The 55914-nt window shown below is 69.7% G+C and carries 52 protein-coding genes (1 of these 52 only partly in view); 23 read left to right on the forward strand and 29 right to left on the reverse strand.

The window, feature by feature from the left end; all coding sequences use genetic code 11:
- Nucleotides 1-138 precede the first annotated feature (138 nt).
- Nucleotides 139-1143 (reverse strand): tripartite tricarboxylate transporter substrate binding protein, encoded by a 1005-nt coding sequence (locus tag AVS7_RS04490; protein ID WP_020227221.1) that lies wholly within the window; start codon nt 1141-1143, stop codon nt 139-141.
- Between the two features lie 130 nt (nt 1144-1273).
- Here AVS7_RS04490 and AVS7_RS04495 point away from each other — a divergent pair, with 130 nt between their 5' ends.
- Nucleotides 1274-2392 (forward strand): sensor domain-containing diguanylate cyclase, encoded by a 1119-nt coding sequence (locus AVS7_RS04495; RefSeq protein WP_020227222.1) that lies wholly within the window; start codon nt 1274-1276, stop codon nt 2390-2392.
- A gap of 10 nt (nt 2393-2402) precedes the next feature.
- Here the strand turns inward: AVS7_RS04495 and AVS7_RS04500 are convergent, their stop codons facing one another.
- Nucleotides 2403-3242 (reverse strand): FadR/GntR family transcriptional regulator, encoded by an 840-nt coding sequence (locus AVS7_RS04500; protein ID WP_020227223.1) that lies wholly within the window; start codon nt 3240-3242, stop codon nt 2403-2405.
- Nucleotides 3243-3478: 236 nt separating this feature from the next.
- Here AVS7_RS04500 and AVS7_RS04505 point away from each other — a divergent pair, with 236 nt between their 5' ends.
- The 10 genes from AVS7_RS04505 to AVS7_RS04550 all read left to right on the forward strand — a co-directional run bounded on the left by AVS7_RS04505 (nt 3479) and on the right by AVS7_RS04550 (nt 14443).
- Nucleotides 3479-4684 carry an ABC transporter substrate-binding protein gene (locus AVS7_RS04505; RefSeq protein ID WP_020227224.1) on the forward strand — a complete coding sequence of 402 codons (1206 nt, stop codon included), beginning with the start codon at nt 3479-3481 and terminating at the stop codon, nt 4682-4684.
- A gap of 83 nt (nt 4685-4767) precedes the next feature.
- On the forward strand, nt 4768-5628 hold the full coding sequence (locus AVS7_RS04510; RefSeq protein WP_020227225.1) for a branched-chain amino acid ABC transporter permease: 861 nt from the start codon (nt 4768-4770) through the stop codon (nt 5626-5628).
- 7 nt (nt 5629-5635) lie between these two features.
- The gene (locus tag AVS7_RS04515) at nt 5636-6628 is read left to right on the forward strand and encodes a branched-chain amino acid ABC transporter permease (protein ID WP_024000949.1); all 993 of its coding nucleotides are present in this window, start codon (nt 5636-5638) and stop codon (nt 6626-6628) included.
- Nucleotides 6625-7404, forward strand: a complete 780-nt coding sequence (locus tag AVS7_RS04520) for an ABC transporter ATP-binding protein (protein ID WP_020227227.1) — start codon at nt 6625-6627, stop codon at nt 7402-7404. Before AVS7_RS04515 ends, AVS7_RS04520 begins: the two co-directional genes overlap by 4 nt.
- Nucleotides 7401-8114: an ABC transporter ATP-binding protein gene (locus AVS7_RS04525; RefSeq protein WP_024000950.1), complete on the forward strand. Its 714-nt coding sequence runs from the start codon at nt 7401-7403 to the stop codon at nt 8112-8114. Before AVS7_RS04520 ends, AVS7_RS04525 begins: the two co-directional genes overlap by 4 nt.
- A gap of 26 nt (nt 8115-8140) precedes the next feature.
- Complete coding sequence (locus tag AVS7_RS04530) at nt 8141-9403, forward strand: Zn-dependent hydrolase (protein WP_020227229.1); 1263 nt, start codon at nt 8141-8143, stop codon at nt 9401-9403.
- The gene (locus AVS7_RS04535; RefSeq protein WP_020227230.1) at nt 9400-10863 is read left to right on the forward strand and encodes a M81 family metallopeptidase; all 1464 of its coding nucleotides are present in this window, start codon (nt 9400-9402) and stop codon (nt 10861-10863) included. Before AVS7_RS04530 ends, AVS7_RS04535 begins: the two co-directional genes overlap by 4 nt.
- Before the next feature lie 159 nt (nt 10864-11022).
- Nucleotides 11023-13332: an NADP-dependent malic enzyme gene (locus AVS7_RS04540; protein WP_020227231.1), complete on the forward strand. Its 2310-nt coding sequence runs from the start codon at nt 11023-11025 to the stop codon at nt 13330-13332.
- Nucleotides 13333-13487: 155 nt separating this feature from the next.
- The gene (locus tag AVS7_RS04545; RefSeq protein ID WP_024000951.1) at nt 13488-13892 is read left to right on the forward strand and encodes a ribonuclease domain-containing protein; all 405 of its coding nucleotides are present in this window, start codon (nt 13488-13490) and stop codon (nt 13890-13892) included.
- 125 nt (nt 13893-14017) lie between these two features.
- Nucleotides 14018-14443, forward strand: coding sequence for a barstar family protein (locus AVS7_RS04550; RefSeq protein ID WP_034689962.1), 426 nt, complete (start codon nt 14018-14020; stop codon nt 14441-14443).
- 245 nt (nt 14444-14688) lie between these two features.
- On the opposite strand, the gene rsmA is transcribed toward AVS7_RS04550, so the two are convergent.
- From rsmA to AVS7_RS04565, 3 genes are all read right to left on the reverse strand, one after another.
- Nucleotides 14689-15453, reverse strand: coding sequence for a 16S rRNA (adenine(1518)-N(6)/adenine(1519)-N(6))-dimethyltransferase RsmA (gene rsmA, locus AVS7_RS04555; protein WP_020227234.1), 765 nt, complete (start codon nt 15451-15453; stop codon nt 14689-14691).
- 159 nt (nt 15454-15612) lie between these two features.
- On the reverse strand, nt 15613-17010 hold the full coding sequence (locus tag AVS7_RS04560; protein ID WP_020227235.1) for a peptidylprolyl isomerase: 1398 nt from the start codon (nt 17008-17010) through the stop codon (nt 15613-15615).
- 5 nt (nt 17011-17015) lie between these two features.
- Complete coding sequence (locus tag AVS7_RS04565) at nt 17016-19430, reverse strand: LPS-assembly protein LptD (protein WP_020227236.1); 2415 nt, start codon at nt 19428-19430, stop codon at nt 17016-17018.
- A gap of 63 nt (nt 19431-19493) precedes the next feature.
- On the opposite strand from AVS7_RS04565, the gene AVS7_RS04570 reads away from it, so the two are divergent.
- The 7 genes from AVS7_RS04570 (at nt 19494) to AVS7_RS04600 (ending at nt 27997) form a co-directional block, all read left to right on the forward strand.
- Nucleotides 19494-20603: an aminoglycoside phosphotransferase family protein gene (locus AVS7_RS04570; protein WP_020227237.1), complete on the forward strand. Its 1110-nt coding sequence runs from the start codon at nt 19494-19496 to the stop codon at nt 20601-20603.
- A 67-nt stretch (nt 20604-20670) separates the two neighbouring features.
- Nucleotides 20671-21381 carry a 16S rRNA (uracil(1498)-N(3))-methyltransferase gene (locus tag AVS7_RS04575; RefSeq protein WP_020227238.1) on the forward strand — a complete coding sequence of 237 codons (711 nt, stop codon included), beginning with the start codon at nt 20671-20673 and terminating at the stop codon, nt 21379-21381.
- 11 nt (nt 21382-21392) lie between these two features.
- On the forward strand, nt 21393-22742 hold the full coding sequence (locus tag AVS7_RS04580; RefSeq protein WP_020227239.1) for a hypothetical protein: 1350 nt from the start codon (nt 21393-21395) through the stop codon (nt 22740-22742).
- Nucleotides 22735-23475 (forward strand): hypothetical protein, encoded by a 741-nt coding sequence (locus AVS7_RS04585; protein WP_020227240.1) that lies wholly within the window; start codon nt 22735-22737, stop codon nt 23473-23475. Before AVS7_RS04580 ends, AVS7_RS04585 begins: the two co-directional genes overlap by 8 nt.
- A complete protein-coding gene (locus tag AVS7_RS04590) occupies nt 23462-23848 on the forward strand; it encodes a MazG nucleotide pyrophosphohydrolase domain-containing protein (protein WP_020227241.1) in 387 nt (128 codons plus the stop codon). The genes AVS7_RS04585 and AVS7_RS04590 overlap by 14 nt, the downstream gene beginning before the upstream one ends.
- A 46-nt stretch (nt 23849-23894) precedes the next feature.
- A complete protein-coding gene (locus AVS7_RS04595) occupies nt 23895-26741 on the forward strand; it encodes an ATP-binding protein (protein WP_020227242.1) in 2847 nt (948 codons plus the stop codon).
- 89 nt (nt 26742-26830) lie between these two features.
- Nucleotides 26831-27997: a sensor domain-containing diguanylate cyclase gene (locus AVS7_RS04600; RefSeq protein WP_020227243.1), complete on the forward strand. Its 1167-nt coding sequence runs from the start codon at nt 26831-26833 to the stop codon at nt 27995-27997.
- A 27-nt stretch (nt 27998-28024) separates the two neighbouring features.
- Here the strand turns inward: AVS7_RS04600 and AVS7_RS04605 are convergent, their stop codons facing one another.
- The 7 genes from AVS7_RS04605 to AVS7_RS04635 form a co-directional block, all read right to left on the reverse strand.
- Nucleotides 28025-28870: an alpha/beta hydrolase gene (locus AVS7_RS04605; protein ID WP_020227244.1), complete on the reverse strand. Its 846-nt coding sequence runs from the start codon at nt 28868-28870 to the stop codon at nt 28025-28027.
- Between the two features lie 14 nt (nt 28871-28884).
- Complete coding sequence (locus AVS7_RS04610; protein ID WP_020227245.1) at nt 28885-30348, reverse strand: M20 family metallopeptidase; 1464 nt, start codon at nt 30346-30348, stop codon at nt 28885-28887.
- Entirely contained in the window at nt 30345-31589 is a 1245-nt protein-coding gene (locus AVS7_RS04615) for a GGDEF domain-containing protein (RefSeq protein ID WP_020227246.1), read from the reverse strand. The genes AVS7_RS04610 and AVS7_RS04615 overlap by 4 nt, the downstream gene beginning before the upstream one ends.
- Nucleotides 31590-31701: 112 nt before the next feature.
- Nucleotides 31702-33723 carry a methyl-accepting chemotaxis protein gene (locus AVS7_RS04620; RefSeq protein ID WP_020227247.1) on the reverse strand — a complete coding sequence of 674 codons (2022 nt, stop codon included), beginning with the start codon at nt 33721-33723 and terminating at the stop codon, nt 31702-31704.
- A 129-nt stretch (nt 33724-33852) separates the two neighbouring features.
- Complete coding sequence (metW, locus tag AVS7_RS04625; RefSeq protein WP_020227248.1) at nt 33853-34437, reverse strand: methionine biosynthesis protein MetW; 585 nt, start codon at nt 34435-34437, stop codon at nt 33853-33855.
- Nucleotides 34434-35561, reverse strand: a complete 1128-nt coding sequence (locus AVS7_RS04630) for a homoserine O-acetyltransferase (protein ID WP_020227249.1) — start codon at nt 35559-35561, stop codon at nt 34434-34436. Before AVS7_RS04630 ends, metW begins: the two co-directional genes overlap by 4 nt.
- A gap of 111 nt (nt 35562-35672) precedes the next feature.
- Nucleotides 35673-36230, reverse strand: coding sequence for a TMEM165/GDT1 family protein (locus AVS7_RS04635; protein ID WP_020227250.1), 558 nt, complete (start codon nt 36228-36230; stop codon nt 35673-35675).
- 431 nt (nt 36231-36661) lie between these two features.
- Here AVS7_RS04635 and AVS7_RS04640 point away from each other — a divergent pair, with 431 nt between their 5' ends.
- Both AVS7_RS04640 and AVS7_RS04645 read left to right on the forward strand, forming a co-directional pair.
- Nucleotides 36662-37006, forward strand: coding sequence for an RNA-binding protein (locus tag AVS7_RS04640; RefSeq protein ID WP_020227251.1), 345 nt, complete (start codon nt 36662-36664; stop codon nt 37004-37006).
- A 233-nt stretch (nt 37007-37239) separates the two neighbouring features.
- Entirely contained in the window at nt 37240-37689 is a 450-nt protein-coding gene (locus AVS7_RS04645; RefSeq protein ID WP_020227252.1) for an RNA-binding protein, read from the forward strand.
- A gap of 59 nt (nt 37690-37748) precedes the next feature.
- Here AVS7_RS04645 and AVS7_RS04650 read toward each other — a convergent pair whose 3' ends face one another.
- Genes AVS7_RS04650 through AVS7_RS04665 form a run of 4 tightly spaced genes read right to left on the reverse strand, consistent with a single transcriptional unit; the run spans nt 37749 to nt 40730 of the window.
- On the reverse strand, nt 37749-38546 hold the full coding sequence (locus tag AVS7_RS04650; protein ID WP_020227253.1) for an SDR family oxidoreductase: 798 nt from the start codon (nt 38544-38546) through the stop codon (nt 37749-37751).
- Nucleotides 38546-39166 (reverse strand): LPS export ABC transporter periplasmic protein LptC, encoded by a 621-nt coding sequence (lptC, locus tag AVS7_RS04655; protein ID WP_020227254.1) that lies wholly within the window; start codon nt 39164-39166, stop codon nt 38546-38548. The genes AVS7_RS04650 and lptC overlap by 1 nt, the downstream gene beginning before the upstream one ends.
- On the reverse strand, nt 39163-39726 hold the full coding sequence (locus AVS7_RS04660) for an HAD family hydrolase (RefSeq protein WP_020227255.1): 564 nt from the start codon (nt 39724-39726) through the stop codon (nt 39163-39165). The genes lptC and AVS7_RS04660 overlap by 4 nt, the downstream gene beginning before the upstream one ends.
- Nucleotides 39726-40730: an SIS domain-containing protein gene (locus tag AVS7_RS04665; protein ID WP_020227256.1), complete on the reverse strand. Its 1005-nt coding sequence runs from the start codon at nt 40728-40730 to the stop codon at nt 39726-39728. Before AVS7_RS04665 ends, AVS7_RS04660 begins: the two co-directional genes overlap by 1 nt.
- Nucleotides 40731-40778: 48 nt before the next feature.
- Between AVS7_RS04665 and AVS7_RS04670 the strand changes: the two genes are divergently transcribed.
- A complete protein-coding gene (locus AVS7_RS04670) occupies nt 40779-42761 on the forward strand; it encodes a monovalent cation:proton antiporter-2 (CPA2) family protein (RefSeq protein WP_020227257.1) in 1983 nt (660 codons plus the stop codon).
- 33 nt (nt 42762-42794) lie between these two features.
- Nucleotides 42795-43349 (forward strand): adenine phosphoribosyltransferase, encoded by a 555-nt coding sequence (locus AVS7_RS04675; RefSeq protein ID WP_020227258.1) that lies wholly within the window; start codon nt 42795-42797, stop codon nt 43347-43349.
- Between the two features lie 32 nt (nt 43350-43381).
- On the opposite strand, the gene AVS7_RS04680 is transcribed toward AVS7_RS04675, so the two are convergent.
- The 13 genes from AVS7_RS04680 to rpmH form a co-directional block, all read right to left on the reverse strand.
- The gene (locus AVS7_RS04680) at nt 43382-44245 is read right to left on the reverse strand and encodes a hypothetical protein (RefSeq protein ID WP_020227259.1); all 864 of its coding nucleotides are present in this window, start codon (nt 44243-44245) and stop codon (nt 43382-43384) included.
- Between the two features lie 135 nt (nt 44246-44380).
- A complete protein-coding gene (locus AVS7_RS04685) occupies nt 44381-44884 on the reverse strand; it encodes a Crp/Fnr family transcriptional regulator (RefSeq protein ID WP_020227260.1) in 504 nt (167 codons plus the stop codon).
- 82 nt (nt 44885-44966) lie between these two features.
- Nucleotides 44967-46349, reverse strand: a complete 1383-nt coding sequence (gene mnmE / locus AVS7_RS04690) for a tRNA uridine-5-carboxymethylaminomethyl(34) synthesis GTPase MnmE (protein WP_020227261.1) — start codon at nt 46347-46349, stop codon at nt 44967-44969.
- Nucleotides 46350-46441: 92 nt separating this feature from the next.
- Nucleotides 46442-46933: a GNAT family N-acetyltransferase gene (locus tag AVS7_RS04695; protein ID WP_020227262.1), complete on the reverse strand. Its 492-nt coding sequence runs from the start codon at nt 46931-46933 to the stop codon at nt 46442-46444.
- Nucleotides 46930-47634 (reverse strand): hemerythrin domain-containing protein, encoded by a 705-nt coding sequence (locus AVS7_RS04700; protein ID WP_024000956.1) that lies wholly within the window; start codon nt 47632-47634, stop codon nt 46930-46932. Before AVS7_RS04700 ends, AVS7_RS04695 begins: the two co-directional genes overlap by 4 nt.
- Entirely contained in the window at nt 47631-48734 is a 1104-nt protein-coding gene (locus AVS7_RS04705) for a Calx-beta domain-containing protein (protein WP_020227264.1), read from the reverse strand. Before AVS7_RS04705 ends, AVS7_RS04700 begins: the two co-directional genes overlap by 4 nt.
- Before the next feature lie 39 nt (nt 48735-48773).
- On the reverse strand, nt 48774-49283 hold the full coding sequence (locus AVS7_RS04710) for an NADH-quinone oxidoreductase subunit B family protein (protein ID WP_020227265.1): 510 nt from the start codon (nt 49281-49283) through the stop codon (nt 48774-48776).
- Between the two features lie 72 nt (nt 49284-49355).
- The gene (locus AVS7_RS04715) at nt 49356-50210 is read right to left on the reverse strand and encodes a helix-turn-helix transcriptional regulator (RefSeq protein ID WP_024000958.1); all 855 of its coding nucleotides are present in this window, start codon (nt 50208-50210) and stop codon (nt 49356-49358) included.
- 130 nt (nt 50211-50340) lie between these two features.
- A complete protein-coding gene (locus AVS7_RS04720; RefSeq protein ID WP_020227267.1) occupies nt 50341-51927 on the reverse strand; it encodes an ABC transporter substrate-binding protein in 1587 nt (528 codons plus the stop codon).
- A 98-nt stretch (nt 51928-52025) separates the two neighbouring features.
- Nucleotides 52026-53726 (reverse strand): membrane protein insertase YidC, encoded by a 1701-nt coding sequence (yidC, locus tag AVS7_RS04725; RefSeq protein ID WP_020227268.1) that lies wholly within the window; start codon nt 53724-53726, stop codon nt 52026-52028.
- Nucleotides 53723-54016: a membrane protein insertion efficiency factor YidD gene (gene yidD, locus AVS7_RS04730; protein WP_034689983.1), complete on the reverse strand. Its 294-nt coding sequence runs from the start codon at nt 54014-54016 to the stop codon at nt 53723-53725. The genes yidC and yidD overlap by 4 nt, the downstream gene beginning before the upstream one ends.
- Nucleotides 54013-54450: a ribonuclease P protein component gene (locus tag AVS7_RS04735; protein ID WP_020227270.1), complete on the reverse strand. Its 438-nt coding sequence runs from the start codon at nt 54448-54450 to the stop codon at nt 54013-54015. Before AVS7_RS04735 ends, yidD begins: the two co-directional genes overlap by 4 nt.
- Nucleotides 54451-54481: 31 nt before the next feature.
- Complete coding sequence (rpmH, locus tag AVS7_RS04740; RefSeq protein ID WP_005798102.1) at nt 54482-54616, reverse strand: 50S ribosomal protein L34; 135 nt, start codon at nt 54614-54616, stop codon at nt 54482-54484.
- A gap of 219 nt (nt 54617-54835) precedes the next feature.
- Between rpmH and dnaA the strand changes: the two genes are divergently transcribed.
- Nucleotides 54836-55914, forward strand: the 5' portion of a protein-coding gene (gene dnaA / locus AVS7_RS04745; RefSeq protein WP_020227271.1) for a chromosomal replication initiator protein DnaA. The gene runs 343 nt beyond the window's last position; only the first 1079 of its 1422 coding nucleotides appear in the window; its start codon is at nt 54836-54838; its stop codon lies off the right edge, out of view.

A 55914-nucleotide genomic window follows, 5' to 3' on the forward strand; every position in this document is an offset into this window, starting at 1 on the left:
TCACCCAGCGCTGGCCGAGCGCGGGCGTGCGCGAGGGGGCCGTGTTCAGCTTCCCCAGCAGCCGCTGAAGCAGCGCCGCACGCACAAAAAAGCCCCTGGGCCTCGCGGCCCAGGGGCTTTGTCTTTGGAACGGCTGCGTCAGTCGAGCGTGATGCCGGCGGTCTTGATCACGCCGCGCCACTTGTCCACCTCGGTGCGCAGGAATTTCGCCGAGGCCTGCGGGTCGAGCCCCGAGGGCAGCACGCCCACGGCGTCGAGCTTGGCCTTCACCTCGGGCGCGGGCAGGGCCTTGGCGATCTCGGCGTACAGGCGGTCCACGATGGGCTGGGGCGTGCCCACGGGCACAGCCGCGAGGAACCAGGCATCGGCCGTGAAGCCCTTGAGGCCGGCCTCCGTCATCGTCGGCACGTTGGGCATGGACGGCAGGCGCTCGGTATGCGCCACGGCCAGCGCGCGCACCTTGCCCGCGTTGAGCTGCGAGGCGATGGTCACGGCGGTGAGGAAGCCGAAGTCCGTCTCGCCCGCCACGAGCGACACCACCGACGGCGCGCTGCCCTTGTAGGGGATGTGGCTGACCTTGACCTTGGCCTGCATGGCGTACAGCTCGGCGCCCAGGTGGTTCGGGCCGCCCGTGCCGGACGAGGGGTAGTTGAGCTTGCCGGGCGCGGCCTGCGCCGCGGCGGTGAGGTCGGCCAGCGAGCGCAGCGGGCTGTTCTCGCCCACGGTGAGCACGAGCGGGCTGCGGCCCACGAGGCTCACGGGCGCGAAGTCGCGCAGCGGGTCGTAGGGCAGCTTGGTGTAGAGGCCCGGCGCCATGGACATGCAGCCCACGTCGCCCAGGATGACCGTGTAGCCGTCCGGCGGCGCCTTGGCCACGAGGTCGCAGCCGATGGTGCCGTTGGCGCCGGGCTTGTTGTCCACCACCACCGTGGCCTGCATGTTCTCGCCCATCTTCTGCGCCAGCAGGCGGCCCAGGATGTCGGTCGAGCCGCCGGGCGCGAACGGGATGACGAGGCGGATGGGCTTGGTGGGATAGGCGCCGGCGTTCTGGGCCTGCGCCAGGGGCGCGGACAGGGCCGCGGCGGCTGCGGCACCGCCGATCAGCGCGCGCCAGAGCGCACGGGACTTTGCAGGAGGGTTCATGGGTTCCTTGGGGATTCGTTGCGGGGGCGGCGCAGCATAGCAAAGGCCGGGCACGGGCAGCCTGCATTGACGCAGGTCCTCGCGCACCTGCCGGAGCACTGCTACAGTTGGTTGCACTACCGGGCCCCGCATGACCGCCGCTCCCTCCACCCACGCCTCGAAGACCCACTGGGCCGTGCGCATGAACTGGCGTAACCGTTCGGTCTTCTTCGCGCTGCTGGGCCTGATCGTGGGCCTCCATCTCCACCAGACCGGCCGCCTTGCGGCGGGGTGGGCGTGGCTGGTGCTGCAGTTCGCGGTCTATCCGCAAGTCATCTACCAGCACGCACGGCGCAGCGCCCACCCGCGCCGCGCCGAGGAGCGCAACATGGCGCTCGACGGCTTCTGCTTCGGCATCTGGATCGTCTGGATGGGCCTGCCCCTGTGGATCAGCTTCATCCTGTTCATCGCGGTGTGCGTGAACCTCGTCGTCTTCAAGGGGCCGACCGGCCTGGCCGAACTGGCCGGGGTCGTGGTGGCAGGCATGCTGCTGGGTGCGGCCATCTTCTGGCCGCCAGTCTGGACACCCGACACCAGCCTGTCCGTGTCGCTGCTGTGCATGGCGGTGCTGACGGCGTTCCTCGTCGTCTTCGCCCGCGATGGCTATCTGCGCGCCAAGGGACTGTACGAAAGCCGCAAACAGGCGCAGCGGCAGCTGGACGAGATCCGCATGCTGCAGGTGCGCCTGCACGACATGGCGCTGCGCGACCCGCTCACCGGGCTGTTCAACCGGCGCTCGCTCGACACCGCGCTGGCCGAAGCGCTCGCCCGCTGCCAGCAGGCCCGCGAGCCGCTGTGCGTGCTGATGATCGACATCGACCACTTCAAGCACATCAACGACACCCACGGCCATCCGGCCGGCGACGCGGTCCTGCAGGCGCTGGCGCACCTGCTGCAGTCGCACGTGCGCGCCAGCGACCTGGCCATACGCATGGGCGGAGAGGAGTTCCTGCTGGCGCTGCCCAACGTCCCGATCACGCAGGCGCAAGAGCGCGCGCAGGCACTGCGCACCGCGTTCGAAGACCTGCAGGTCGCCTATGGCGCGGCGACGCTGCGCGGCACGCTGTCCTGCGGCATCGCATGCTTTCCGGGACACGGCGCCAGCGCCACGAAGCTGGTGCAGGCGGCCGACGCCGCGCTCTACGCGGCCAAGCTGGCCGGCCGCAACCGGGTGGTGGCGCACGCGGCGCAGGAAGCGCCCGTGTCCTGAGTCTTCCGGCTCACTGCGCCCCGTCCGCGAGCTTGCGCGGCCGCTTGGCGGGCGCAGGGGCCGCGCGGGGGCGGCGCAGCGTGTCGGCATCCAGGATCAGGCGGCCCTGGATGCGGCCCTTCATGCGCTTGACGCTGCTGGCCGCGTCCTGCATATGGCGCTCCATGAGCACGCGGACCTTCTCGGCGTCGCGCGCGCGCGCGGCCTGCACGATGTCGCGATGGAACTGCGCATTGGTCTCGCCAAAGCGCCGGTGCTCGGCCTGCGAGGTGCGGTTGCCCAGCACGATGAGCTGGCGGATCATCTCGTTGATCAGCTCGCAGGTGAAGCGCAGGAACGGGTTGGGGTTGGCCGCCGCGAGGATGTCGTGGAAGTTCACGTCCTCGCGCCGCTGGTTCAGCAGGTCGCCCTGGGCCTGCGTGGGGTCGCAGCAGGCGATGCTGTGCTCCAGCGCCTCGAAGTCGGCCTCGTCCAGGTGCGCCACGGCGCCGGCGGCCAGCAGGGGTTCGAGCTGCTGGCGCACGGCGTAGATGTCGTCGATGGTCACTTCCTTGAAGAACAGGTAGTTCTGCATGAACTGCAGCGTGCGGTCCAGCGGCACCTCGACGATGGTGCCGCCGCCCGACGGGCCCGTGGAGATGGTGACGAGGCCCTGCACCTCCAGCGACTTGAGCGCCTCGCGGATGGTGCCCTTGCTGACCTGGAACTGCGCCTGCAGCTCGCTCTCGCGCGGCAGGCGGTCGCCGGGGCTCAGGTTCTTCTCGGTGATCATCCGCTTGATCTCCTGGGCCACGAGATCGGAGCGCTTGAGCTGCTTGATCGCCAGGGGAGCGGACTTCTGTGTTTCCATGGCTTGTTGTCTTTCCTCGGGGTGGTCAGGCGCCGCCGGCACCCCTGCATTCGCTGTCCTGGTGCAGTATGCACCGCCCGGGGGCATGGTGGAAGCTTCTAGGGTTTGTACGCGTCATATTCATTCTATTTGTCACTATAAATATGAGCAAGGAGCGTGAGCGCATGGCCCAGCGGATTGGCATGCAACGTGCTCTGACACAAGCCCCAACCCGTTCCCACACCACGGAGTCCCTCATGCAACGTCGTCACCTCCTGCAACTTTCCGCGCTCGGCGCACTGCCCGCATCCCTCGGCCTGGGCGCCAGCGCCTGGGCCCAGTCCAAGGATGCGATCCAGTTCGGCTGCCCCGTGCCCATGTCGGGCGCGTTCGCGGCCAACGGCAAGTACGCAGACCTGGGGATGAAGCTCGCCATCGAGCAGTACGGCAAGGCCCTGGACCGCCCCCTGGCCTACACGCTGCTCGACACCGAAGGCAAGCCAGCCACCGCCGTGCGCAAGGTGCAGGAGTCGGCCCAGCAAAAGGGCGCGCGCTTCTTCGCGGGCGGCATCCTGTCGTCCGAGGCCCTGGCCATGGGCAAGGAGGCCGAGAAGGCCGGCGGCATCTTCATCACCACGGCAGGCGCCGACGAGCTCACGGGCACGGACTGCAACAGCGCCACGTTCCGCTGGTCGGTGCCCACCTTCGGCGCCATCGAGCAGACGGTGCGCCCGCTGCTCGACGCCCATCCCAAGGCCAAGCGCTGGTACACCATCACGCCGCAGTACGTGTTCGGCGACGGCCTGCTCACCGCCGCCAAGAACATCTTCAAGGAAAAGGGCATCGAGCACGTGGGCAACAGCTACCACTCGCTGACCGAGAAGGAGTTCAGCGGCTACCTCACCAACGCCATGGCCGCCAAGCCCGACGTGCTGCTGCTGCTCAACTTCGGCGCCCAGTCGTCCGACGCGCTGCGCCAGGCGGTGAGCTTCGGCATGCACAAGAACATGACCATCCTGATCGCCTGGGCCTCGGGGCTGGAGCAGTTCGAGTCGCTCGGCGCCGACCTGTGCGACGGCGTGTATTTCGGCGCGCAGTACTGGCACACGGCGGACACGCCGCTGAACCACGACCTGGTCAAGCGCTCGCAAGCCACGTTCAAGTCCAACCCCAACTACAGCCTGGCGGGCTCCTACATCTGCACCAAGCTGCTGATCGACGCCATCATCAAGGCCGGCACCGTGGACCAGAAGGCCGTCGTCGCAGCGCTGGAGGGCATGAAGTACCAGGGCCTGACGGGCGAGGAAGAGGTGCGCAAGGCCGACCACCAGGTGCTCAAGAACTACTACCTGCTCAAGGGCAAGGCCAAGTCCAAGATGGCCAACAAGGACGACTACGTGGATGTGGTGAGCTCCGGCAAGTCCTTCCTGCCCGTGGACAAGACCGGCTGCAAGCTGGCCTGACGGGCCGCCGCCGGTTCTCAAGCAGAAAACGCCTCCAGCGCTTTCATAGCAAGCGCTGGCAGCTATATTTTTGATAGTCCTCCATGAGCATCTACCTGCTACAGACCATCAACGGGATCGGCATCGGCATGCTGTATTTCCTGTTGGCCGTGGGCCTGTCCATCGTGTTCGGCCTGCTGCGCTTCGTGAACTTCGCGCACGGCGCCTTCTACCTGCTGGGCGCGTACTTCTGCTACCAGATGACGCGCTGGGGCCTGAGCTTCTGGCTGGCCCTCGTGGTGGCGCCCCTGGCCGTGGGCGCCATCGGCTGGTTCACCGAGAAGCTCATGCTGCGCCATGTGTACGCCAAGCCGCACGAATTCCACATCATCGTCACCGTGGGCCTCGCGCTGGTGGTGCAGGAGCTGGTGATCCTGCAGTGGGGCCCCTTGGGCGACAGCGTGGCCGTGCCCGAGCTGCTGCAGGGCGTGGTGATGTGGGGCAGCTTCGTCTACCCGAAGTACCGGCTGTTCGTGATCGGCTTCACGGCCGTGCTGGCGGTGCTGCTGTGGTGGGTGCTGGAGGGCACGCGCCTGGGCAGCGCGGTGCGCGCAGGCAGCGAATCGACCGAGATGGTCTCGCTGCTGGGCCTGAACGTGTTGCGCATCTTCAGCCTGGTATTCGCGCTGGGCGCTGCCACGGCGGCGCTGGCGGGCGTGCTGGCCGCGCCCATCCGCGGCGCCGAGCCGTTCATGGGCATCGAGGCGCTGGGCGTGGCCTTCGTGATCGTGGTCGTGGGCGGCCTGGGCAGCTTCGGCGGCGCACTCGTCGGCGGGCTGCTCATCGGCATCGTCCAGAGCGTGATGAGCACGCTGTGGCCCGAGGGCGCACGCCTGATGATCTACGTGGCCATGGCCGCCGTGCTGCTGCTGCGCCCCCATGGCCTGCTGGGCCGCAAAGGATGACCTCACCATGACCAGGCACTTCCATCTTCTTCTCGCGCTGGCCATCGTGGTGGCCATGCCGCTATTCATGCAGTCGGGCTCGCTCGCCAGCGAGGTGCTGATCTTCGGCCTCGCCGCCATGGGCTGCAACCTGCTGCTGGGCTACACCGGCCTGCTCTCGTTCGGCCAGGGCATCTTCTTCGGCCTGGGCAGCTACACCATCGGCCTGCTGCTCACGCGCTGGCCGCTGCCCATGCCGCTGGCCCTCGCGGCCGCCGTCGCCATGGGCGCCGCGGGCGCCGCCATCGTCGGCTGGGTCGCCATCCGCCAGCGCGGCACCTACTTCGTGATGCTCACGCTGGCCTTCGCGCAGATGTTCTACTTCATCGCCTATTCCGCCTCGGGCCTCACGGGCGGCGACAACGGCCTGCTGGACATCCCGCGCCCCTCGCTCGCGGTCGCGGGCCACACGCTGTGGCCGCTGGCCACGCCGTGGCAGTACTACGGCTTCGTGGCCGTGCTGTTCCTCGCCGCCTTCTGGTTCCTGCGCCGCGTGTGCGACTCGGTGTTCGGCCGCACGCTGCTGGCCGTGCGCGACAACGAGGAGCGTGCCGCCGCCGTGGGCTACGACCTGCGCCTGCTGAAGCTGCAGGCCTTCGTGATCTCGGGCGCCGTCACGGGCCTGGCCGGCGCGCTGCACGCGATGATGACCGGCATCGCTCCGCTGTCGAACGCCGAGTACCACACGAGCGAGATGATCCTCGTGATGACCGTCATCGGCGGCACGGGCAACCTGCTGGCCTCGGTGCTGGGCGCGGCGTTCTACGTGCTGCTGGGCGACTGGCTCTCCACGCTGTGGCCGCGCTGGCTGCTGCTGCTGGGCGTGGTGCTGATGGTGGTCAGCCTGGGGCTGCAGCGCGGGCTGTGGGGCCTGGGCGAAAGCCTGTGGGGCCTGGTGCGGCGCAAGGCGCCCAAGGACGCATCGTCCGCCGGCCTGAATGCGACGGGAGACAACGCATGAGCGCCGCCGCCTCCCCCATCCTGCTCGAAGCCCAGGGCGTCGAGAAGCGCTACGACAAGTTCGTCGCCCTGGGCGGCGTAGACCTGAAGGTGCGCGCCAACACCGTGCACTCGGTCATCGGCCCCAACGGCGCGGGCAAGACCACGCTGTTCCACATGCTCACGGGCACCAAGACCGTGAGCGGCGGGCGCATCCTGTTCGACGGCCACGACGTGACGCGCGAGCCCGACCACCGGCGCGTGCGCCGGGGCATGGCGCGCTCGTTCCAGGTGACCAGCCTGTTCCTCACCCTGCCGGTGCGCGAGAACCTGCGCCTGGCCGCGCAGGGCGTGGCGCCCGCCATGGCGCTCAACTGCTGGAGCCCGCCCGTGGGCCGCCGCTCGTGCGCCGACACGGTGGCGAGCGTGCTGGCGCGCCTGGGGCTGGAGCGCCACGCCGACACCCCGGCAGGCAACCTCTCGCACGGCCAGCAGCGGCGCCTGGAGGTGGGCATGGCGCTGGCTGCGCGGCCCAAGGCGATCTTCCTCGACGAGCCTACCTCCGGCATGGGCATCGACGACCTGGACGACATGAAGCGCCTGATCCAGGGCCTCAAGGACGAGCACACCGTGGTGCTCATCGAACACAACATGGGCATCGTCATGGACATCTCCGACACCATCACCGTGATGCAGCAGGGCCGCGTGCTGGCCGAAGGGCTGCCCGACGCGATCCGCGCCGACGACCGCGTGCGCAGCGCCTACCTGGGCAACATGATCACCGGGGGCAAGGCATGAGCAGTGCACCACTTCTCTCGGTGGAGGGCATCCACGCGCACTACGGCAAGAGCCACGTGCTGCAGGGCGTTTCGCTGCACGTCGGCGACGGCGAACTGGTCACGCTGCTGGGCCGCAACGGCGCGGGCAAGACCACCACGCTCAAGACCATCGCGGGCGCCATGGCACCCACGCAGGGCCAGGTGCGCTTCGGCGGCGAGGCCACGCACCGCCTGGCGACGCACCTCGTGGCGCAGCGCGGCATCTGCCTGGTGCCCGAGCACCGCGGCATCTTCAAGCTGCTCACGGTGGAGGAGAACCTGATGCTGGGCCAGCGCAAGCACTCTCCCTGGCAGCTGGAGGACGTGTACCGCATCTTTCCCCGCCTCAAGGAGCGGCGCGCCAACGGCGGCGGCCAGCTCTCGGGCGGCGAGCAGCAGATGCTGGCCATCGGCCGCGCGCTCATGAACGCGCCGCGCCTGCTCATGCTCGACGAGCCGGTGGAGGGCCTGGCGCCCGTGATCGTCGAGGAAATCGTGGCCCAGCTCAAGACCATCAAGGCCGCGGGCGTGGCCATCCTGCTGGTGGAGCAGAACCTGGAGGTCTGCACGCAGCTGGCCGACCGGCACTACGTCATCGAACAGGGCGCGATCGTGCACGAAGCCACTAACGATGCCTTCATGGCGGACGACGCCGTGAAGGACCGCTACCTCGGCGTCGGCATGGCCTGACGCCTTCTTTCCCGCTGGAGACCCCCATGGACCTGAATACCTCCGCCCCTTCCGTCGCCGCACTGCGCATCGACGGCGCACGCCTGTGGCAATCGCTGATGGACCTGGCGCGCATCGGCGGCACGCCCAAGGGCGGCGTGTGCCGCCTCGCGCTCACCGACCTGGACCGCCAGGGCCGCGACCTCTTCGCGCAATGGGCGCGCGACGCCGGCTGCACGCTGCGCGTCGATGCCATCGGCAACATCTTCGCGCGCCGCGCGGGCGCGGACGACAGCCTGCCGCCGGTGATGACCGGCAGCCACATCGACACCCAGCCCACGGGCGGCAAGTTCGACGGCAACTACGGCGTGATGGCGGGCCTGGAGGTGCTGCGCACGCTCAACGCCGCCGGCGTGCGCACGCGCGCGCCCATCGAGGTGGCCGTGTGGACCAACGAGGAAGGCTCGCGCTTCGTGCCCGTGATGATGGGCTCGGGCGTGTTCGCGGGCGCATTCACGCTGGAGCATGCGCTCGCGCAGCGCGACGCGCAGGGCGTGAGCGTGGGCGAGGCCCTCGCAGCTATCGGCTATGCCGGCGAGGCCGGCCCCGCCCCGGCCGTGGGCGCGTATTTCGAGGCGCACATCGAGCAGGGCCCCGTACTCGAGAAGCACGGGCGCGTGATCGGCGTGGTGCAGGCCGCCCTGGGCCAGCGCTGGTACGACGTGACCGTGCACGGCATGGAGGCGCATGCCGGCCCCACACCCATGGAGCTGCGCCAGGACGCGCTGCTGGCCGCGAGCCATCTCGTGGCCGAGGTCAACCGCATCGCGGTGAACCGCATGCCGCATGCGCGCGGCACGGTGGGTTCGCTGGAGGTGTTCCCGAACTCGCGCAACGTGATCCCGGGCCGCGTCAAGTTCAGCGTGGACCTGCGCGCGCCCGACGACGCCCAGCTGCTCGACATGGACGCCGCGCTGCGCAGCGCCTGCGCCCGCATCGCCGCCGAGCGCGGCCTGCGCGTGGACGTGGAGCAGGTGGTCTACTTCCCGCCGCAGCCCTTCACGCCGCACCTGGTGGAGGCCGTGCGCGCCAACGCGGCCGACCTGGGCTACGGCAGCATGGACGTGGTGAGCGGCGCCGGCCACGACGCCGTCTACGTGGCCCGCGTGGCGCCCGCGGCCATGATCTTCGTGCCCTGCGCAGACGGCATCAGCCACAACGAGATCGAGGACGCCGAGCCCGCCCACCTGGAGGCCGGCTGCAACGTGCTGCTGCGCGCCATGCTGGCGGCCGCGGAGGTGGTGTCGTGAAGGTCCTGATCGCGCGCCTCAACCACGAGACCAACACCTTCTCTCCCGTGCCCACGCCCCTCGAGGCGTTCGCGCCCACCTACGGCGAGGACGCCTACCGCGCCAACAAGGGCATGCGCACGGCCATGGCCGCGTTCATCGAACTGGCGGAAGGCCTGGGCGCCACGCTGGTCACCCCGGTGTCGGCCACCGCCAACCCGAGCGGCCCCGTGCACGCTGCGGCCTACGACGAACTCACGCGCCGCATCGTCGAGGCCGCGCCGGGCTGCGACGCGATCCTGCTCGACCTGCACGGCGCCATGGTGGCCGAGAACACCGACGACGGCGAGGGCGACCTGCTGGCGCGCGTGCGCGCCGCCGCACCCGGCGTGCCGCTGGGCGTGGCGCTGGATCTGCACGGCAACATCACCGAAAAGATGGTGGCGAACGCCGACGTGATGGTGGGCTTCAAGACCTATCCGCATATCGACATGTACGAAACCGGCGAGCATGCAGGCCGCCTGCTGCTGCAGATGCTGCGCGGCCAAGCGCGCTACTGCGTGCGCTGGCACCGCCTGCCCCTCATGAGCCACACGCTGCGCAGCACGACATTGGGCGGCCCCATGCGCGACGCCGTTGAAGCGGCACGCACATTGGAGCGTGGCGGAATGCCCGCCGTGTCGGTGTTCGGCGGCTTCTCGCTGGCCGACATTGAGGCGCCCTGCATGAGCGTGGTGGCCACCTGCCGCGCGGAGGACGCCGCCGCGCAATCCCAGGTGGACGGCCTGGCACAGCAGATCTGGCAGCGGCGCGCCGAATACGTGTACCGCAGCGAGCCGCTGCCGGAGTCGCTGCGCCGCGCGCAGGTCCTGGCCGAAGGCGCCTCCCGGCCGGTGCTGCTGCTCGACCATGGCGACAACTGCATGTCGGGCGGCACCTGCGACACCATGGACGTGCTGCAGGCCGCGCGCGCACTGGGGCTCACCGGCATCGCCGTGGGCCCGCTCTGCGATCCCGAAGCCGTGGCGCAGCTCGTCGCCGCTGGCGAAGGCGCCGAGGTGGAGATCGCGCTCGGCAACAAGGTGCCGCTCGACAGCATCGGCTTGCACAAGGAGCCGCTGCGCCTGCGCGGCACGGTGCGCGCCGTGAGCGACGGGGCCTACACCGTGACGGGCCCGATCTACACGGGCCAGCGCTGCCACATGGGCCGCGCGGTGTGCTTCGACACCGGCGATGCGCAGATCGTGGTGGCCGAGCAGACGCACGAGCCCTGGGACCTGGGCGTGTTCCACTGCGTCGGCATCGATCCCACGCGCTTTCGCTTCCTGCTGCTCAAGTCGCGCATGTACTGCCGGCCGGTGTTCGTGCCGCTGTCCGAGGGGCTGGTGGAGTGCGACAGCCCCGGCGTGACCACGTCGGACTACGCGCGCTTCCCGTTCGCGCGGGTCCGCCGCCCCGTGTTCCCGCTCGACCCGATCTGAGCGGCGCCGGAACGATTGCACGCACCCCGATCACAAGTGTTTCACTTGACGGCGGACTGACAGCCGCGCGGCCTACAATCGGCTCCCCCTACCTACTGCTGACGGGGCGCAGGGGCTGCCATGCCGCCGCGTCGGCCATGCTTTCGCTGGAGACGCTCGATGCCCGACAACACGGCCACCAACCTTACCGATAAACGCGCCCTGCTGCGCCGTGCGGCACTGGAGTACCACGAGTTTCCCCAGCCCGGCAAGATCACCATCGCTGCCACCAAGCAGATGATCAACCAGCACGATCTCGCGCTGGCCTACTCGCCCGGCGTGGCCGCGCCCTGCGAGGAGATCGTGAAGGACCCTTCCGCCGCGTTCCGCTACACCGCCCGAGGCAACTTGGTGGGCGTGGTCACCAACGGCACGGCCGTGCTGGGCCTGGGCGACATCGGCGCACTGGCCGGCAAGCCCGTGATGGAGGGCAAGGGCGTCCTGTTCAAGAAGTTCTCGGGCATCGACGTGTTCGACATCGAGATCAACGAGAAGGACCCGGACAAGCTCATCGAGATCATCGCCTCGCTCGAGCCGACCTTCGGAGGCATCAACCTCGAGGACATCAAGGCGCCCGACTGCTTCTACATCGAGCGCAAGCTGCGCGAGCGCATGCACATCCCGGTGTTCCACGATGACCAGCACGGCACGGCCATCGTGGTCGGCGCGGCCGTCCTCAACGGGCTGAAGGTGTCGGGCAAGGACATCCGGCAGGTCAAGCTGGTGGTTTCGGGCGCGGGCGCTGCGGCGCTGGCCTGCCTGGGGCTGCTGGTCAAGCTCGGGCTGCCGCGCGAGAACATCTGGGTCACCGACATCGCCGGCGTGGTCTACCAGGGCCGCACCGAACTCATGGACGACGACAAGGCCCAGTTCGCCCAGAACACACCGCTGCGTACGCTCGCCGAGGTGATCGAGGGCGCCGACGTCTTCCTGGGCCTGTCCGCCGGCGGCGTGCTCAAGCAGGACATGGTGCGCAAGATGGCAGCGCACCCGCTGATCTTCGCGCTGGCCAACCCCAACCCGGAGATCACGCCCGAGGACGTGAAGGAAGTGCGGGACGACGCCATCATCGCCACGGGCCGTACGGACTACCCCAACCAGGTGAACAACGTCCTGTGCTTCCCCTACATCTTCCGGGGCGCGCTGGACTGCGGCGCGACCACCATCACGACGGAGATGGAGATCGCCGCCGTCCACGCCATCGCCGAGCTGGCGCAGGCGGAGCAGAGCGAGGTGGTGGCCGCGGCCTACGTGGGCGAGCCGCTGGCGTTCGGACCGGAATACCTGATTCCCAAGCCGTTCGACCCTCGCCTGATGATGAAGATCGCGCCCGCCGTGGCGCAGGCCGCCAAGGACAGCGGCGTGGCCCAGCGCCCCATCGCGGACATGGACGCCTACCGCGACCACCTGCAGACCTTCGTCTACGCCTCCGGCACCATCATGAAGCCGATCTTCACGGCGGCCAAGCAGGCCACCCTGAAGCGCGTGGCCTTCTCCGAGGGCGAGGAAGAGCGCGTGCTGCGCGCCGCGCAGATCCTGGTGGACGAGCGCGTGGCCCGGCCCACGCTGATCGGCCGCCCGGCCATCATCGCCCAGCGCGTCGAGAAGTTCGGCCTGCGCCTGAAGGAAGGTCGGGACTACGACGTGGTCAACGTGGAGCAGGACCACCGCTACCGCGACTTCTGGCAGACCTACCACCGCATGACCGAGCGCAAGGGCGTCACGGTGTCGATCGCCAAGATCGAGATGCGCCGGCGCCTCACGCTGATCGGCACCATGCTGCTTCACAAGGGCGAAGTGGACGGCCTGATCTGCGGCACCTGGGGCCACACGGCCCACCACCTGCAGTACATCGACCAGGTGATCGGCAAGCGCACGGGCGTGAACACCTACGCCTGCATGAACGCCCTGCTGCTGCCCGACCGCCAGGTGTTCGTGGTGGACACGCACGTCAACTACGACCCCTCCGCCGCGCAGCTGGCCGAGATCACCATCATGGCAGCCGAGGAAATGATGCGTTTCGGCATCAAGCCCAAGGCGGCGCTGCTGTCGCACTCCAACTTCGGCTCCAGCAACCAGCCCAGCGCCGTGAAGATGCGCCAGACGCTGGACCTCCTGCGCGAGCAGGCCCCCTGGCTGGAGGTGGACGGCGAGATGCACGGCGACGTGGCCCTGGACGAGAAGGCACGCACCACACTCATGCCCCACAGCACCCTGGCCGGCAGCGCCAACCTGCTGGTCATGCCCAACATCGACGCGGCCAACATTTCCTACAACCTGCTCAAGACGGCGGCCGGCGGCGGAATTGCCATCGGCCCCATCCTGCTGGGCGCGGCCGCGCCGGTGCAGGTGCTCACCGCCAGCGCCACGGTGCGCCGCATCGTCAATATGACGGCCCTCACGGTGGCCGACGCCAATGCGTCCCGATAAGGCAACAAACCAGAGCAAGCGCTAACTATTAACTTCCGTTAACCCCACAAGCGCCTGCCCGCTTTTTGGGCAGGCGCTTGCTTTTTGGGGCCATTTTTGTCACACTAACGGCTCGAAATTTCGGGTAAACCCGTAGTTTCCGAAAGGTGTAGTGGATGTTGAAGGCTGTCGCCATCCGGGCGTACAAGACAGTTCTGGCGTGCGCTCTGGGTGCTGCATTCATGCTCGCGCCGGCTGCCGCGTCCGCGCGACAGTCCTCCGATTTGCCCGGGGCCGCTCCCGTGGCGCTGGCCGATCTGCCCTTCCAGGGGCGCAAGACCTATGCACTGATCCTGCAGGGCGGGCCGTTCCCCTATGACAAGGATGGCACGGTGTTCGGCAACCGCGAGCGGTTGCTTCCCCTGCACAAGCGTGGCTACTACCGCGAGTACACCGTGAAGACGCCGGGTGCGCGCGGCCGGGGTGCACGGCGCATCGTCTGTGGCGGCGCTCCGCGCACGCCGGACGCCTGCTACTACACCGGCGACCACTACGCGAGTTTTCGGGAAATTAGGGAATGAGCGCCGAAAGCCTCGCGGCGGGCCGTGGGCCGGCGCGCCATGCCATCGGATCTTCGTCCGACAGCCGCCCCCACGGGCTTGTCGGATATGCCTATCGTGGACCTCTGAAAGAAAGAGCAACGGAGATGGAAACGCCACTTCGTAAAGAACAGGACACTCTCTTGCGCGGCGTGCGCACCAACATCGTGCAGTCGATCCGCGCCTTCCGGGTGCAGGACCTGCAGGACACGGCACGCGCGCTGGGCCAGCACTTCCTGTATGCCAACCTGGCACACGCACAGTCCAAGCAGGACGTGCTCGACCTCATCGCATCGCAGTTCACCTTTCCGCCGCACTTCGGCAAGAACTTCGACGCGCTGTACGACTGCATGACCGACCCGCTGCACAAGTCGGGCCCGCAGCCGGGCTTCATCGTGGTGCTGGAGCAGATCCCGGCCACAGCCAAGTTCGACAAGGAAGCACGCGAGCAACTGCTGGACATCTTCCGCGACGCGGCCGAGTACTGGGGCGACCGCAAGATTCCGTTCCGCTGCTTCTATTCTTTTCTGTAGCCCGTTCCGCAACCGCTGGCCAAGCGGAACGGGCCAGCGAGGCCGCCCTCAGCGCCTCGTCTCCGGCCATCGAGATCGAAGTCGATCTCTCGGGCGAGAAGATGCCCACCGACAAGCTCGTGGACGTGTCGCCGCTGGCGCTGCGCATGAGCAGCCCGTTCAACGCGGGCTATTGGCTCGCGGCAGCGTAGCCGGCTCCCAGCCAAATCGGACTCCAGCGCTTGCCAGTCAAGCGCTGGCAGCTCCTAATTTTGCAGCGACTGGGCCAGTGCGACGTATTCGGCCACGGGCACTTCCTCGGCGCGGCGCTGGGTGTCGAAATCGCCCGACCCGTTGCGCGCCTCGAGCCAGCGGCCCAGGGTGTGGCGCAGCAGCTTGCGCCGCTGGCTGAAGGCCACCTGCACCAGCTCCTCCAGCAGCGCCACGTCCACCGCCGCAGGGTCGGCATGCGGCACCATGCGCACCACGGCGCTGTCCACGCGCGGCGGCGGATCGAACGCCTGGGGCGGCACGAACAGCACGTCTTCCATCGCGTAGCGCCACTGCAGCATGACCGACAGGCGCCCGTAGGCAGCGGTGGAGGGCGCGGCCACCATGCGGTCGATGACTTCCTTTTGCAGCATGAAGTGCTGGTCCTCAATGGACTGCACGTGCTCCAGCAAATGGAACAGGATGGGGCTGGAGATGTTGTAGGGCAGGTTGCCTACCACTCTGATTTTTGGAGCGCCCAGCGCTTGCGCCACCTGCGCAAAATCCACTTTCAGCACATCGGATTCGATGACCTGCAGTTGCCCGTGCTGGCGCAGCCGCGCGGCCAAGTCGCGGTCCAGCTCGATCACGGTGAGGCGGCCCAGGCGCTCGACCAGCGGCTGGGTGAGCGCCGCCAGGCCGGGGCCGATCTCCACCATGGGCTGGCCGGGCTGCGGGGCGATCGCCCGCACGATGGCATCGATGATGCCGCTGTCGGACAGGAAGTGCTGGCCGAAGCGCTTGCGCGGGATGTGCTTCATCTCATTGATCCGTGGCGCTGCGCATGAAACCAGCGCGCCCCAAGCCAGGGCAGCCGAGCAAGGGCCGCCCCGCAGCGAGGGCTGCGTCCCCCTTCCCAGAGCGCGCAGCGCGTGGAGAGAAGGGGGAAGCCGCGCAGCGGCTCAGGGGGTTGCACCTCATCACTGCGGCGGTTCGCGGTATTCCACGTAGGCCCGGCCGCGCGCCTCCTGGATCCAGGTGGAATAGGCCTCGTCGAGCTTCTTCTCGCGCACCGTGTCGCGCACCATGTCGCGCTGCTCGCGCTGGGTGAGCTTGGCCTCTCGGCGGCCCATGAGCTGGATCAGGTGCACGCCGAAGCGCGACACCACGGGGTGGCTGATCTCGCCGGGCGCGAGCGCATCGAGCACCTCCTCGAACTCGGGCACGTAGCGCCCGGGCGAGGCCCAGCCCAGGTCGCCGCCGTCCTTGGCGCTGCCGTCCTGCGAATACTCGCGCGCCAGCGCGGCGAACTCGGCCTGGCCGCGCACCACGCGGTCGCGCAGGTCTTCCAGCCGCGCCGCGGCCTCGCGCTCGGTCAGGCCGGCGTTGGTGCGCAGCAGGATGTGGCGCGCATGGTTCTGGATGGCCGTGGTGGCCACGCCGCCGTGGGTCTTGTCGATCACCTTGAGCAGGTGGAAGCCTGCGGGCGAGCGCAGCGGCCCCACCACGCTGCCCACATTGGCGTTCTGCACGGCGTTCACGAACAGCTCGGGATAGCGGTCGGCCGGGCGCAGGCCCAGCAGGCCGCCGCTCGTGCCCTCGGGCGCATCGGAATATTCGCGCGCCAGCGCGCCGAAGTCGCCGCCGGCCTGCAGCTTGGCTAGCACCTCCTGCGCGCGCGCGCTGCGCTCGGACGCCTGGGCGGGGCTGGCGTTCTCCGGTACCTGGATGAGGATGTGGGCCAGGTTGAGCTCGAGCTTGTCCACCGCGGCCGACTTCTGCTGGTCGCGCAGGTACTGGTCCACCTCCAGGTCGCTCACGCGCACGCGCGACTCCACGTCGCGCTCGCGCACGCGCAGGGCCAGCAACTGGCTGCGCAGCTCCTCGCGGAAGCGCGCCTGGCTGATGCCCTCGGCCTCCATGCGGCGGTGCATCTCCTGCAGGCTCAGCTGGTTCTGCCGCGCCACCGACTGCTCGGCCTGCGTGACGGCGTAGTCGTCCACCTTGATGCCGCTTTCCTTGGCCAGCTGCACCTGGATCTTTTCCAGGATGAGGCGTTCGAGCACGTCCTTGAGCAGCAGGTCGCGTGCGGGCAGGCTGCCGCCCTGGCTGGCGACCTGCTGGGCCAAGCGGTCGGCCCGCTGGCGCACCTCGTTGTTGGTGATGGGCTCGGAGTTGACCACGGCCACGATGTAGTCGGCCTGGCGCGGCCCGGCCTGGCTGGGCGCGGCCGAACCCGCGGGCGGCAGCAGGGTGGCGGGAGAGGACAGGCGCGGCACGCCGTTGCCGGCCGAGGGCCGCAGCCCCTGGGCCTGCGTGAGCGGCACCGCAAGCGCGGTCCAGCAGGCCAGGACGAAGGGGAGGACGCGGTGTTTCATGGCGTTCAATCGTATTGGGTGAAGCGGCTGGGCAGGGCCACGTTTTCGCGCAGGAACTCGTAGCGCGGCACGTTCTGCTTCAGGCTGGTGAGCGGGTTGGAGCCCAGCGACAGGCGCGAGAAGCCGATGAACTCGATCTGGAACATGACGCGCGTGTTGCTCGACGTGTAGCTGCGCTGCAGGCGTTCGAGCACCACGCGGCCGATCCAGCAGCAGCTCTCGTATTCCACGCCGACCACGGTGTCCACGAATTTGCGGTCGCGCAGGCTGTAGTTCAGGCGGCCCACGCCGTACCAGCGCCCGGCGCTGGCGGTAGGCTTGTCGCTGCGGTCGCCCCACAGGTCGTTCAGGGGCCACTGCCAGCCCACATCGAGCTGCTCGCTGGGCTCGCTGATGAAGTCGGTCACCCGCTGCAGGCGGTAGGCCGCGCTCACCGTGCGGTACTTGCCAGGCGAATAGCGCGCGGCCACCGTGGAGCGCAGGGAGCGGCCGGTCTTGGGGTTGTACTGCACGGTGGCGTCGAAGCCCCACTGCGGCGTCCAGTTCAGGCCCGCGCCCAGCAGCACGTCCGACAGCCGGTCGTTCACCGGGGCTCCGCCGGGCATGGTCACGTTCTGGTCGGAAAAGCGCAGGCGCTGGGCGATGCCGAAGCGCGCGGCCTCGGCGCCGGAGTCGGCGTCCAGCAGGCGCGTGGTCACGCCCAGCGTGAGCAGGTTGTTGTCGGCGATGCGGTCGTTGCCGCCGAAGGCGTTCTCGGTGTAGATAGACGCGAAGTTGAAGTCGGTGGCTGCCGTGTCGTACACCGGCAGCATGCTCTGGTCGCGGTAGGGCGTGTAGGTGTAGAACGCGCGCGGCTCCAGCGTCTGCAGGAAGCTGCGGCCGAAGTACGCGGCGTCGCGCTCGAACACCAGCCCGCTGTCCAGGCTGAAAGTGGGCAGCGTGCGCGAGGCAGAGCGCTGGCCGTTGGCCAGCAGGTCGTCGAACTCGTAGTTCGTCGCATGCAGCTGAAGCCGCGGCGTGATGAAGCCCGCGGGCGCGAGGAACGGCCGGCTGACCTGGGCCATGGTGTAGCTGCGCCGGCCGTTGGGCTGGTTGTAGAAGCGCCGGTCGGACAGGAAGTGCGTGTAGTCCGCCTCGACCGTGGCATCGAAGCCGCCGGCGAGCTGCAGCGGCGCATAGCGCCAGTGCAGCTGGGGCATGCGGTCGTAGGGCGGGGCGATGGGCGCGCTCACATCCTGCAGCGTCTGCCACTTGAGCGTGCGCAGCACCACCGAGTGGTCGTCCCGCGCCCAGCTCAGCGAAGCGTCACCCGGCAGCAGGCGCTGGGTGAGCTGGTCGGTGGAATTGCCCGGCCGCATGCCGGTGCGCTGCGTGAAGTCGCGCCAGTAGTCGTCGTCGCTCACGCGCTTGATGTCGACGTTCAGCCCCAGGCCGCCCAGCGGCGTGTCGAACGCCTGGCGGTGGCGCAGGCTGTAGGCCCAGCGGTCCCGGTCGCGCAGGCTGTCATTGGGCATGTAGTTGACGCCCAGCTCGCCGCTGTAGCGCGGCTCCAGGTAGCGGAACTCGGCGCCCAGCGACACGCCGCGCTTGCTCATGAGCACGGGGGTGATGGTGGCGTCACGGTTGGGCGCGATGTTCCAGTAGTACGGCTGGGCGTATTCCACGCCGCTCAGGTTGTCCAGCCCGATGGTGGGCGGCAGCAGGCCGGACTTGCGCCGGTCCGACAGCGGGAAGGTGATGCGCGGCACCGGCAGGATGGGCACGCCCTTGAACTCCAGCACGCCGTCCTCGGCCGTGCCCACGTCCTCCGCGCGGTCCAGGTGGATGCGCTTGGCGCGCAGGATCCAGTCGGGCTGCCAGCTCGTCTCGTCGGTGCGCTCGCAGGTGGTGTAGGTGGCCTCGTGCACCACGGAGCGGTCGCGGTCCAGGAAGTCCACGCGCGCCGCCTCGCCATGGGCCGAGGTCTCCAGGAAGCGGTAGCGCGCCTCGCTGAAGAAACCGCTGAAGGCGTCCACGCGCAGGTCCAGCTCGGAGCCCTCGTAGCGGTTGCCGGCGCGGTTGATGCGCACGTTGCCGCTGGCCTGGGCGCGGTCCTCGGGCACGTCGTAGTCCATGCGGTCGGCCTGGATCACGGTGTCGCCGCGGCGCAGCTCGGCGTTGCCCTCGATGGTGGCGCGGATGTCCGGCTGGCCGGTGACCTGGTCGCCGCGCACGAACACCGGCATCTGCTGGCGCACGCCGTAGGGCAGCGCCTCCTGCAGCCGCGGGCTGGGGCGCAGCGCCGGCGGCGCCTCCTCGGCCGCGGCCTGCGCCTGGGCCAGCGCCGACAGCGGCAGGCCGCACAGCATCAGGGCGGCCAGCCGCGCGAGCGGGCGCAGCAGGGGGGCGGGCGGGTCGGAGGGCAGGAAAGGTCGATCCATGGAGTGAGGCGAGGGGCTGCGCGGCTTCAAGCAGCCAGGCCGGTTTGTAGAATCGGATTATCCATGAGCCACCCCTCCCCTTTTCCGCCGGCAGGCAGCGCCCGCGCGGCCGTCGCCTGGAGCGATCCGGCCCGCCAGGCCGCCTTCGAGGCCTGGCTTTCCCCCCTCGTTCCCGCCCACGGCCTGCTGCCCGCGACGCTGCGCCCTGCGTCCGCCGACGCGAGCTTTCGCCGCTACCTGCGGCTGGACACGCAATCCGGCGCCAGCCTGGTCGTGATGGATGCGCCGCCGGAGAAGGAAGACTGCCGCCCGTTCGTGCACGTGCAGGCGCTGCTGCACGCGGCCGGCCTGCGCGTGCCGCAGGTCCTGGCCTGGGACGAGGCCCACGGCTTCATGCTGCTGACCGACCTGGGCGTCCAGACGGCCATCGAGCGCCTGGATGCGCGCGACCCGCAGGCCGCGCACGCCTGGTATGTGCAGGCGGTGGGCCTGCTGATCGACTGGCAGCGCGCCAGCCGGCCCGGCGCGCTGCCGGCCTATGACGACGCCCTGCTGCGCCGCGAGCTGCAGCTCTTTCCCGACTGGTACATCGCCCGCCACCGCGCCATCCCGCTCACCGGCGCGCAGCAGGCCGTGCTGGCCAAGGCCTTCGACGCCATCGTCGCCCAGAACCTGGCCGCGCCCAGCGTGTTCGTGCACCGCGACTTCATGATGCGCAACCTCATGGTGGGCGAGGACGGGCGCCTGGGCGTGCTGGACTTCCAGGACGCGGTGCTGGGCCCCGTGACCTACGACATCGCCAGCCTGCTGCGCGACGCGTTCATCAGCTGGGAAGAGGATTTCGTCATCGACATTACCGTGCGTTACTGGGAAAAGGCCCGGCGCGCGGGCATCCTCGGCGCCGCCAGCAGCAGCGGCTGGGGCGCGGACTTCGGCGAGTTCTACCGCGCGGTGGACTGGATGGCGCTGCAGCGCCACCTGAAGGTGGCCGGCATCTTCGCGCGGCTCACGCTGCGCGACGGCAAGCCCAAGTACCTGCAGGACGCGCCGCGCTTCATCCACTACATCCGCCAGACGGCCGGGCGCTACCGCGAGCTGTCGCCCCTGCTGCGGCTGGTGGACGAGATCGAAGGCACCCAGGCCCCCGTGGGCTACGCCTTCGGACGCGTCTAGGTTTACCAACAAAAACGGCCTCCAGCGCTTATCCTGCAAGCGCTGGTAGCTACTTTTTTTGAAGCACATGCCCCGTTTCCACTGCCCCCTGCCCCTGGCCACCGGCGCGCGCATCGCGCTGCCGCCCACGGCCGCGCGCCATGTGCAGGTGCTGCGCCTGCAGCCGGGCGACGCGGTCACGCTGTTCAACGGCGAGGGCGGGGAATGGTCCGCCAGCGTCACCCGCATGGGCCGCTCCGACGTGGAGGTGGAAGTGGGCGCACACGCGGCCATCGAGCGCGAGGCTGCGCGCGCCGTGCACCTCGTCGTGGGCATGCCTGCCAACGAGCGCATGGACTGGCTGGTGGAAAAGGCCACCGAACTCGGCGCCGCCAGCATCCAGCCCGTGGCCGCCGCGCGCAGCGTGCTCAAGCTGGCCGGCGAGCGCGCCGCCAAGCGCCAAGCCCATTGGCAGGCCATCGCCGTGGCCGCCTGCGAGCAGTGCGGGCGCAACCGCGTGCCGCCGGTCGCCGCCCCGCTGCCGCTGGCGGACTGGCTGCGCCGGCCTGCGGCGGAAGGCGCGCGCCTGCTGCTGTCGCTGCAGGGCGGTGCCCGCCCCCTGCAGGAGGCCGCTGGCCATGCCGGCGCGGTGTGGGTGCTGCACGGCCCCGAAGGCGGATTGAGCGCGCAGGAAGAAGACGCCGCGCTGGCCCAGGGCTTCGCACCCGCCAGCCTGGGCGCGCGCGTGCTGCGGGCCGAGACGGCCTCCGTTGCCGCGCTGGCCGTGCTGGGGCTCTGATGCATAGCGAGATGGATGAGAGCGCCGCATCCGGCGCTGAACTGGGCGCCGTGGCCGACTTCTTCCGCGACGGCTACCTGTTCGGCGACGCCGCCGCCGACGCGCCCCTGCTCGGCCGCATCACGCGCCAGCAGCCGCTCACGCAGGCCTTGAGCGGCCTGTTCCACGGCCCTGCCGCACTGGTGCAGCTGCGCGTATGGGTGTTCCTGCAGCTCGCCTCGCAGGGCGACGCGCAGTGGCCGCGCGAGGGCATCGACGAGCTCTTCAACGCCCTGCGCCCCGAGGCGCTGGACACCGTGCTCAAGCGCCTGCGCGACGTGGGCCTGCTGGCCTGGGACGAGACCCAGCGCGCCTATGCCCTGCCCCCGCTGGCCCAGCGCGTGGCCGCCCTGCTGACGCCGCTGGCCGCCGACTCGCCCACCGCCGACGAGGAAGGCGACGCCGACGGCGGCGAGCTGGCCGCCCTGCTCGGCCAGGTGGTCGGCGCCAACCAGCTCGGCAGCGTGGACGCCGCCCAGGTGCAGATGCTGCACGCGCAGCTCGCGCGGCTGCACGGCGAGTTCGCCGACGCGATCGCCAGCGGCTCCGAGTTCCGCCTGCGCGAGGCGCGCAAGCGCTACGACCGCGCCGCCACGCTCATCGACCGCGCGTCCGACGCCATCAGCGCCCTCATCGGCAACGCCCAGGGCCACCTGCTGCTGGAGCGCGCCGCACGCGGCCTGGGCCAGGCCCAGTCGCGCCTGCTGGCCATGGCCAGCCAGTTCAACCGCGCGCTGCAGCAGGTGGACCGCCAGCGCGTGACGCTGGGCACCACCGGCATCACCAGCACGGACGTCAAGCGCTGGCTGCAGACCGCGCCCGCGCCGCACCGCCTGCTGGACGGCGCGCTGGCCCAGCCCACGCAACTGGCCACGCTGGCGCCGCACGAGCTGCTGGACGTGGTGGAGGCCGAGTTCGAGCGCGACCGCCCCCAGGCCGCCCTGCCCGACACCCTGCCCGCCGCCCAGAGCGCGCCGCCCGGTACCCTCGCCGCCGTGGCCCTGCCGCGCGAACTGGGCGACCTGAACGCGCTGCTGGCCGAGTGGACCGGCGGCGACCCCGGCGCCGCCCGCACCGTGGCCGACGCCCTGCTGGGCCCGCGCCCCGGCGCCGCGCGCTACGCCCAGGTGGCCTACAAGGCACAGCTCATGCCCCTGCTGGGCGACCCGCAGGCCGCCGTGCTGCCCGGCCTGACCGGCGCGCTGGCGCGCCAGCCCTGGCGCATCGCCTGGGACGGCGCCGCCGAACCCATCGACCACCACCAGGTCGCACTGCTGAGCCGCGGCACGCTGGTGCCCGCCAAGGAAGACACGCATGGATGACGCCGCCCTGTTGATCGCCGAACTGCTCACCCGCCGCTGGCTGCCGCGCAGCCACCCGCGCGTGAAGCGCGCGCTGGTCGACGCCGAGCTTTTCGCCCAGGTCGAGCAGCGCCTGGCCCAGTCCGGCCTGCGCTGGATGGACAGCATCTACGCCGACCACGTCAGCGTGGCCCTGCTGCCCGCCGCCCAGAACGGCGTGATGGGCGAAGCCGGGCTCAACGCCAACAACAACCTGGAGCTGCCGCGCGACGCGCAGGCGCTGCTGGTCGTGCTGTGGGCGCTCATCGTTTTGCCCAAGCGCGAGCGCCAGACCAGCCGCGCGCAGGAAGGCGACGCGGGCCAGAGCGACTTCTTCCCCGCCGCCAAGCCCCTGCCCCAGGCCGCCAGCGTCAGCCCCGTGCTCTCGTACAAGGCGCTGCTGGAAGACTACGGCCCCCAGCTCGGCAAGAAGCTGCGCCTGGACGCCAACCTCAAGCTGCTGGAGCGCCACGGCTTCATCCTGCGCCGCCAGGACGAGATCGCCGAAGGGCCGCTGCTGGACGTGCTGCTGGACTACGACGTGCTCGCCCCGCGCATCCTCGACGGGGCGCTGGCCGAGGTGCTGGTGCGCGAGCGGGCGGCAGAGGAATCCGAGCCAAATCAGCCTCCAGCGCCCGACCATCAAGCGCTGGCAGCTATGGATATGGAAGCATCGCAGGACCAGGGGAGCGCACGGCCCGATGGAAGACTTTGAGAGGCTGCTGGAGGTCGCGCGGCGCAAGTCGGCGTTCGACCGGACGAACCCCTGGTACTCCGGCCCGGGCACTTATCTGTCCGCGCTGAAAAAGGAAGTCGACGAAGTCGCCGACGAAATACCGCGGCATCGCGCGTGCTACCTGGAAGACGAGCTGGGCGATGTGCTGTGGGACTACCTCAATGCCGTCCTTGCCTTGGAGAAAGAAGCGGGCATACGGCTGGAGTCCGTTCTGGAAAGAGCGCTTCACAAATACCACACCCGCGTGTCCGGCATCGAATCCGGCGTTCCCTGGCAGGAAACCAAGCTCCGGCAGCAACAAGAACTCGCGCAAGAGCATGCGTCCACGCGGCCCGACATGAGCGGTCCCTGACGGACGCCACCGCCCTTTTGCCAGCAGCATCCATACAGAAGCACCCGTGTTCCACCTGCAAACCCTCGAACTCGTCCACTGGGACTACTGCCAGCGCGTCTCCCTGCCGCTGGACGCCTCCATCATCACCATCGCCGGCCCCAACGGCTCCGGCAAGACCACGCTGCTGGACGCCCTGCGCACGCTGCTCGGCCTGCGCTGCTCGGCCCCGCGCGACTACCGCACCTATGCGCGCCATGCGGGCGCGCAGACGGCGTGGCTGCGCGCCGTGGTGGACAACCGGCCGCAGGGGCGGCAAAGCTCCAGCCGGCCGTTCGCGCGCCGGCTGCTCTACAGCGACCAGGTGACGCTGGCCTGCCGCATCGACAAGAACGGCGGCGACTGGCAGCGCCGCTACTGCCTGCTGGAGGGCGACGTGTCCATCGAGCAGCTGGTGGACACGCCCGAGAAGGACCTGGGCTTCATGGGCGTGGAGGCCTGGGGCCGCGTGCTGTCCGCCGCCGGCCTGTCGCCGGCCATCGCGCGCGTGCTCTCGCTGGAGCAGGGTCAGACCGACCGGCTGTGCGAATTCAGCCCGCGCGAGCTGCTGCGCCTCGTGTTCGACGTGTTTGGCGACCAGCAGGTGCTGGACGCCTACGACCAGGCACGCGAGCACCAGCAGCAGCTCGCCCGCGAGATGGTGCAGGCCGAGCGCGAGCTGCAGCACAGCCGCGCGCAGCTGGCCGAGCTGCACAACCGCGTGACCAGCTACAAGACCTGGCAGATGCGGCTGGCCGAGCGCGAGCGCCTGGCCACCGAGGTGCTGCCCGTGCTCGCCTGGTGGGGCGAGCGCGAGGGGCTGGCGAAACAGTCGCGCGAGCTGCGCCGCCACAAGGCCCAGCACCGCGCCGCGCTGGCCGACCAGGCAGTGCAGAACAAGCGCCTGCTGCACCTGCTGGAGGAAAGCGCCCGCGCCCAGCAGCAGGCCGAGCAATTGCGCGTGGAGCGCGACCAGGCCCGCGCCCAGCTCGACGAAGCCACGCGCCACGAAGCGCCGCTGGAGAAACTGGCCCAGCGCGCGCAGGAACTGCTGGCCCTGGTGGACAAGGGCAGCGACGCGGGCGACCTGCAGGCCCATCTGGCCCAGCTGCAGGCGCAGGAATCGGCCCTGCAGGACGAGCGCGCCGCGCTGGCCCAGCGCCGCAAGCTGGCCGCCGCGCAGCTCGCCGCGCTGGAAGGCCAGCACCTGCCGCCGCTGCCGCCCGAGGTGCAGAAATTCCGCCGGGCGCTCAGCGCGCAAGGCATCGGCCACCGCTTCGTGGCCGAGGTGGTGGAGGTGCAGGACGAGCGCTGGCGCGCCGCCATCGAGGGCGTGCTGCGGGGCCACCGCTGGGTGGCGCTGCTGGACAAGGAACAGGACCTGGCCGAGGCCTACGAAACCGGCGAGCGCGAGCGCTACCGGCACTACATCGTCGGCCCCGGGCAGAACGCCGTAGAAACCGCCCTGCGCGGCGAGGACGGCACGCTGCTGGCGCACGTGAAGTTCACCGCCCCCGTGCCGCGCTGGCTGGTGCAGCAGCTGCAGCAGCTGCGCTGCGTGGCCGACCCGCGCGAGGGCAAGAAGCTGGGCGGCACATGGATCACGCCCCAGGCCTACATGCACGACGGGCGCGGCGCGCGCTCCATGTGGGTGGACGCGCACGAGCACCAGTTCGGCGCCGCCGCCGTGCATGCGCGCCGCACCGCGGCCGAGCGCGAGCTGGCCCGCATCGACGCGCAGCTCGCACCGGTGCTGGACACGCTGCTGGCCCTCAAGCGCCAGATCACCGACACGCGCCGCGCGCTGGAGGGCCACAGCGCCGCCGAGGAGCTGGCGCGCCGCAGCGACGAGTTCGCCCAGGCGCGCGAGCAGCTGCCCGGCGCCAGGCAGGCGCGCGTGGCCGCCGCCCAGCTCTGGCAGCGGCTGGAGCAGGACACGGGCCGCGCCCACGACCGCCACCGCGCGTTTTCCGAGGAGCACAAGCGCCTGGAGCAGCAGCTGCAGCGCGCACGCGGCGAGAGCGAGCGCGCCGCGCAGGACTGGAGCGCGCGCCGCCGCCAGCAGCAAGGCGCGGTGGCGCGCAGCCAGGCGCAGCGCGCGCAGTTCCCCGCGCGCTGGATCGCGCCCGGCGCCATCGCCCGGCTGGCCGACGAATACGTGAACGACACCCAGGCCCGCCTGCGCCTGCAGGCCGTGGAGCAGGAGCTGGAGCAGGGCGCCTGGGAGCACGACGCCACGGTGGAAGAGCGCCATCGCCGCATGGACGTGGCGGTGCGCGAGCAGGCCACGAGCCTGTCGGACCACCAGGTGAAGAACGCCCAGGCCCAGACCGCCGTGCTGAACGCGCGCGAGAGCTACATCGAGGTGCTGCGCAGCACTGTGCGCCGCTACCGCAAGAACATCCAGGAGCTGGGCCAGCTCGCGGGCGTGGAGGTGGCGGCCGACCTGCCGCTCTTGGAAAACGACGACGCCGTGCTGGCCCAGGCGGGCCTGAAGGTGCACTTCGCCTTCGACGGCAAGGGCAGCATCGGCCTGAACGACGGCGAGGCCTCGGGCGGGCAGCAGGTCATCAAGTCGCTGATCCTGCTGGTGGGCCTGCTCAAGGACGAGGAAAGCGGCTCGGGCGGCTTCGTGTTCATCGACGAGCCCTTCGCCCACCTGGACGTGCGCAACATCCAGCTCGTCGGCCACTTCCTGCGCTCCACGCGCGCGCAGTACGTGCTGACCACGCCGATCACGCACAACCTGGAAGTGTTCGAGCCCGCCGAGATCACCCTGGTCACCAGCAAGAAGCCGCGCGAGAGCCGCTGGGCACCGCCCATCGCGGTGGCCAAGCGGCGCGGCGTGCCGGAGCTGCGGCCCATCGCGGCCTGACCCTCCAAGGGGTTTCCTGCCTACATCCAGCCGCCGCTGCCGGCCTAAGATGCGGACGGCGCCGAGCGCGCAAGGAAAGGAACCCGCCCGTGGACCAGGAGGCCGTGGCCCGCACCCTGCCGCAGCGCGTGCTGGACGCGCTCATCACCCGCGACCCCCACCAGCGGCTGCGGCTGGCGATGACGGGCCTGGCCGCCCTGCTCATGCTCTGCTGCATCGCCGCCATGCACCTGGTGGCCGCCGCCGGACTGACGGCCGCGCGGCCCGTGCACTGGTGGACGCTGGCCTGCGCCACCGGCCTGGCGGCGGTCTACGCACTGATCCGCAGCGGCTACAGCAGCCGCTGGCACGATCCCGCGCTCACGCTGCTGCAGATCGTCTACGCCATCGCCTGCAATGCCACGGCCTACGTGATCGCCGGGCCGGCGCGCGGCATCGCGCTGCCCATCCTGGCGGTGATCCTGATGTTCGGCATCTTCGGCCTGACGCCGCGGCAGATGGTGGGCGTGCTGGTCTACGGGCTGGCGGTGTTCGGCCTCGCCTCGGCCGTGGTGCAGTGGTGGTACCCGCCCGGCGGCCAGCCGGCGGCGCTGGCCGGCGCCTACATGGTGATGATCGTGGTGGTGCTGCTCAGCAGCACCTTCCTCAACATGCGCATGCATGCCACGCGCGAGAAGCTGCGGCGGCAGAAGGCCGAGCTGGCGCATGCCGTGGAGCAGGTGCGCGAGCTGGCCACGCGCGACGAGCTTACCGGCCTGCCCAACCGGCGCTACATGCTGGAGATGATGCGACTGGAAGGGCTGCGCGTGCGCCGCGGCGGCCACCCGGTGCTGATGGCGCAACTGGACCTGGACCACTTCAAGGCCGTCAACGACACCCACGGCCACGCCGGCGGCGATTTGGCGCTGCAGGCTTTCGCGCGCACGGTGCTGGCCAGCGTGCGCGCCACCGACATCCTGGCGCGCTGGGGCGGCGAGGAGTTCGTGCTGCTCATGGCCGGCACCACGCCCGAGGACGGCGCGCGCCTGCTGGGGCGCGTGCGCGCGGCCGTGGCGGCGTCGCCGGTGGCGCTGCCCGCGGGCGGCACGGTGCGCCTGACCGTGTCGGTGGGCGCCGCCCGGCTGCACGCCGGCGAGACGCCCGTGGCCCTGCTGCAGCGGGCCGACGCGGCCCTCTACGAGGCCAAGCGCCAAGGCCGCGACCGCGTGGTGTGGGCGGGGCAGGATGCTCCCGAAACAATAGCTGCCAGCGCTTGATGGACAAGCGCTGGAGGCCGATTTCGCTTAAAACCTTTCCCCGAGCCACTGCTCCAGCGCCGTGAAGACGGGCTGGGCTTCGCGCTCGTTGAAGATCTCGTGGTACAGCCCCGCGAAGCCCTGCGCGGCCAACACGTCCTGCGGCGCGGCGGCGGCGAAGACCTGGCTGCCGGCGGGGTCCACGATGCGGTCGTCCTCGCCCCAGAGCAGCAGCGTGGGCACGCTCCATTGCGGCGCATGGGCCACCGTGGCGGGGCCGGCGTCGGCGATGTAGCGCGCCAGACGGGCGCAGATGCGGTCGTGGCAGCGCCGGTCGGCCCGGTAGGCGGCGACCACGTCCGCGTCATGCGACAGGAAATCCGCGCTCAGGCCGTTGCCCACGCGCAGGTTCGGCACCAGGCGCGGCAGCGTGGCCAGCAGGAGTTTCTGCACGGGGTTCAGGAAGGCGGCGAGCGCAGGCGACGAAAGCACCAGCGCCTCCACGGGCCGCACGCCCCGCGCCACCAGGTGCGCGGCCACCAGCCCGCCCATGCTGTGGCCCAGCAGCACCAGCGGCTCGCCCGGGCGCATGCGCGCGCGCGTGGCGTCGACCAGGTCGGCCAGGTCGTCTTCCAGGCGCAGGTCGCTGGTCAGGCCGCCGCGCGGGCCGCCCGACTCGCCATGGCCGTAGTGGTCGTAGCTGCGCACGGCGAACCCCCAGCCGTTCAGGCGCGCGGCGAGCACGCGGTAGCGGGCCGAGTGCTCGCCCAGCCCGTGCACGACAAGCACGGTGCCGCGCCGCTCGCGGGTGGGCAGCGGCCAGTCGCGCACGGCGAGGTTCTCGCCGTCGCCGGCGGTGAAGGGGCTCAGCGTGGACTCGGGCAGGTCCTGCATGGCGGGAGCGGTGTTCAGGCAGGCAGGGCAGCGACCACCTGGGCCACGGCGGCGGTGAGGCGCTTGGCGTAAGGCACGTGCAGGAATTCGTTGGGGCCGTGCGCATTGCTCTTGGGACCGAGCACGCCGCAGACCATCATCTGCGCCTTGGGGAAGCCCTGGCTCAGCATGTTCATGAGCGGGATGGTGCCGCCCTGGCCGATGTAGCCGCAGGGCGCGCCGAAGTGCGCCTGGCTGGCGGCGTCCAGCGCCTGGGCGAACCACGGATCGATGGCCGGGGCGTTCCAGCCACTGGCGGCGCCGTCGGGCGCGAAGGTCACGCGGGCCTGGTAGGGTGCGTTGTCCTCCAGCAAGGCCTTCATTTCCTGCACGCAGGCGCCCGCGTCCACCAGCGGCGGCAGGCGCAGGCTGAGCTTGAAGGCGGTGTAGGGGCGCAGCACGTTGCCCGCGTCCCGCAGGGCGGGGAAGCCCTCGGCGCCGGTGACGCTGAGCGTGGGCTGCCAGGTGCGGCGGATCAGCGCCTCGACCGGGTCGGTGGTGGTGGGCAGCGCGAACACCGTGCTGCCGCCGCAGTCGTGGTGCGCCCAGGGAAAGCGCTTGTAGACCTCGGCGCCCAGGATGGCGGCGGTGGCGCGCGCCTGCGCCAGGCGGTCGGCAGGCATCTCGCAGTGGAAGCTGGCGGGCAGCAGGCGCCCGGTGGCCGAGTCTTCCAGCCGGTCGAGCACCTGCCGCATGATGCGGAACGACGAGGGCACGAGCCCGGACGAGTCGCCCGAGTGCACGCCCTCGGTGAGGATCTCCACCTTCAGCGTGCCGCTGGCCATGCCGCGCAGGCTGGTGGTGAGCCAGAGCTGGTCGTAGTTGCCGGCACCCGAGTCCAGGCAGATGACCAGCGCCACGTCGCCCAGGCGCCCGCGCAGCAGGTCGATGTAGGGCAGCAGGTCGGCGGAGCCGCTCTCCTCGCAGGTCTCGATCAGGCCGACGATGCGCGGGTGCGGCACGTTCTGGCGCTGCAGCTCCTGCACCGCGGCGATGCTGGCGTAGACCGCGTAGCCGTCGTCGGCGCCACCGCGGCCGTAGAGCTTTCCGTCCTCGTACTTGGGGGTCCAGGGCCCCAGGTCGGCGCGCCAGCCCTCGAACTCGGGCTGCTTGTCCAGGTGGCCGTACATCAGGACCGTCTGCGTGGACTGCGGCCGGGTGGCCTCCACCTCGAAGAACAGCACCGGCGTGCGGCCGTCCAGGCGCACGATCTCCAGGCGCAGGCCAGCGACCTTCTGCGCCTCCACCCACTGCGCGGCGTTGCGCAGCACGGTTTCCAGATGGCCCTGCGCGCGCCAGTCGGGCGCGAAGCCGGGGGATTTGGCGGGAATGCGGATGTAGTCGGTGAGCTGGCGCAGGATGTCCTCATCCCATAGGCGGCCCACGCGCTCCAGCGCCAGGGCGGTGTCGAGTGCGGCGGCGGGCAGGCGGGCGGTCATGGCAGTTCCTCGGAGCGATGGGGAAAGGGAACAGGATACGCCAGCCCCTCCGGCCTCTGCATGGGCAGGGTAGGCGGGCCGTCGCGCGGCAGCAGGGCGCCTTCGACGCGGTTGCGCCCGGCCGCCTTGGCGGCGTAGAGCGCCTGGTCGGCGGTGTGGATCAGCAGGTCGCCGTGGTCGCCTTGCTCCAGCCGCCCGCCGCAGACGCCGATGCTCACGGTGACGGGCAGCGCCCGGCCTTCGTGCATGCAGGGCGTCTGCGCGACCGCCTGGCGCAGCACTTCGGCCAGTTCCATGGCGCCACGCAGGGGCGTGTCGGGCAGCAGCACCAGAAATTCCTCGCCGCCGTAGCGGCCCACCAGGTCCTGTGCGCGCAGGCGGGTGCGCAGCATGGCCGCCACATGGCACAGCACCTGGTCGCCGGCGAGGTGGCCGCGCGTGTCGTTGACGGCCTTGAAATGGTCGATGTCCAGCATCATCAGCGCGTAGGGCTCGCGCGTGCGTACGGCGCGCGCCACGTCACGCTCCAGCGCAGCGATGAGCGAGCGGCGGTTGGCCACGTCGGTGAGTGCATCGTGCGCCGCGAAGTGGCGGTTGGCCGCGTCGGCCCGGTCCTTGGCCATGACGATGAAGCCCAGCGACGACAGGACGACGACGATGAACGCCGCCATGAAGACGAGAGACTGCATGCCGCTGCCGCGCATCAGCCCTTCGACCGAGGTGCCGTTGGTGAGCACCAGCACGCCGCGCACCGACAGCAGCATCACCTGTAGCGCCACCCCCACCGACAGCAGCACCGCGCCGCGCAGCTGCGGCGGCGGCTGCGGCCGCCACAGTGCCCACAGGATCAGGAGCAGTTGCAGCGGCAGCAGTGTGCTCGTCACTATCAGGCGCGCGCGGTAGTCGTCGATGAACACGGCGAACAGCAGCGCCATGACGAGCACCGGCGGCACCATCCGCCGCCAGGGCATCTCCCGCCCCTGGAACTGGTGCACGGCCGCCAGCACCAGCGCGAAGGTGCCCGACAGCAGCGTGTTGGCCAGCACGATGCTGGCCCAGTCGGGCGCCACGCCGCGCAGCGTGTACAGGATGTAGGTGGCGGTGTGCAGCATCAACGCCAGCGCCCACAGGCCCATGCCCTCGCGGCGCCCCGGTTGCATGGCCGCGAGGGAGCACGCCATGGTGAGCGATGCTGCCGCAGTCATCAGCAGCATGGTGGGAACGTCGAGGTGCGGCAGCATGAGGCGAAGCGGGCGGCGGTGGCCCGAGGATAACCGTGCGCCGCCCCCTGCCCCTGAACCTGTGCGGTGCTCAGGGCAAGGTCAGGGTGCCTTTGCCGTGACCAATGCGCCCTCAGGCATGTTCGAGCGCCGGCTGCGCGGCCCGCGCGCCCAGGGCCGGCTGGGGCGGCGCGGCCTCCAGCGCCAGCGCCGCCGGCCCGTCCATGCCCGGGCCGAGCTTGAACACCTGCACCGCGCCGGCCAGGCGCGAGGCCTGCTCGCGCAGGCTGTGCGCCGCGGCGGCCGATTGCTCGACGAGGGCGGCATTCTGCTGCGTCATCTGGTCGAGCTGGCCCACGGCCTGGTTGACCTGGCCGATGCTGCCGGCCTGCTCGTCAGCGGCGACGGTGATCTCGCCGATGATGTCGCCCACGCGCTGCACGCTGCCCACGATCTCGCCCATGGTGCTGCCCGCGTCCTGCACCAGGCGCGCGCCGGACTCGACCTTCTGCACCGAGGCCTGGATGAGCTGCTTGATCTCGCGCGCCGCCTCGGCCGAGCGGCCCGCCAGGCTGCGCACTTCGCCCGCCACCACGGCGAAGCCCCGGCCCTGCTCGCCCGCGCGCGCCGCTTCCACGGCGGCGTTGAGCGCCAGGATGTTGGTCTGAAACGCGATGCCGTCGATCACACCGATGATGTCGGCGATCTTGCGCGAACTCTGGTTGATGTCGCCCATGGTGGTGACCACCTCGCCCACCACCTGCCCGCCGCGCGCGGCCACCTCCGCGGCGGACGCGGCGAGCTGGTTGGCCTGGCGCGCCGCGTCGGCCGACTGGCGCACCGTGGCGGTGAACTGGTCCATGCTCTGCGCGGTTTGCGCAAGGCTGCTGGCCGTGGCTTCGGTGCGGGCGGACAGGTCCTGGTTGCCGCTGGCGATCTCGGCGCTGGCGGTGTCGATGCTGTCCACCGCCGTGCGCACCTGCTGCAGCATCTGCACGTAGCGCTGGCGCATGCCTTCCACCTCCTGCACCAGGGCGCCGATCTCGTCGCGCCGCGTGGTGCGGAAGCTCTGGGTGAGGTCGCCGTGCGCCACGAGGGTGATGGCCTGCGTGAGCTCGGTGAGCGGCTGGCTCACGCCGCGGCGCAGCATCACGAGCAGGCCCACGCCCAGCAGCGCCACGGCCAGGGCCATCAGCCCCCACACGGCCCAGGTGATGTGGCGCTGGCCGGCCATGGCCTCGGCATCGGGCACCTCGGCCACCACCCACCAGCCGCCTTGGGTCTTGCGCATGAGTGCCCAGGGGTCGTCCGCGTCGGCATAGAGCACGGAGGCCGCGTGGCGCACGAAACCGTCCTCGGCGGCCGCCAGCGATTCCAGGAAGGGCTTGGCCTGCGGGAAGGCCTCCAGCACGCCGCGCCCGCGCGCCGCGGGGTGGTAGACGAAGCGCGCCTGCTCCAGCGAAACGCCGGGGTTGATCACGTACACGCCGCCATGCTCGAAGAAGCGCGTCTGCTCGACTTGCTTTTGCAGCATGGTGTGGAAGATGCTCACGTCGTTGCCGATGAACAGCAGCGCCACGATCTTGCCGCTGGCGTCCTTGACGGGCAGGTAGTGGCCCATGTAGGGCTTGCCCTGCACCATGACCAGGCCGGTGAAGGGCTCGCCCTTGAGCACGGCGGCATAGGCCGGGTCGGTGCGCGCAAGCGGCGTGTCCAGTTCGCGCTCGCCCTGGGCGTTCTTCACGGACGTGGTGATGCGCACGAAGTCGTCGCCCTTGCGCGCATACACGGAGGCCACGCCGCCCGTCTCCTGGGCAAACTTGTCTACCGAGCCGTAGTCGCCATTGACCAGCGCGCCGTAGCTGCGCAGTTCGCCCGCGCCTTCGTCGAGCTGCATGGTGGCCTCGAAGTACCGCTGGAAGCCCCGCATCGTGGCGCGCACCATCTCGCGGTTGGTGTTGTCGGCGGCGTCCAGCGACTGGGCCACGGCCTGCGCCGTCGTGCCCACGCTCTGCACCAGCTGCGCGCGCGTGCTGCGCTCGGTCAGCACCGCCAGCGTCGCCCCCACACCCACCAGCACCAGCGCCACCAGGCACAGCGCCATCAGCGTGACCCGGCGGGCGACGGAACGGTTGTTGGCGGACGAAGCAGCCATGGGGAGTGTCTCCTGAGATATTCGTGGTGTCCGGTTCGCTCCGGACGGGCCAACGAATCTACGGCAAACATTTAGTTACATTTATTCACGCAATCCCTTACGCGGTGTCACGTACCGGGCGGTCCGGCCTCAATCGTGCTCGAAGTGGAACACCGCCGTGCCGGCGCGCGCGTTGGGCAGCCAGCGTACCTCCCGCCCGTCCTGCAGCCCGAAGGCGTCGAGGATGCGCAGCTTGTTCTTGCCGGCCAGCACCTCGAAGTCCTTGTACGTGCCCACGCGGATGTTGGGCGTGTCGTACCACTGGTAGGGCAGGCGCCGCGTGACGGGCATGCGTCCGCGCAGCACCGACAGGCGGTTGGGCCAGTGGGCGAAATTCGGGAAGGCGACGATGCCGCTGCGCCCCACGCGAGCGGTCTCGCGCAGCATCACCTCGGCGTTGCGCAGGTGCTGCAGTGTGTCGATCTGCAAGACCACATCGAAGCTGTTGTCGGCGAACATGGCTAGCCCCTCGTCGAGGTTGAGCTGGATCACGTTCACGCCGCGGCGCACGCAAGCCAGCACGTTGGCGTCGGCGATCTCGATGCCGTAGCCGCTGCAGCCGCGCTCGCGCTGCAGCAGGTCGAGCAGCGCCCCGTCGCCGCAACCCAGGTCGAGCACGCGCGCCCCCTGGGGCACGCGGCGCGCGATGGCTTGCATGGTGGCGTGGTCGCTCATGTCGGCTCCTTGGCGATACTATCGAAATAAGAGCGAACTACGCCCATGTAGCGGTCGTCATCTAGCAGAAAGGCGTCATGCCCGTGGGGTGCGTCGATCTCGGCGTAGCTCACGTCGCGGCGGTTCTCCAGCAGGGCGTGCACGATCTCCCGGCTGCGCTGGGGCGAGAAGCGCCAGTCGGTGGTGAAGCTCACGAGCAAGAAGCGGGCGCGCGCCGCGGCCAGCGCCTGCGTGAGGCTGCCGCCATGCTGGCGCGCAGGGTCGAAGTAGTCGAGCGCGCGCGTGATGAGCAGGTAGGTGTTGGCGTCGAAGTATTCGCTGAACTTGTCGCCCTGGTAGCGCAGGTAGCTCTCGATCTGGAACTCGATGTCCTGCGTGCTGTACTTGAGCTGCATCCCCTCGCGCAGCTGGCGTCCGAACTTCTCGTTCATCACGTCGTCGCTCAGGTAGGTGATGTGGCCGATCATGCGCGCGATGCGCAGGCCTCGCTTGGGTATCACGCCGTGGCGGTAGAAGTGCCCGCCGTGGAAGTCGGGATCGGTCACGATGGCGCGGCGCGCCACCTCGTTGAAGGCGATGTTCTCGGCCGTGAGGTTGGGGGCGCTGGCCACCACCACGGCGTGGCGCATGCGCCCGGGATACTGCAGCGTCCAGCTCAGCGCCTGCATGCCGCCGAGGCTGCCGCCCATCACGGCGGCGAGCTGCTCGATGCCCAGGCAGTCCAGGAGCCGCGCCTGGGCATTCACCCAGTCCTCCACCGTGACCACGGGGAAATCGGCGCCATAGACCTCGCCTGTGTCGGGGTGGGTGTGCATGGGGCCGGTGGAGCCGAAGCACGAGCCCAGGTTGTTGACGCCGATGACAAAGAAGCGGTTGGTGTCCACCGGCTTGCCCGGCCCGATCATGTTGTCCCACCAGCCCTCGCTTTTCGGCTGGCCTTCGTAGACGCCCGCGACGTGGTGGGAGGCATTGAGCGCGTGGCACACGAGCACGGCGTTGCTCTTGTCGGCATTCAGCGTGCCGTAGGTTTCGTAGGCCAGCGTGTAGTCGCGGATCGAGGCGCCCGACTGCAGGGCGAGGGCCTCGGCGAAGTGCATGGACTGCGGTGTGGCGATGAAGGACATGAAAAAACCCGGCTGTCGCTAAAAACGAGGCCGGGTCGCATCTCCATCGGTCATGTCTTTAGCTGAATTTGTAAAGCGCCCGCAAGCGGTGGCAAATCGGCGCGTCGGCCATTATGCCAAAAGCGCCAGCAGCCCGAGCACGAGGAAGATGAGGGCCGAAACCACGTGCACCGCGCGGATCGGCACGCGCCGCGTGATGCGCTCGCCCAGCCAGACGACGGGCGCATTGGCGAGCATCATGCCCAGCGTGGTGCCGGCCACCACCCAGAGGTAGGCGCTGTACTGCGCCGCCAGCATCACCGTGGCGATCTGCGTCTTGTCGCCCATCTCGGCCAGGAAGAAGGCCACGAGCGTGGTGCCGAAGACGCCGAAGCGCGGCGCCCGGGTTGCTCCATCGTCGTCGAGCTTGTCGGGGATCAGCATCCACACGGCCATGGCGATGAACGACAGCCCCAGCACCCAGCGCAGCGCCTGCGGCCCCAGCACCGTGGTCACCCATGCGCCCACGGCCCCGGCCAGCGCATGGTTGACCACGGTGGCCACGAAAATGCCCCAGACGATAGGCCAGGGCTTGCGGAACCGCGCGGCGAGCACGAGCGAGAGCAGCTGGGTCTTGTCGCCCATTTCGGCAAGGGCGACGATGGCGGTAGAGACGAGGAAGGCTTCCATGGTGGGGGGATTTCCGGCCGGAAATAGATCGGACAGCATTGACCGCGCACCGATTCCGGCCTATGGGATCGGCGCGCAGTCAATGGTCTCGCCCAGCCCGCCATTGCGGCGGACCTCATGCACCATGGCGCCCGGTGGGCCCCAAGTCTGTTGATGCATGCCTCCTCTCGCGCCAGCGACGCAAGGGCAGGCTACTCCCCAAGGACTGGGGCGCATTGTAACGACCGCCCAGGTATTTACCCTGAAAAGTGTTGCTGCCACGCACTATCCGCCGTTTTCTGCACGCGGCAATGCCCGATAATGGTTACGCCTTTCTGCCTTGCAGGAATGCAGGCTGCGGTGTTTGGTCAGTTTCGCGTCTTTGAAGTCGTCACAGGTTTGTTGATTGCGTCAGGCTCCATCGCATTTCGTGTTTTTTTAGGAGTCCGATCATGGGCAACAAACTCTACGTGGGCAATCTGCCCTATTCCTTCCGCGACAACGACCTGGAGCAGACGTTCGGCCAATTCGGCGCCGTCCAAAGCGCCAAGGTCATGATGGAGCGCGACACCGGCCGCTCCAAGGGCTTTGGTTTCGTCGAAATGGGCAGCGATGCCGAAGCCCAGGCCGCCATCCAGGGCGTGCATGGCCAGAACTTCGGCGGCCGTGACCTGGTGGTCAACGAAGCCCGTCCGATGGAACCCCGCCCCCCCCGCAGCGGCGGTGGCTTCGGTGGCGGCGGCTACGGCGGTGGCGGTGGCCGCGGTGGCTACGGCGGCGGCCGCTCCAGCTACTGATAGCGACTGCAAATGAAGAGAGGGCCGAAAGGCCCTCTTTTTTTTGTGCCACAGGGGCGGAAAACTCCTTGTATTTCTGCCGTAGTTCTGGCACATAATATTTGCGGCGAGTTTTTTGCCTCGCCGAGGTTGCGGTGATCCGTCAGTTTCGCGCATAGGGGCGTCTTTGTGATCAACTGGCTGCGGGTTCGGGACTCCGTCGCTCTATCCAATTGTTTTTGAGGAGTCCCTTGATGGGCAACAAACTGTATGTCGGCAACCTGCCCTACACGGTGCGCGACCAAGATCTCGAGCAGGCGTTTGGCCAGTTTGGCGCCGTGACCAGCGCCAAGGTCATGATGGAGCGGGACACGGGCCGCTCCAAGGGTTTCGGCTTCGTCGAGATGGGCAGTGACGCCGAGGCACAAGACGCCATCAACGGCATGAACGGCCAGTCCCTGGGCGGCCGCAGCCTCGTGGTGAACGAAGCGCGCCCCATGGAACCCCGCCCCCCCCGCAGCGGCGGCGGCTTCGGTGGTGGCGGCGGCGGTGGTTACGGCGGCGGCCGCAGTGGCGGCGGCGGCGGTGGCTTCGGTGGTGGCGGCCGCAGCGAAGGCGGCTTCCGCAGCCCGTATGGCGCGGGTCCGCGTGGCGGCGGCGGTGGTGGCCGCGGCGGCTACGGTGGCGGCGGCAACAGCTACTGAGGCCCACCAGCGCACAAGACAGGCTCCCTCGGGAGCCTTTTTTCTTGGCCCCGCGCCGTTCAGGAGCGGCCTTCTCCCTGCCGGTGCTTGCGCGGGCGTCCGGCCAGCACGCGGTCGAACAGGGCATTGGGCAGCACGCGCAGCAGCTTGGCCACCACCCCCATCTGCCAGGGAATGACGCGGTAGCTCGCGCCCGCCTCGATGGCTTTGAACGCCTGGTCGGCAAAGTCCTCGGCCCGCATCAGGAAGGGCATGGCGTAGCGGTTCTCGCGCGTGAGCGGCGTATCCACGTAGCCGGGGCAGATCGTCACCACCCGCACGCCACTGGCGCGCAGCTCGCCGCGCAGGCTTTCGCAGTAGCTGATCGCCGCCGCCTTGCTGGCGCAGTAGGCGCCGTGGCCGGGCAGGCCCCGGATGCCCGCCACGCTGCCGATGCCCACCAGCCGCCCGCTGCCGCGCAGCGCCATGGGCGCCACGAAGGGCTGGAAGGTGGCAGCCATGCCGACGTTGTTGGTGGCGAAGGTGCGTGCCATGACGTCGATGTCGCTGCGCTCGGCCGTGTCCATGCCGATGCTGATGCCGGCGTTGGCGATGACCACGTCAGGCAGCCCCTGCCGCTCCAGGCAGGACTGGCCGGCCGCCATGATGCGGTCGGGCTGCGCGATATCAGCACTATAAATTTCATAGCTACTTGCGCTTATCCCGCAAGCGCTAGCCCATGATTTTATGAAATCCTCCCTGCGGGCCGACAGCGCCAGCCGCCAGCCGGCCTGGTGGTAGCGCAGGGCCAGCGCGCGGCCGATGCCGCTGGAGGCGCCGGTGATGAAGACCAGGGGCGCGGCAGCGGCCATGGGCATCAGCGGCGGGCGGGAGCAGGCATCAGGGTGCCGTGCACGCGGCCCTGCAGGCGCAGGGTCTGGTCCAGATGGTCGTAGTCCATGCTGTCGGCGGTGAAGGTGTCGGTGCCGCGCGTGAGCGTGACGGGCCGGTCCGAGCGCACCCGCTCGTCGTTCACCCAGGCATGCAAGAATTCGCCGCGGAATTCCAGACGCGGCAGCGGCTGGCGGCCGGCGCGGGCCGTGTACTCGCGCGTGACGACGGCGTTGCCGAAGAGCTGGACCTCCGACCCGTCGGCGTTGGTCACGGCGCGGTTGGCGGTGGCCGTGGTGATGCGGCCTTCGGCGTTCACGGCGCGCATGCGCACCTGGTCGATCTCCAGCGTGTCGGTATCGAGGTAGTGCCGCGCCAGGGTGCCGCGCACCTCGCTGTGCAAGCGGCCCGTGGCATCGAAGCTCTTCACGGAGAAGTCGCGCATGTAGTAGTCGGGCTCGTGGCGCACTTCCTGCTCCTGGGCGGGCGCCAGGGGCTTGGGCGCGTTGCGCACCAGCCACCACGTGCCCAGTGCCAGCAGGCCCATGAGTACCACGGGCAGGTAGAGGGACAGGCGCTCCCACGCCTGGCGCAGGGGCTGGCTCATCCGGCGTGCGCAGCCAGCAGGCCGGCGTAGCGGCCGCTGGCGGCGAGCAGCAGGTCGCAGAATTCCCGCGCGGCGCCGCTTCCGCCGGGTGCCGCCGTGGTGTAGTGGGCCACGGCCCGGGCCTCGATGTGTGCCTGGGCGGGCGCGCAGGCGAAGGCCGCGCGGCGCATGACGGGCAGGTCGGGCCAGTCGTCGCCCATGGCCGCGGCCTGCGTCCAGCCCAGGCCCAGTTCGGCCAGGATGGCTTCGGCCGCGGGGCGCTTGTCCTCTGTGCCGAAGCGCGCATGCGCCACGCCCAGCGCTTTCAGGCGCAGGCGCAGCGCTGGCGCGTCGCGGCCGGTGACCACGGCGGGCGTGATGCCGGCCTGCTGCAGCAGCTTGATGCCGTGGCCGTCGAGGGTGTGGAAGCGCTTGAGCGTCTCGCCCGCCTCGGTGAAGTAGAGGCTTCCGTCGGTCAGCACGCCGTCCACGTCGAAGAAAGCCACGCGCACGTCCTGCGCGCGCAACAGCAGTTCAGGGTCGAATTGCAGCGCGGGGGAAAGAGAAGGCAGCGCGTGCATCAGATGACCTTGGCGCGCATCAGGTCGCCGATGTGCACGACGCCCACCAGCACGCCGTCCGTGTCAGTGACCAGCACGCTGGTGATCGCGTGCTGTTCCATGGCCTGGGCGGCGTCGGCCGCCAGGGCATCGGCGGCGATGGTGCGGGGGTGCGGGTGCATGAGGTCCTCGGCGTGCAGGGCGCGCAGGTCCGCACCGGCCTCGATACGGCGGCGCAGGTCGCCGTCGGTGAAGATGCCCACGGGGCGGCCGGCGGCGTCCACCACGGCGGAGGCGCCCACGCCCTTGGCGCTCATCTCGCGCATCAGCTCGCTGAAGCCGGCCTGGGGCGAGACGCGTGGCACTTCCGTGCCCATGCGCATGACGTCGCGCACGTGGGTGAGCAGCCGGCGGCCCAGCGCCCCCCCCGGGTGGGAGCGCGCGAAGTCTTCCGGGCGGAAGCCGCGCGCATCCAGCAGCGCCACGGCCAGCGCGTCGCCCATGGCCAGTTGCGCGGTGGTGCTGGTGGTGGGGGCCAGGTTGAGCGGGCAGGCCTCGCGCACCACGCCGCAGTCGAGCACCAGATCGGCATGGCGCGCCAGCGTGGACTGCAGGCCGCCGGTCATGGCGATCAGAGGCACGCCCTGGCGCTTGAGCACGGGCAGCAGCACGGTGATCTCCTGGCTTTCGCCGCTGTTGGAGATGGCCAGCACCAGGTCGCCCCCCGCCACCATGCCGAGGTCGCCATGGCTGGCCTCGGCCGGGTGCACGAAGAAGGCGGGGGTGCCGGTGGAGGCCAGCGTGGCCGCGATCTTGCGGCCCACGTGGCCGCTCTTGCCCATGCCCATGACGATCACGCGGCCGGCCGTCGCCAGCACGCGCTGAACCGCCTGCACGAAGGCCGGGCCCAGGCGCGCGCCCATGTGCGCCAGCGCCGCGGCCTCGATGTCGAAGGTCTCCCGTCCCAGGCGCAGGACCTGCTGGGCATCGAAGGGAGTGGCGGCTGCTGCGGCGGCGGTAGGCATGGGCGGATTCTATCGGCCGCCCTGGCAGGCGCTCGGCTAGGATGGCGCATGTCCTCGCTGGCACTGACCCTGCTGTACCTGCTGGCCGCCGTGCTGGGCGTGGTGGCCTGCCGCACACTCAAGCTGCCGCCCATGATGGGCTACCTGGCGGCGGGCATCCTGATCGGGCCGCACGCACTGGCGCTCACGCAGAATTCCGAAGGGGTGCGCCACCTGGGCGAGTTCGGCGTGGTGTTCCTCATGTTCACCATCGGGCTGGAATTCAGCCTGCCCAAGCTGCGCGCCATGCGCCGCCACGTGTTCGGCCTGGGGATGCTGCAGGTGGCGCTGTCCATGGCCGCCTTCACCACCGCCCTGCTGCTGCTCTCGCGCCTGGCCGGGGGGGTGTGGGACATGGGCTGGCAGACGGCCCTGGCGCTGGGCGGCACGCTGACGATGAGCAGCACGGCGATCGTGGTCAAGCTCATGTCCGAGCGCGGCGAGCTGGAGAGCGAGCACGGCCGGCGCGTGCTCGGCATCCTGCTGTTCCAGGACCTGGCCGTGGTGCCGCTGCTGGTGCTGGTGCCGGCCCTGGGATCGTCGTCCGACCAGCTGCTGCTGGCGCTGGGCCTGGCCCTGCTCAAGGCCACCGTGCTCGTGGGCCTGCTGCTGGCGGGCGGCCAGCGCGTGATGCGCTGGTGGCTCACGCTGGTGGCGCGGCGCAAGAGCGAGGAGCTGTTCATGCTCAACCTGCTGCTGGTGACGCTGGGGCTGGCCTGGCTCACCGAGCAGGCCGGCCTGTCGCTGGCGCTGGGCGCATTCATCGCCGGCGTGCTGGTGTCGGAGACCGAATACCGCCACCAGGTGGGCACGGACATCCGCCCCTTCCACGACGTGCTGCTGGGCCTGTTCTTCATCACCGTGGGCATGATGCTGGACTGGCATATCCTGCTGGAGCGCTGGGCGCTGGTGCTGCTGCTGCTGGCCGGGCCGCTGCTGCTCAAGACGGCGATCATCTTCGCGCTGGCCCGGGGGCTGGGGGCGACATCCGGGGTGTCGCTGCGCACAGCGCTCTACGCGGCCCAGGCGGGCGAGTTCGGCTTCGTGCTGCTGTCGCTGATGCAGGTGCACGAGCTGGTCCAGCCCTCGCTCATGAACCCGGTGCTCGCCGCCATGGTGCTGTCGATGCTGGCCACGCCCTTCCTCATCCAGTACAGCAACCGCATCGTGATGAAGCTCGTCGCCAGCGACTGGCTGCAGCAGTCGCTGCAGGTGACCAGCATCGCGCGGCTGTCCATCAACACCAGCGGGCACGTGCTGATCTGCGGCTACGGCCGCTGCGGGCAGAACCTGGCGCGCATGCTGGAGCGCGAGGGCATCCCCTACCTGGCGCTGGACCTGGACCCCGACCGCGTGCGCCAGGCCGCCGCCGCGGGCAACTCCGTGGTCTTCGGCGACGCCACGCGCCTGCAGGCCCTGATGGCCGCGGGCCTGGCGCGCGCGGCCGCCGTGGCGGTCACCTATCTGGACACGCCCTCGGCCCTCAAGGTGCTGGAACAGACGCGCACCCACGCGCCCCATGTGCCCGTGGTGGTGCGCACGCAGGACGACGCCGACCTGGACCGGCTGCAGACCGCCGGCGCCACCGAGGTGGTGCCCGAGGCCATCGAAGGCTCGCTGATGCTGGCCAGCCACGCCCTGGCCCTCGTGGGCGTGCCCATGCGGCGCGTGCTGCGCCTGGTGCGCGACCAGCGCGACGCGCGCTACGGCTTGCTGCGCGGCTACTTCCATGGCGCGGACGACGACACGCCCAGCGAACGCGACCAGGAGCGCCTGTCCTCCATCACCCTCCCGCCGGGCGCCGCCGCGGTGGGCCAGGAGCCCGACACGCTGCCCCTGGAGGCGATCGGCGCGCGGCTCGTCAACGTGCGCCGGGCCCACGGCCGCGTGCGCGGCGAGGCTGCGGCGCCGCTGGCCGAAGGCGACACGCTGGTGCTGAGCGGACACCCCACCGCGCTGGGACTGGCGGAAGAGAAGCTGCTGCGCGGTTAGCATCGCGCCTGCCCTCTCACCGCTCCACTGCCCATGTCTTCCCTCAACGTCAACGACTACCTGCGCCAGCACATCCGCACCGTGCCCGACTGGCCCGCGCCGGGGGTGCAGTTCCGCGACATCACGCCGCTGCTGCAGGACCCCAAGGTGTTCCGCGTGCTGATCGACGCCTTCGTCCACCGCTACATGGACCGCGCGCTGCGCCCCGACGTCGTGGCAGGCCTGGACGCACGCGGCTTCATCCTCGGGGCCGTGGTGGCCTACGAGCTGAACGTGGGCTTCGTGCCCATCCGCAAGAAGGGCAAGCTGCCCTTCACCACGGTGGAGGAAACCTACGAGCTGGAATACGGCAGCGCCACCGTGGAGCTGCATGCCGACGCCGTCCAGCCCGGCGACAAGGTGCTGCTGATCGACGACCTGATCGCCACCGGCGGCACCATGATGGCCGGCAAGAAACTGCTGGAGAAGCTCGGCGCCACCGTCATGGAAGGCGCCGCCATCGTGGACCTGCCCGAGTTGGGCGGATCGGCGCGGCTGCGCGCCACGGGCCTGCCGCTCTACACGCTGGTGGATTTCAGCGGCCACTGACCAGCGGAGGGCGGGCCCGAGGGCCCGCAACCTCAGCGCAGGTCGCCGTACTGGGTCGTGCTCAGATCGGAAACGCGCCCGTCCTGCCCCGGCATCACCGTGTCCTCGAACCCCGTGGGAGCGGGCGCCGGCGGCAGCAGCGGGCCGCTGCGCGTGGTCACGCCCAGGGGCGGCGGAGGCGCCACAGGGCGGGTGGCGGCCGCATGCACCAGCGCCTGCTTGAAGGCGGCCACCTCATCGGCCTCGATGGGCTCGAAGCGCGGCGTGGTGCGCGCCGCAGCAGGGGGAGCGGGCGGGACCAGGGGCGCGGGACGGGAGGACAGCACCGGGTTGCCGTTGCGCGCAGGCGCCGGCCGCGGCGCGGCGATGATGAGCGACGTGGGCGACGTGGGCGCAAGGGGCGCCGGTGCCGTGCCGGTTGCTGCTGCGGGCGCGGCCGCAGCACGGCGGGAGCCCGCGGCCTGGTCGTTGACGCGCCAGTACACCGCCGTCACCAGGATGTCGAAGCGCGTGCGCGCCGCCTGCGCGATCATCGCCTCGATTTCGCTCAGCCGCGCGGTGTCGCTGCCGTATTCCGGCACCAGGTCCATCATCACCAGGAACTGGGCGCCGCGCTGGTCCAGCGACAGGACCTTGAACTTGTAGCCCGCGGACAGCACGCCCGCCCGCACCATGGCGTCGCGCACCACGGTGTAGAGCAGTTCGCGGCGCTCCATGCGCTCGTTCTTGCGGCCGGCCAGTTGCTCCGGCGTCGGCTGCGGCTCCAGCAGGGGCTTGCTGTTGCGCGCCCCGGCCAGGGGCGCAGCCTCCGCCCTCAACGGCGGGGCTGCCGGGCGCGGGCGCGCAGCGGGCGCCTTGGCCTGGGGTTTGCGGAAGAACCAGCTGAACAGCGACATGCCATGCCTTCGTCGGGAGCGCACTTGAAAAACGGCTGACAGTGTACTGCGCGCCCTTGACGCCAGGGCATGGACATGCGCCGCAGCGCGCCGGGAATGTGCGCCATCCGACACGCCGCCATCGGCGCCGGCCGGTCAGGTGGCGGCGACGCGGCGGCGGCGGTTGCCCAGGCGCTTGGCCAGCACCGCGCCGGACGCCATGGCCAGCGCGAGCGCCACCGCCGGCTGGCGGTTGGACAGTTCGGCGAAGCGCAGCGCGGGCAGGCTCCAGAGCTTGCACGGCGCGCCGGCCTGCACTGTCGCGCTGCGGGGGCGGTGCGAGAAGAAGGCGCCCTCGCCCACCACCGAGCCAGGGCCGACGATGGCCAGGCGCAGGCGCTGCTTCTCGTCTTCGTAGTGCACGCTGAGGCTGCCGCTTTCGAGCAGGTAGAGCGTGCGGTCCGTCGTGCCCTGCGCGAAGAGCACCTGCCCGGCCGACAGGCTCAGCGGCAGCAGGTAGTGCGACAGCAGTTCCCACTGGTCCGCAGTCAGCACGTTGTTCATGCTGTCCTCGGCCGACGCCTGCGCGATGGCCTGCACCAGGCCGCGCAGATCGACCTTGGAGGCGGAGGAAGGGGTGGCGGGGGTGACGGCGTTCATCGCGCGCGACGGTAACGCGGCCCCGCGATCCGCACAAGCCGGCATTACCACTGCTTACATCCGGCGCACAAGCAGCCGCAGCTCACTTGCCGATGCAGAAGCTGGAAAAAATCACGCCCAGCAGGTCGTCCGAGGTGAATTCGCCGGTGATGGCGCCCAATGCGTTCTGCGCCAAGCGCAGCTCCTCGGCCAGCAGGTCGAGCGCGGGGCCGGTGCTTTCCAATTGGGCGGCGGCTTCCATCAGGTGGGCATCCACGGCGCGCAGGGCTTCGATGTGGCGGGCGCGGGCGATGTAGATACCCTCGGCGGCGGACTGCCAGCCGGCGATGTGCAGCAACTGGCGGCGCAGCGCATCCAGCCCCTCGCCGGTGCGCGCCGACAGACGCACGCCCGCGCGGTCCGGCGCGGGAGCGGCAGCGTCGGTCTTGTTCCAGACGTCGATCACGGGCACGCCAGCAGGCAGCCGCTGGGCCAAGGCGCGTGCGATGTCCGCGTCGGCGGCGGCATAGTCGGGTGCATCCTGGCGCGTGAGATCGTGCAGGAAGAGCACGGCATCGGCCGCCGCGATCTCGTCCCAGGCGCGGGCAATGCCGATGCGCTCCACCTCGTCGCTGCTCTCGCGCAGGCCGGCGGTGTCGATCACGTGCAGCGGCACGCCCTCGATCTGGATGGTCTGCTGCACCTTGTCGCGCGTGGTGCCGGCGATGGGAGTGACGATGGCCAGCTCCGCACCCGCCAGGGCGTTGAGCAGCGAGCTTTTGCCCGCGTTGGGCTGGCCCGCGATCACGACCTTGATGCCCTCGCGCAGCAGCGCGCCCTGGCTGGCACGCTGCATCACGGCAGCCAGGGTTTGCTGCAATTTGGATAGCTGCCCGCGCGCGTCCGCCTTGCGCAGGAAGTCGATTTCCTCCTCGGGAAAGTCGAGCGTGGCCTCGACCAGCATGCGCAGGTGCACCAGGGCGTCGCGCAGGCCTTGGATCTCGCTCGAGAAGTCGCCCGACAGCGAGCGGCCCGCACTGCGCGCGGCGGCCTCGGTGCTGGCGTCGATCAGGTCGGCGATGGCCTCGGCCTGGGCCAGGTCGATCTTGTCGTTGAGGAATGCGCGCTCGGTGAACTCGCCCGGCTCGGCCAGGCGCAGGCGCGCCAGGGTGCTGGGCGCCGCCTCCAGGCAGCGCGCCAGCAGCAGCTGCAGCACCACGGGGCCGCCGTGGGCCTGCAGCTCCAACACATCCTCGCCGGTGTAGCTGTGCGGCGCGGGGAACCAGAGCGCCAGGCCCCGGTCGATGGGCTGGCCCTGGGCGTCGGGGAAAGGCAGGTAGTGCGCCTCGCGCGGGCGCAACGCGCGGCCGAGCAGCGCCTGCACGAAGGGCGCCAGCCCCAGGCCCGACACGCGCACGATGCCCACGGCCCCGCGCCCGGGGGCTGTGGCGATGGCGGCAATGGGATCGTGGTGCCGGGCCAACATGGGTGCGAAATGGATGCTATGGAACAAATAGCTGCTTGCGCTTGCTGCATAAGCGCTGGAGGCCATTTTGGCCTATAAGCCTTCGACAGGGATTATGGGCGTAGTTCGCAGGCCATCACCGCGTTCTCGAACGCCATGCCGCGCAATTGCACCGTCTGGCGCTGCACGACCGCGAACCCGTGCCGCATGAACAGCGGCTGCGCGGTCAGGCTGACATGGGAGCGCACCTGCCGCAGGCCTTGGGCTTTCGCCTGGCCGAGCAGGAAGGCCAGCAGGGCACTGCCGACGCCCTGCCCTGCGTGCGCGGCATCCACGAAGAACTGGTCGATGGTGCCGTCGGGCTGCAGGTCGGCAAAGCCGGCAATGACGCCGCGCACCAGCGCGACGCAAGGGTGGTTGCGTTCGATGCGCTGCACCCAGGCTGCCTCATCGAACGGCAGGGGCGCCCATGCCGCGCATTGCGCGGGCGTGTAGTGGCGCGCGGCCAGGCGGTGCACCGCGGAGTGGAACACGGGGTACAAGCGCAGGGCTTCGCCGGGCTGCAGCGCGCGGATGCGCAGGGGCAAAGCGTCGGAATCCGTCATGCGGGCGCATTATAGAATGCCGCCTCCAGGTCGCGGTTGAGCTTGGCCCAGCCTTTCTCGTCCAGGTGCGGGCGCAGCGTGCCCAGAACCGCCGCGAAGGCGGACGCAGGCGCGTGGGCACGCACACCGGCCAGCACCTGTGCGCGCTCGGCCGGCGCCATCGCCGGGACCATCCAGCGCAGGGTTTCCAGGTGTTCGGCGGGTGCGATGGCCGCGACGATGCGGCCTTCGAGCGCGCGCAGTTCGTCGTCGCTGCAGCGGGCCCAGAGCATCTGGTTGTGCTCCACCTCTTCGGTATGCATGTGGACGAAGTTGTCGGCAATGAACAGGGCCAGCTGACGGTACAGCGCTTGTGCGGCAGCGGCCTGCGCCGCGCCCCGGCAGGCGGCGCGCAGCGTGGTGACGAGGGCGCGCAGCTCCGCGATGGCGACCAGGTGCTCACGGTGGTCTTGGGCGACTTCCCAGCATGGGCCATTGCCGTACTCCTCCAGCAGGGAGTGGACAAAGTCGTTCTCGTGCCCGAGATGGCTGGCGCAGGCGTCGGCCAGCCCGAGCACGCGCCCGCAGACAGCGTGCAGTTCGGCGGCGTCTTCCACGTCCACGCTGCCCACGGCGTGCAGGGTGTCCATCATCATGGCGCGCAGGGCCTTGTGGATGCCGGCATAGATATCCACGCGGCGGGTTTCAGGGGAATGTTTCATGGTGTTTCCTCGGGTGGGTTGTGGTTCTTGCGGACGCGGCGGCGCCCGGCGGCCCTGGCGGCGAGCAGCAAGGCCGACAGCGCGCCGGCCCCCATTGCGGTCAGTGCGGGCACGGGCGTGGCACCGGCCGGTGGCGGGGGTGGAGGCGGCAGCGCCACGTCGTCGTTGACGATGGTTCCGGTGCCAACGGTCGATGCGCCGCCCGCCATACCCACGAAGTCCTCCAGCACCACGGTGAAGGTTTCGTCGGGCTCGGCGTCGGTGTCGCCATGGATGGGTATGGTGATGGTGCGCGGCGCCTGGCTGCCAGCGGCCCAGGTGAGCATGCCGCTGTCGGCGCTGTAGTCCTGCGGTGCGGTGGCGGTGCCGTTCACGGCGCGCCAGCGCAGGCTGGCGGCTTGCAGGGGTGCACGGCTCAAGGAGACGGTGAACACCATCCCTGCCGCGCCCGCATTGCCTTCCTGCAGGGTGGCGTCGGTGATGCTGGCCAGCGGCGCATCCATCTCCCAGGTGCCGCCGGCATAGCTGGCGCGCGAGCGTTCATTGGGCGGCTCCAGGAAGCCGGTGCAGGTGTCGGGCACGCCCCACTGCGAAGTGCCCAGCGTGCTGCAGGGCGCGTTGAGCACCGTGTAGCTCTCGTACGTGTGGGCGGAATGGGCGGTGAGGTAGGCGACGCGGTCCCCCGCCGCATGGGGGCCGGGGCCGCCGTCCATCCAGCGGCTGACGCTGATGCGCGAGCTGGTGATGCGGCCCGCCGCGTCGGTGGCGATGTGGAAGTTGACGATGCGCACGCCCGGCGTGCTGTGGGCCAGGAGGACGGAGCCGTTGCTGATCTGCCAGCCGGTGAGCAGGGGCACGACGTCGTCGCTCCAGTTCAGGTTGGGCGGCAGCGGCGACACGGTGGTGAACTGCGCCTGCACCCGCCCGCCCACCGGCAGCGTCACACAGTTTCCGCCGCCGCAGGGCGGCTGGAAATTGGTCACGCTGTCATAGGCGGGAGAGGTGAAGCGGTAAAGCATGGCGGCCTGGGCGCTGGCGCCGCACAGGGCGCCACACACGGCGGCGCTGGCCGCGAGCGCGGCAAGGGTCAGGGATTTCATGGTGATGGGGGGAGGGAAAAGACGCGGGCGCAGCGCGCGTCAGCGCTGCAGCACCTGCGGGTGGCGGATGCGGTTCTTCAATTGCAGCAGGCCGTAGAGCAGAGCCTCGGCTGTGGGCGGGCAGCCGGGCACATACACGTCCACGGGCACGATGCGGTCGCAGCCGCGCACGACCGAGTAGCTGTAGTGGTAGTAGCCGCCGCCGTTGGCGCACGAGCCCATGGAGATGACCCAGCGCGGCTCGGCCATCTGGTCGTAGACCTTGCGCAAGGCGGGCGCCATCTTGTTGGTGAGCGTGCCCGCGACGATCATCAGGTCGGACTGGCGCGGGCTGCCGCGGAAGACCTCGGAGCCGAAGCGGCCGATGTCGTAGCGCGCGGCGGCCGCATGCATCATTTCCACACCGCAGCAGGCCAGGCCGAAGGCCATGGGCCAGAGACTGTCGCTGCGCACGGCACGGACCACGTCGTCAAGCCGCGAGAGCACGAAGCCATCGCGCTCCACGCTGTAGCGGGGCGGCTCCAGGTTGGGTAGGTCGTTGAAAGCCATGGGGGCGCATCTTCGGCAGATGCGCGCGTGGCGTATTGAATGAAAGCGACCGGCGGCGCCGGCCAGGGCTGTCTATCGCCGCAGCATCCAGTCGGCGTCCTTCGCCTGGGCTGCGTCACCGTGCATGTGCTGGCGCAGGGCCGCAGGCGGTTTTTCAAAGAGGCTGCGCGCTTCGCGGCTGAAGTGGGCCTGGTCGGCATAGCCGCTGTCCAGGGCGGCGTCCAGCGGCGATGCGTTGGCGTCGCGCATGGCCAGCACGGCCTGTTCGGCGCGCAGCATGCGCTCCACCTCGCCGGGACGCAGGCCCGTGAGGCTGCGCACGCGCCGCTGCACGTGGCGCGGCGTGCATGCCAGGCGCCGCGCCAGGGCCTGGCGGGCGTCGCGGCGAAAACCTTGCTCCAGCAGCGGCAGCCAATCCGCATGGGCGCGCCGCGCGGCTTCCCAGCGCGGCAGCAGGAACGCTTCGCACAGCGCCATACGGGCGGTATGGTCGGGCGCGGCCTGCATGGCGTGCAGCCAGGCGGGCCAGCCGTCCACGGCGGGCAGGCAGGCCCAGGCGTCGTGCACGCCGTCGGTCAGGGGCTGCAGGTCGATGCCCGCCAGCCAGGCCAGCGCGCCCGGCTGGAAGGCGATGCAGAAGAAGTCCGCGCCCGGCTCGGCCTCCGAGTGGTAGGCATGCCGGTGCGCACCGGAGACCACGATGGGCGCGAAGGGCTGGCACACCGCGCGCCCACCGCATTCACGCAGCGTGACGGCGCCGCGCACCAGCCACATCAGGCCGGGGTAGGCGCTGGCGGGCGTGCGCGTGTCGCGCGGCGCAGTGGGCGGCAGCGCGGCCAGGTCGCGCCAGATGTAGGCGCGCACGCAGCCAGCCAGCACGGCAGGCGGGGCCCGCAGGGCGGCCGGTGGGAGAGAGGGGTGGGCCATGGCGCAGGGAAGTGCGGGGCTGATTATGAGCCAAAACAGGCTCTACCGCTTTACCATTAAGCGCAAGCAGCTATTAAAAAAGGAGCGACAGTGCGCTCCTTTTCTTGGATGCCGTGCAGCGGCCCGCTTCTTACTTGATCGTGGTCCAGGCGGGCATCGGGCGGTCGTCCGCACGGTGCTGGGTGTCCACGTTCTTGCGCATCGCCCAGGGGCGGATCTGGTGGTGCAGCGGGAGGTAGTAGTACTCGTCCTTGACCAGCTTGAGCGCATCGTTGATGAGCGCGTCGCGCTTGGGCGCATCCATCTCGACCTTGATCTGGTTGATCATGCCGTCGAGCTTGGCGTCGCTGAAGCGGCCGCCGTTGTAGACGCCCGCGGAGGTCTTGCCGTCCTTGGTGGACATGAGCGAGTCGAGCGAGTAGAGCGCGTCGAACGTGGCCACGCCCCAGCCGAACAGGTAGGCGCTCACGTCGTTGTTCATCACGCGGGTGACGAACTGGGCCATGGGCGCGGTCTGCAGCTGGGTCTTGACGCCGATGCGCGTCCACATGGCGGTGACGGCCTGGCAGATGGCCTCGTCGTTCACGTAGCGGTCATTGGGGCAGTCGAGCTTGAGCGAGAAGCCTTGCGGGTAGCCCGCATCGGCCAGCAGCTTCTTGGCGGCATCGACGTCGTACTTGGCGGCGCGCTCGTCGAGCTGCTTGCTCCAGCCGTGGACCATGGGGGCGACCATGGTGCCGGCGGGCACCGACAGGTTGCGCATGGTGCGGCTGTGCAGGCCGGCGGAGTCGATGGCCTGGTAGAGCGCCTGGCGCACGCGCTTGTCCTTGAGCGGGTTCTTGCCGGGCGTGCCGGCACCGGGCAGCTCTTCGCGGAACTGGTCCAGGCCCAGGTAGATGGTGCGGTTCTCGGCGCCTTCGATGAGCTTGATGTCGGGGTTGGCCTTCATGCGGGCCAGGTCCTGCGGCGGGGGATCGACGACGAAGTCCACCTGGCCCGAAATCAGCGCGGCCGAGCGCGTGGCGGCGGACTTGATGGGGGTGAACACCACTTCGTCGATGTTGCCCTTGGGCTTGTCCCACCAGTGGGGGTTCTTCTTGAGCGTGACCTTCACGTCGGGCTGCCAGCCGGCCATGACGAAGGGGCCGGTGCCGTTGGCGTTGCGCGAGGCGAAGTTCTCTTCCTTGCCCGCGTAGTCCTGCGCCTTGGCGGAGTTGTTCTTCTCGGCCCAGGCCTTGTTCATGATGCGCGCCTCGGTCAGCTCGCGCAGCAGGATGGGGTTGGGGCCCTTGAGGATCACGTCCACGGTGTGGTCGTCGACCTTCTTGACTTCCTTGACGCTCTGCACGGCCGACATCATGTTGGACGGCGCCGTGCCAGCGCGCGTGAGCGAGAACACCACGTCGTCGGCCGTGAAGGGCGCACCGTCATGGAATTTCACGTCCTTGCGCAGCTCGAAGCGCACCTGGGTGGGCGAGACCTGCGTCCACTTGGTGGCCAATGCCGGCTCGATCTGGTACTTGCCGTCGTAGCGCACCAGGCTTTCGTACACCTGCTGCAGGAAGGCGTGCGTGGTCTGGTGGTTCTGGGCGTGGGGGTCCACGGTGAGGATGTCGTTGGCGCCCGCCCAGCGCAGGGTCGCCGCATTCGCGGCGCCCAGCGCCATGAGCACCGCCGCGCCCACCAGGCCCAGTTTCAAAGTCTTGCGCTGAATCATCTGTTTGGCTCCTCGGTTGTATTGCGAGCCGATCATCGTACCGAAAACGGCAACGGCCGCAGGGATGCGGCCGTTGTTTTTCGTGGAAGCTTATGCGCTCAGCGGAACTTCGGCAGGTTGAACTGCGGCGGAACGCCCATGCGCGTGTTGATGATCCACTGCTGGACGATGGACAGGATGTTGTTCGTCAGCCAGTACAGCACCAGGCCGGCCGGGAAGAAGAAGAACATCACGCTGAACATCAACGGCATGATCCACATCATCTTGGCCTGCATCGGGTCGGGCGGCGCCGGGTTCAGCGCGGTCTGCAGCAGCGAGCTGGCCGTCATCAGCAGGGGCAGGATGAAGAACGGGTCGGGCGAGGAGAGGTCGCGGATCCAGCCGATCCACGGCGCATTGCGCATCTCCACGCTGGACAGCAGCACCCAGTAGAGCGCGATGAACACGGGAATCTGCACCATGATGGGCAGGCAGCCGCCCATGGGGTTGACCTTCTCCTCGCGGTAGATGCGCATCATCTCCTGCTGCATCTGCTGCGGCTTGTCCTTGAGGCGCTCGCGCATTTCCATGATGCGCGGGTTGATGGCCTTCATCTTGGCCATGCTGGAGTAGGCCTTGGCGTTGAGCCAGTAGAACGCGATCTTCAGCAGCAGCACCAGCGCCACGATGGACCAGCCCCAGTTGCCCAGCAGCTTGTGCAGCTGGTCGAGCAGCCAATAGAGCGGCTTGGACAGGATGGTGAGCCAGCCATAGTCCTTGACCAGCTCCAGGCCGGGAGAGAGCTTTTCCATCATGGTCTCGATCTGCGGGCCGGCGAACAGGCGCGCGTCGATGGCCTTGGCCTGGCCGGGCGCGATCTCGCCCAGCGGCGTGATCATGCCCACGGAGTAGAGGTTCGTGTCCACCTTGCGCACGAAGTTGTCGCGCTGCGTGCCATCGGCCAGCAGCCAGGCGGTCGCGAAGTAGTGCTGCACCATGGCCACGTAGCCGTTGGTGGAGTTCTTGTCGATCTCGGCCTTGCCGTTCTCGATGTCCTTGAACTCGACCTTGTGGTACTTCTTGGCCTCGGTATAGAGGGCCGGGCCGGTGAAGGTGGAATAGAACGACGATTCGCCCGGCGGCTTGTTGCCGTCGCGCGCCAGCTGCAGGTAGAGCTGGGGCGAGACGGGCGCGGTGCCGGTGTTGACCACCTCGTGCCGCACGGCCACGTCGTAGGCGCCGCGCTTGAGCGTCCAGGTCTTGACCAGCTTCACGCCACCCAGGTCGGGCGACTCGAAGCGCACGGACAGCTCGTTCTGGCCGTCCTGCAGCTCGCGCGGGCCGGGCACGATGGCCATGCCGGTCTTGTGGGTGGGGAAGGCGCCGCCGGCACCGCTGCCGATGAGGCCCGTCTGCGCCACGTAGACGCGGTTGGCGCTCTCGTCGAGCAGCAGGAACGGCTTGGACTTGTCCTCCATCTCGGGGTACTGCAGCAGTTCGCCGTGTACCAGCGAGCCGCCTTCGCTGTCGAAGGCCAGGCGCAGCACGTCGGTGCTCACCGTCACGCGCTGGCGCGGCGTGGCAGCCGGCTGGGCGGGCACGCCGTCCACGGGCGGCTGCGCGAGCGTAGCCGCGGCCACCGGCACGCTGGACGCCCCCGCGCTGGCCGAGGCCGGCGTGGCAGGCGCCGAAGCCGTTTGCGCCGGCGGCGCCGGGAAGAAGGTGGCCTTGTTGCCGTTGTGGATCTGCCATTTGTCCCACAGCAGAACCATGGAGAAGCCAAATATCACCCACAGAATGGTGCGGCGGATGTCGTTCATGAAGTCTTCGTAGGTGAGGAAGATGAGGAATCGGAGGGCGTCAGCCGGGAAAAGAGGCGCATGCCGCGCGGCAGTTCCTGCGGCACCGGATCGTGCCCTCCGTCGCACCAGGGATGGCAGCGCGCCAACCGGCGCACCGTGAGGTAGCTGCCCGCCGCGGCGCCGTGCCGCTCCAGCGCCTGCAGAGCGTACACCGAGCAGGTGGGCTCGAAGCGGCAGGCCGAGCCGAGCCAGGGGCTCAGCAGCAGCCGGTAGCCCCGAACCAGCCCCATGAGCAGGGCGCGCATCACGGCGTGCGCCCCCGGCGCTCGGCCGCCGCGAAGAGCTGCTCCAGCTCGTCACGCACGGCCTGCTTGAGCGCGTCCGAGGTGGCGCTCACGAAATGCTGGCGGTCGAAGCCCGAGCGCAACCGCACCACGTGCGCCGCCGCGGGCATGCGCGGCTCGTAGTGCTGGGCCACGGCATAGATCTGCCGCTTGATGGTGTTGCGCGTCACGGCGCGGCGCGCCCAGCGCTTGGGCACCATCGCGCCCAGCCACACGCCCGCAACGCCGAACAGGGCCTGCGGCCCCTGCGCCTGCGGCGAAGGGTCGGGCCCTGTGGGGGAGGGAGCGCAGGCTGCGGCATCCAGTCCCAGCCGGTGCAGCGCGAAATGCGCCGTGCGGGAGACGGTGCCTCCCGCCATCGCCGCCTGGAACTGGGGGCGGGTCTTCAGCCGGTGCATGAGAAAGCAGCCCCTGACGGGAGCTGCCGGCTCAGACGGCCAGGCGCTTGCGGCCCTTGGCGCGGCGCGCGTTGATGACGGCGCGGCCGCCGCGCGTCTTCATGCGCACGAGGAAGCCATGGGTGCGGGCGCGGCGGGTCTTGGAAGGCTGGTAGGTACGCTTCATGTTTGTAGTCCTTGAAAGGTTCAGTTGCGGCTTTTCTTTCCAGCCGCGCTCGATCACCCTGAACGCATTCAGGGAAACCCGCGATTATTGCACCGGCCAGCAATCATGGCAATCCCTTGCGTTTCTACTCCCTGCTCCGCGAATTGTGGATAACTCCTTGACAAGCTAGAATCCCCGGCCTTGCACCGTTCCTCCTATCCACAACTACAACCATCCGAGATGCCCGAGGAACCCTTCTCCTCCCGCCACGACCACGACGGCTCCGACGCCGGGCAGGGGCTGTGGCAGGCCTGTGTCGAACAGCTTGCGCAGGACTTGCCCGAGCAGCAGTTCAATACCTGGATCAAGCCGCTGGTGGCCCAGGTGGCACCGGACTTCTCCAAGGTCACGCTGCTCGTGGCCAACCGCTTCAAGCTCGACTGGATTCGCGCGCAGTACGCGGGCCGGATCTCCGCGCTGCTGGAGGGCCTGTACGGCCAGCCAGTGACCCTTGAGTTAGCGCTCGCTCAGCGGGAATCCGTTGTCAGGACTTATGTGCGCCCCATGGCAGCCGAGCCCCAGCCGGCGGCCGACCAGCCCGCCCCGCCCGTGGCGGGCGACGAGGCGCAGGCCGGCGCGTTCCGCACGCGGCTCAACCCGGCCTTGACGTTCGAGACGCTGGTGGAGGGCACGGCCAACCGCATGGCACGCTCGGCCGCGATGCACGTGGCGGGCTCGCCGGGGCACCTCTACAACCCGCTTTTCATCTACGGCGGCGTGGGCCTGGGCAAGACCCACCTGGTGCACGCGGTGGGCAACAAGCTCCTGCAGGACAAGCCGGACGCGAAAGTTCTCTACATCCACGCGGAGCAGTTCGTCTCGGATGTGGTCAAGTCCTACCAGCGGCGCACGTTCGACGATTTCAAGGCACGCTACCACTCGCTCGATCTGCTGCTGATCGACGACGTGCAGTTCTTCGCCAACAAGGACCGCACGCAGGAGGAGTTCTTCAACGCGTTCGAGGCGCTGCTGGCCAAGAAGAGCCACATCGTGATGACTTCGGACACATACCCGAAGGGCCTGGCGAACATCCACGAGCGGCTGGTGTCGCGCTTCGACTCGGGCCTGACGGTGGCCATCGAGCCGCCCGAGCTGGAAATGCGCGTGGCCATCCTGATCAACAAGGCGCGCGCCGAGAGCGCGGAGATGCCCGAGGAGGTGGCCTTCTTCGTCGCCAAGAACGTGCGCTCCAACGTACGCGAGCTGGAAGGCGCGCTGCGCAAGATCCTGGCCTATTCGCGCTTCAACCAGAAGGAAGT

Origin of the sequence: Acidovorax sp. MR-S7 (genome assembly GCF_000400995.2) — a bacterium.
Lineage (GTDB): Bacteria > Pseudomonadota > Gammaproteobacteria > Burkholderiales > Burkholderiaceae_C > MR-S7.

Coding starts and splice junctions, on each gene's coding strand:
- AVS7_RS04490 (WP_020227221.1), bottom strand. CDS start 1,143: ATGAACCCTCCTGCAAAGTCCCGTGCGCTCTGGCGCGCGCTGATCGGC.
- AVS7_RS04495 (WP_020227222.1), top strand. CDS start 1,274: ATGACCGCCGCTCCCTCCACCCACGCCTCGAAGACCCACTGGGCCGTG.
- AVS7_RS04500 (WP_020227223.1), bottom strand. CDS start 3,242: ATGGAAACACAGAAGTCCGCTCCCCTGGCGATCAAGCAGCTCAAGCGC.
- AVS7_RS04505 (WP_020227224.1), top strand. CDS start 3,479: ATGCAACGTCGTCACCTCCTGCAACTTTCCGCGCTCGGCGCACTGCCC.
- AVS7_RS04510 (WP_020227225.1), top strand. CDS start 4,768: ATGAGCATCTACCTGCTACAGACCATCAACGGGATCGGCATCGGCATG.
- AVS7_RS04515 (WP_024000949.1), top strand. CDS start 5,636: ATGACCAGGCACTTCCATCTTCTTCTCGCGCTGGCCATCGTGGTGGCC.
- AVS7_RS04520 (WP_020227227.1), top strand. CDS start 6,625: ATGAGCGCCGCCGCCTCCCCCATCCTGCTCGAAGCCCAGGGCGTCGAG.
- AVS7_RS04525 (WP_024000950.1), top strand. CDS start 7,401: ATGAGCAGTGCACCACTTCTCTCGGTGGAGGGCATCCACGCGCACTAC.
- AVS7_RS04530 (WP_020227229.1), top strand. CDS start 8,141: ATGGACCTGAATACCTCCGCCCCTTCCGTCGCCGCACTGCGCATCGAC.
- AVS7_RS04540 (WP_020227231.1), top strand. CDS start 11,023: ATGCCCGACAACACGGCCACCAACCTTACCGATAAACGCGCCCTGCTG.
- AVS7_RS04545 (WP_024000951.1), top strand. CDS start 13,488: ATGTTGAAGGCTGTCGCCATCCGGGCGTACAAGACAGTTCTGGCGTGC.
- AVS7_RS04550 (WP_034689962.1), top strand. CDS start 14,018: ATGGAAACGCCACTTCGTAAAGAACAGGACACTCTCTTGCGCGGCGTG.
- rsmA (WP_020227234.1), bottom strand. CDS start 15,453: ATGAAGCACATCCCGCGCAAGCGCTTCGGCCAGCACTTCCTGTCCGAC.
- AVS7_RS04560 (WP_020227235.1), bottom strand. CDS start 17,010: ATGAAACACCGCGTCCTCCCCTTCGTCCTGGCCTGCTGGACCGCGCTT.
- AVS7_RS04565 (WP_020227236.1), bottom strand. CDS start 19,430: ATGGATCGACCTTTCCTGCCCTCCGACCCGCCCGCCCCCCTGCTGCGC.
- AVS7_RS04570 (WP_020227237.1), top strand. CDS start 19,494: ATGAGCCACCCCTCCCCTTTTCCGCCGGCAGGCAGCGCCCGCGCGGCC.
- AVS7_RS04575 (WP_020227238.1), top strand. CDS start 20,671: ATGCCCCGTTTCCACTGCCCCCTGCCCCTGGCCACCGGCGCGCGCATC.
- AVS7_RS04580 (WP_020227239.1), top strand. CDS start 21,393: ATGGATGAGAGCGCCGCATCCGGCGCTGAACTGGGCGCCGTGGCCGAC.
- AVS7_RS04585 (WP_020227240.1), top strand. CDS start 22,735: ATGGATGACGCCGCCCTGTTGATCGCCGAACTGCTCACCCGCCGCTGG.
- AVS7_RS04590 (WP_020227241.1), top strand. CDS start 23,462: ATGGAAGACTTTGAGAGGCTGCTGGAGGTCGCGCGGCGCAAGTCGGCG.
- AVS7_RS04605 (WP_020227244.1), bottom strand. CDS start 28,870: ATGCAGGACCTGCCCGAGTCCACGCTGAGCCCCTTCACCGCCGGCGAC.
- AVS7_RS04610 (WP_020227245.1), bottom strand. CDS start 30,348: ATGACCGCCCGCCTGCCCGCCGCCGCACTCGACACCGCCCTGGCGCTG.
- AVS7_RS04615 (WP_020227246.1), bottom strand. CDS start 31,589: ATGCTGCCGCACCTCGACGTTCCCACCATGCTGCTGATGACTGCGGCA.
- AVS7_RS04620 (WP_020227247.1), bottom strand. CDS start 33,723: ATGGCTGCTTCGTCCGCCAACAACCGTTCCGTCGCCCGCCGGGTCACG.
- metW (WP_020227248.1), bottom strand. CDS start 34,437: ATGAGCGACCACGCCACCATGCAAGCCATCGCGCGCCGCGTGCCCCAG.
- AVS7_RS04630 (WP_020227249.1), bottom strand. CDS start 35,561: ATGTCCTTCATCGCCACACCGCAGTCCATGCACTTCGCCGAGGCCCTC.
- AVS7_RS04635 (WP_020227250.1), bottom strand. CDS start 36,230: ATGGAAGCCTTCCTCGTCTCTACCGCCATCGTCGCCCTTGCCGAAATG.
- AVS7_RS04640 (WP_020227251.1), top strand. CDS start 36,662: ATGGGCAACAAACTCTACGTGGGCAATCTGCCCTATTCCTTCCGCGAC.
- AVS7_RS04645 (WP_020227252.1), top strand. CDS start 37,240: ATGGGCAACAAACTGTATGTCGGCAACCTGCCCTACACGGTGCGCGAC.
- AVS7_RS04650 (WP_020227253.1), bottom strand. CDS start 38,546: ATGCCCATGGCCGCTGCCGCGCCCCTGGTCTTCATCACCGGCGCCTCC.
- lptC (WP_020227254.1), bottom strand. CDS start 39,166: ATGAGCCAGCCCCTGCGCCAGGCGTGGGAGCGCCTGTCCCTCTACCTG.
- AVS7_RS04660 (WP_020227255.1), bottom strand. CDS start 39,726: ATGCACGCGCTGCCTTCTCTTTCCCCCGCGCTGCAATTCGACCCTGAA.
- AVS7_RS04665 (WP_020227256.1), bottom strand. CDS start 40,730: ATGCCTACCGCCGCCGCAGCAGCCGCCACTCCCTTCGATGCCCAGCAG.
- AVS7_RS04670 (WP_020227257.1), top strand. CDS start 40,779: ATGTCCTCGCTGGCACTGACCCTGCTGTACCTGCTGGCCGCCGTGCTG.
- AVS7_RS04675 (WP_020227258.1), top strand. CDS start 42,795: ATGTCTTCCCTCAACGTCAACGACTACCTGCGCCAGCACATCCGCACC.
- AVS7_RS04680 (WP_020227259.1), bottom strand. CDS start 44,245: ATGTCGCTGTTCAGCTGGTTCTTCCGCAAACCCCAGGCCAAGGCGCCC.
- AVS7_RS04685 (WP_020227260.1), bottom strand. CDS start 44,884: ATGAACGCCGTCACCCCCGCCACCCCTTCCTCCGCCTCCAAGGTCGAT.
- mnmE (WP_020227261.1), bottom strand. CDS start 46,349: ATGTTGGCCCGGCACCACGATCCCATTGCCGCCATCGCCACAGCCCCC.
- AVS7_RS04695 (WP_020227262.1), bottom strand. CDS start 46,933: ATGACGGATTCCGACGCTTTGCCCCTGCGCATCCGCGCGCTGCAGCCC.
- AVS7_RS04700 (WP_024000956.1), bottom strand. CDS start 47,634: ATGAAACATTCCCCTGAAACCCGCCGCGTGGATATCTATGCCGGCATC.
- AVS7_RS04705 (WP_020227264.1), bottom strand. CDS start 48,734: ATGAAATCCCTGACCCTTGCCGCGCTCGCGGCCAGCGCCGCCGTGTGT.
- AVS7_RS04710 (WP_020227265.1), bottom strand. CDS start 49,283: ATGGCTTTCAACGACCTACCCAACCTGGAGCCGCCCCGCTACAGCGTG.
- AVS7_RS04715 (WP_024000958.1), bottom strand. CDS start 50,210: ATGGCCCACCCCTCTCTCCCACCGGCCGCCCTGCGGGCCCCGCCTGCC.
- AVS7_RS04720 (WP_020227267.1), bottom strand. CDS start 51,927: ATGATTCAGCGCAAGACTTTGAAACTGGGCCTGGTGGGCGCGGCGGTG.
- yidC (WP_020227268.1), bottom strand. CDS start 53,726: ATGAACGACATCCGCCGCACCATTCTGTGGGTGATATTTGGCTTCTCC.
- AVS7_RS04735 (WP_020227270.1), bottom strand. CDS start 54,450: ATGCACCGGCTGAAGACCCGCCCCCAGTTCCAGGCGGCGATGGCGGGA.
- rpmH (WP_005798102.1), bottom strand. CDS start 54,616: ATGAAGCGTACCTACCAGCCTTCCAAGACCCGCCGCGCCCGCACCCAT.